Origin of the sequence: Streptacidiphilus anmyonensis (assembly GCF_000787855.1) — a bacterium.
GTDB classification, from domain to species: Bacteria; Actinomycetota; Actinomycetes; order Streptomycetales; family Streptomycetaceae; genus Streptacidiphilus; species Streptacidiphilus anmyonensis.
The window spans coordinates 15,244-72,756 of the sequence record NZ_BBPQ01000031.1 but is presented as its reverse complement, the minus strand read 5'-3'; the positions used below and the strand labels follow the sequence as shown (position 1 = coordinate 72,756).

General features: G+C 72.1%; 51 protein-coding genes (1 of these 51 only partly in view). 33 read left to right on the top strand and 18 right to left on the bottom strand.

Annotated elements, in window-relative coordinates; genetic code table 11:
• Both TR50_RS45780 and TR50_RS24340 read left to right on the top strand, forming a co-directional pair.
• Window positions 1–48 carry the end of a SapB/AmfS family lanthipeptide gene (locus TR50_RS45780; protein ID WP_152648598.1) on the top strand. It extends 93 nt beyond the left edge of the window, so the window shows 48 of its 141 coding nt (coding positions 94–141); the start codon falls outside the window, past its left edge; its stop codon occupies window positions 46–48.
• 401 nt (window positions 49–449) lie between these two features.
• On the top strand, window positions 450–2,231 hold the full coding sequence (locus tag TR50_RS24340; RefSeq protein ID WP_063775137.1) for an ABC transporter ATP-binding protein: 1,782 nt from the start codon (window positions 450–452) through the stop codon (window positions 2,229–2,231).
• Window positions 2,232–2,327: 96 nt separating this feature from the next.
• On the opposite strand, the gene TR50_RS24335 is transcribed toward TR50_RS24340, so the two are convergent.
• Window positions 2,328–2,804, bottom strand: coding sequence for a hypothetical protein (locus tag TR50_RS24335; RefSeq protein WP_042425844.1), 477 nt, complete (start codon window positions 2,802–2,804; stop codon window positions 2,328–2,330).
• Between the two features lie 63 nt (window positions 2,805–2,867).
• Between TR50_RS24335 and TR50_RS24330 the strand changes: the two genes are divergently transcribed.
• Entirely contained in the window at window positions 2,868–3,839 is a 972-nt protein-coding gene (locus TR50_RS24330) for a helix-turn-helix transcriptional regulator (RefSeq protein ID WP_042425745.1), read from the top strand.
• Window positions 3,840–3,867: 28 nt separating this feature from the next.
• Here TR50_RS24330 and gcvH read toward each other — a convergent pair whose 3' ends face one another.
• On the bottom strand, window positions 3,868–4,251 hold the full coding sequence (gene gcvH / locus TR50_RS24325) for a glycine cleavage system protein GcvH (RefSeq protein WP_042425741.1): 384 nt from the start codon (window positions 4,249–4,251) through the stop codon (window positions 3,868–3,870).
• 450 nt (window positions 4,252–4,701) lie between these two features.
• Here gcvH and TR50_RS24320 point away from each other — a divergent pair, with 450 nt between their 5' ends.
• A complete protein-coding gene (locus tag TR50_RS24320) occupies window positions 4,702–6,207 on the top strand; it encodes an LCP family protein (protein ID WP_042425738.1) in 1,506 nt (501 codons plus the stop codon).
• Window positions 6,208–6,372: 165 nt separating this feature from the next.
• On the opposite strand, the gene TR50_RS24315 is transcribed toward TR50_RS24320, so the two are convergent.
• Window positions 6,373–7,185: a hypothetical protein gene (locus tag TR50_RS24315; RefSeq protein ID WP_042425734.1), complete on the bottom strand. Its 813-nt coding sequence runs from the start codon at window positions 7,183–7,185 to the stop codon at window positions 6,373–6,375.
• Between the two features lie 161 nt (window positions 7,186–7,346).
• Window positions 7,347–7,901, bottom strand: a complete 555-nt coding sequence (locus TR50_RS46965) for a hypothetical protein (protein ID WP_042425731.1) — start codon at window positions 7,899–7,901, stop codon at window positions 7,347–7,349.
• A gap of 717 nt (window positions 7,902–8,618) precedes the next feature.
• On the opposite strand from TR50_RS46965, the gene TR50_RS24300 reads away from it, so the two are divergent.
• Window positions 8,619–9,008 carry a hypothetical protein gene (locus tag TR50_RS24300; protein WP_042425725.1) on the top strand — a complete coding sequence of 130 codons (390 nt, stop codon included), beginning with the start codon at window positions 8,619–8,621 and terminating at the stop codon, window positions 9,006–9,008.
• Window positions 9,009–9,057: 49 nt separating this feature from the next.
• Here TR50_RS24300 and TR50_RS24295 read toward each other — a convergent pair whose 3' ends face one another.
• Window positions 9,058–9,657 carry a ferredoxin gene (locus TR50_RS24295; protein WP_201776865.1) on the bottom strand — a complete coding sequence of 200 codons (600 nt, stop codon included), beginning with the start codon at window positions 9,655–9,657 and terminating at the stop codon, window positions 9,058–9,060.
• 29 nt (window positions 9,658–9,686) lie between these two features.
• A complete protein-coding gene (locus TR50_RS45775; protein WP_042425722.1) occupies window positions 9,687–11,264 on the bottom strand; it encodes a serine hydrolase domain-containing protein in 1,578 nt (525 codons plus the stop codon).
• Between the two features lie 451 nt (window positions 11,265–11,715).
• On the opposite strand from TR50_RS45775, the gene TR50_RS45770 reads away from it, so the two are divergent.
• The 4 genes from TR50_RS45770 to TR50_RS24270 all read left to right on the top strand — a co-directional run bounded on the left by TR50_RS45770 (window position 11,716) and on the right by TR50_RS24270 (window position 16,393).
• Entirely contained in the window at window positions 11,716–12,132 is a 417-nt protein-coding gene (locus tag TR50_RS45770) for a DUF1269 domain-containing protein (RefSeq protein WP_052441290.1), read from the top strand.
• A gap of 298 nt (window positions 12,133–12,430) precedes the next feature.
• The gene (locus TR50_RS24280) at window positions 12,431–13,597 is read left to right on the top strand and encodes a 4-hydroxybenzoate 3-monooxygenase (RefSeq protein WP_042425719.1); all 1,167 of its coding nucleotides are present in this window, start codon (window positions 12,431–12,433) and stop codon (window positions 13,595–13,597) included.
• 89 nt (window positions 13,598–13,686) lie between these two features.
• On the top strand, window positions 13,687–15,408 hold the full coding sequence (locus TR50_RS24275) for a methyltransferase (protein WP_042425716.1): 1,722 nt from the start codon (window positions 13,687–13,689) through the stop codon (window positions 15,406–15,408).
• 223 nt (window positions 15,409–15,631) lie between these two features.
• Window positions 15,632–16,393: an alpha/beta hydrolase gene (locus TR50_RS24270; protein ID WP_084700895.1), complete on the top strand. Its 762-nt coding sequence runs from the start codon at window positions 15,632–15,634 to the stop codon at window positions 16,391–16,393.
• A gap of 119 nt (window positions 16,394–16,512) precedes the next feature.
• Here the strand turns inward: TR50_RS24270 and TR50_RS24265 are convergent, their stop codons facing one another.
• Window positions 16,513–16,890 carry a VOC family protein gene (locus tag TR50_RS24265; RefSeq protein ID WP_042425833.1) on the bottom strand — a complete coding sequence of 126 codons (378 nt, stop codon included), beginning with the start codon at window positions 16,888–16,890 and terminating at the stop codon, window positions 16,513–16,515.
• Between the two features lie 103 nt (window positions 16,891–16,993).
• Here TR50_RS24265 and TR50_RS24260 point away from each other — a divergent pair, with 103 nt between their 5' ends.
• Window positions 16,994–17,740: an SOS response-associated peptidase gene (locus TR50_RS24260; RefSeq protein ID WP_042425709.1), complete on the top strand. Its 747-nt coding sequence runs from the start codon at window positions 16,994–16,996 to the stop codon at window positions 17,738–17,740.
• A 145-nt stretch (window positions 17,741–17,885) separates the two neighbouring features.
• On the top strand, window positions 17,886–19,859 hold the full coding sequence (locus tag TR50_RS24255) for a S9 family peptidase (protein WP_042425707.1): 1,974 nt from the start codon (window positions 17,886–17,888) through the stop codon (window positions 19,857–19,859).
• 95 nt (window positions 19,860–19,954) lie between these two features.
• On the opposite strand, the gene TR50_RS24250 is transcribed toward TR50_RS24255, so the two are convergent.
• Entirely contained in the window at window positions 19,955–21,622 is a 1,668-nt protein-coding gene (locus TR50_RS24250; protein WP_084700893.1) for an MFS transporter, read from the bottom strand.
• A 290-nt stretch (window positions 21,623–21,912) separates the two neighbouring features.
• On the opposite strand from TR50_RS24250, the gene TR50_RS24245 reads away from it, so the two are divergent.
• The 7 genes from TR50_RS24245 (at window position 21,913) to TR50_RS48070 (ending at window position 26,422) form a co-directional block, all read left to right on the top strand.
• On the top strand, window positions 21,913–22,158 hold the full coding sequence (locus tag TR50_RS24245; protein WP_236654571.1) for a hypothetical protein: 246 nt from the start codon (window positions 21,913–21,915) through the stop codon (window positions 22,156–22,158).
• A gap of 156 nt (window positions 22,159–22,314) precedes the next feature.
• The gene (locus TR50_RS24240; RefSeq protein WP_052441289.1) at window positions 22,315–22,854 is read left to right on the top strand and encodes a DUF4232 domain-containing protein; all 540 of its coding nucleotides are present in this window, start codon (window positions 22,315–22,317) and stop codon (window positions 22,852–22,854) included.
• A 132-nt stretch (window positions 22,855–22,986) separates the two neighbouring features.
• A complete protein-coding gene (locus TR50_RS24235) occupies window positions 22,987–23,892 on the top strand; it encodes a DUF2127 domain-containing protein (RefSeq protein WP_042425699.1) in 906 nt (301 codons plus the stop codon).
• Window positions 23,893–23,905: 13 nt separating this feature from the next.
• Window positions 23,906–24,817, top strand: a complete 912-nt coding sequence (bla, locus tag TR50_RS24230; protein WP_042425696.1) for a class A beta-lactamase — start codon at window positions 23,906–23,908, stop codon at window positions 24,815–24,817.
• Window positions 24,818–24,975: 158 nt separating this feature from the next.
• Window positions 24,976–25,353, top strand: coding sequence for a hypothetical protein (locus tag TR50_RS24225; RefSeq protein WP_042425693.1), 378 nt, complete (start codon window positions 24,976–24,978; stop codon window positions 25,351–25,353).
• 17 nt (window positions 25,354–25,370) lie between these two features.
• Window positions 25,371–25,895: a hypothetical protein gene (locus tag TR50_RS48075; protein ID WP_160311173.1), complete on the top strand. Its 525-nt coding sequence runs from the start codon at window positions 25,371–25,373 to the stop codon at window positions 25,893–25,895.
• A gap of 83 nt (window positions 25,896–25,978) precedes the next feature.
• Window positions 25,979–26,422, top strand: a complete 444-nt coding sequence (locus tag TR50_RS48070) for a nuclear transport factor 2 family protein (protein WP_042425687.1) — start codon at window positions 25,979–25,981, stop codon at window positions 26,420–26,422.
• A 110-nt stretch (window positions 26,423–26,532) separates the two neighbouring features.
• On the opposite strand, the gene TR50_RS24210 is transcribed toward TR50_RS48070, so the two are convergent.
• Window positions 26,533–27,699, bottom strand: a complete 1,167-nt coding sequence (locus tag TR50_RS24210) for a hypothetical protein (protein ID WP_042425683.1) — start codon at window positions 27,697–27,699, stop codon at window positions 26,533–26,535.
• Between the two features lie 255 nt (window positions 27,700–27,954).
• On the opposite strand from TR50_RS24210, the gene TR50_RS24205 reads away from it, so the two are divergent.
• Complete coding sequence (locus tag TR50_RS24205) at window positions 27,955–28,446, top strand: hypothetical protein (RefSeq protein WP_042425680.1); 492 nt, start codon at window positions 27,955–27,957, stop codon at window positions 28,444–28,446.
• Between the two features lie 87 nt (window positions 28,447–28,533).
• Here the strand turns inward: TR50_RS24205 and TR50_RS24200 are convergent, their stop codons facing one another.
• A complete protein-coding gene (locus TR50_RS24200; protein ID WP_042425677.1) occupies window positions 28,534–31,098 on the bottom strand; it encodes a collagenase in 2,565 nt (854 codons plus the stop codon).
• A 246-nt stretch (window positions 31,099–31,344) separates the two neighbouring features.
• On the bottom strand, window positions 31,345–32,307 hold the full coding sequence (locus tag TR50_RS24195; RefSeq protein WP_042425674.1) for a LysR family transcriptional regulator: 963 nt from the start codon (window positions 32,305–32,307) through the stop codon (window positions 31,345–31,347).
• A gap of 318 nt (window positions 32,308–32,625) precedes the next feature.
• On the opposite strand from TR50_RS24195, the gene TR50_RS24190 reads away from it, so the two are divergent.
• The 8 genes from TR50_RS24190 to TR50_RS24155 all read left to right on the top strand — a co-directional run bounded on the left by TR50_RS24190 (window position 32,626) and on the right by TR50_RS24155 (window position 42,130).
• A complete protein-coding gene (locus TR50_RS24190) occupies window positions 32,626–33,621 on the top strand; it encodes an ABC transporter permease (protein ID WP_042425669.1) in 996 nt (331 codons plus the stop codon).
• A 49-nt stretch (window positions 33,622–33,670) separates the two neighbouring features.
• Window positions 33,671–35,419, top strand: a complete 1,749-nt coding sequence (locus TR50_RS24185) for an ABC transporter substrate-binding protein (RefSeq protein ID WP_042425666.1) — start codon at window positions 33,671–33,673, stop codon at window positions 35,417–35,419.
• A 54-nt stretch (window positions 35,420–35,473) separates the two neighbouring features.
• Complete coding sequence (locus TR50_RS24180) at window positions 35,474–36,451, top strand: ABC transporter permease (protein ID WP_042425662.1); 978 nt, start codon at window positions 35,474–35,476, stop codon at window positions 36,449–36,451.
• The gene (locus tag TR50_RS24175; protein WP_042425658.1) at window positions 36,448–37,539 is read left to right on the top strand and encodes an ABC transporter ATP-binding protein; all 1,092 of its coding nucleotides are present in this window, start codon (window positions 36,448–36,450) and stop codon (window positions 37,537–37,539) included. Before TR50_RS24180 ends, TR50_RS24175 begins: the two co-directional genes overlap by 4 nt.
• Window positions 37,536–38,672 (top strand): ABC transporter ATP-binding protein, encoded by a 1,137-nt coding sequence (locus tag TR50_RS24170; RefSeq protein WP_084700889.1) that lies wholly within the window; start codon window positions 37,536–37,538, stop codon window positions 38,670–38,672. Before TR50_RS24175 ends, TR50_RS24170 begins: the two co-directional genes overlap by 4 nt.
• The gene (locus TR50_RS24165) at window positions 38,669–40,003 is read left to right on the top strand and encodes an aminotransferase class V-fold PLP-dependent enzyme (protein ID WP_052441288.1); all 1,335 of its coding nucleotides are present in this window, start codon (window positions 38,669–38,671) and stop codon (window positions 40,001–40,003) included. The genes TR50_RS24170 and TR50_RS24165 overlap by 4 nt, the downstream gene beginning before the upstream one ends.
• Window positions 40,004–40,027: 24 nt before the next feature.
• Window positions 40,028–41,482 (top strand): aminopeptidase P family protein, encoded by a 1,455-nt coding sequence (locus TR50_RS24160; RefSeq protein ID WP_042425652.1) that lies wholly within the window; start codon window positions 40,028–40,030, stop codon window positions 41,480–41,482.
• A gap of 99 nt (window positions 41,483–41,581) precedes the next feature.
• Window positions 41,582–42,130, top strand: coding sequence for a GNAT family N-acetyltransferase (locus TR50_RS24155; protein ID WP_042425649.1), 549 nt, complete (start codon window positions 41,582–41,584; stop codon window positions 42,128–42,130).
• Between the two features lie 62 nt (window positions 42,131–42,192).
• On the opposite strand, the gene TR50_RS24150 is transcribed toward TR50_RS24155, so the two are convergent.
• Together TR50_RS24150 and TR50_RS24145 are read right to left on the bottom strand one after the other, a co-directional pair.
• Window positions 42,193–43,101, bottom strand: a complete 909-nt coding sequence (locus tag TR50_RS24150) for a phosphotransferase family protein (RefSeq protein ID WP_174514853.1) — start codon at window positions 43,099–43,101, stop codon at window positions 42,193–42,195.
• A gap of 175 nt (window positions 43,102–43,276) precedes the next feature.
• On the bottom strand, window positions 43,277–45,385 hold the full coding sequence (locus TR50_RS24145; RefSeq protein ID WP_152648595.1) for an alpha-galactosidase: 2,109 nt from the start codon (window positions 45,383–45,385) through the stop codon (window positions 43,277–43,279).
• Between the two features lie 280 nt (window positions 45,386–45,665).
• Between TR50_RS24145 and TR50_RS44550 the strand changes: the two genes are divergently transcribed.
• Window positions 45,666–47,765, top strand: a complete 2,100-nt coding sequence (locus TR50_RS44550; RefSeq protein WP_084700883.1) for an NEW3 domain-containing protein — start codon at window positions 45,666–45,668, stop codon at window positions 47,763–47,765.
• 39 nt (window positions 47,766–47,804) lie between these two features.
• Here the strand turns inward: TR50_RS44550 and TR50_RS24135 are convergent, their stop codons facing one another.
• Entirely contained in the window at window positions 47,805–49,295 is a 1,491-nt protein-coding gene (locus TR50_RS24135) for an FAD-dependent monooxygenase (protein WP_236654570.1), read from the bottom strand.
• A 245-nt stretch (window positions 49,296–49,540) separates the two neighbouring features.
• Between TR50_RS24135 and TR50_RS24130 the strand changes: the two genes are divergently transcribed.
• On the top strand, window positions 49,541–50,053 hold the full coding sequence (locus TR50_RS24130) for a protein-tyrosine phosphatase family protein (protein ID WP_042425642.1): 513 nt from the start codon (window positions 49,541–49,543) through the stop codon (window positions 50,051–50,053).
• Between the two features lie 169 nt (window positions 50,054–50,222).
• Here TR50_RS24130 and TR50_RS46945 read toward each other — a convergent pair whose 3' ends face one another.
• Entirely contained in the window at window positions 50,223–50,633 is a 411-nt protein-coding gene (locus tag TR50_RS46945) for a hypothetical protein (RefSeq protein ID WP_042425639.1), read from the bottom strand.
• Between the two features lie 214 nt (window positions 50,634–50,847).
• On the opposite strand from TR50_RS46945, the gene TR50_RS24120 reads away from it, so the two are divergent.
• Window positions 50,848–51,588, top strand: a complete 741-nt coding sequence (locus TR50_RS24120) for a VOC family protein (protein ID WP_042425637.1) — start codon at window positions 50,848–50,850, stop codon at window positions 51,586–51,588.
• 298 nt (window positions 51,589–51,886) lie between these two features.
• A complete protein-coding gene (locus tag TR50_RS24115; RefSeq protein ID WP_052441287.1) occupies window positions 51,887–52,252 on the top strand; it encodes a hypothetical protein in 366 nt (121 codons plus the stop codon).
• Window positions 52,253–52,330: 78 nt separating this feature from the next.
• Here the strand turns inward: TR50_RS24115 and TR50_RS24110 are convergent, their stop codons facing one another.
• The 3 genes from TR50_RS24110 to TR50_RS24100 form a co-directional block, all read right to left on the bottom strand.
• Window positions 52,331–52,534 (bottom strand): cold-shock protein, encoded by a 204-nt coding sequence (locus TR50_RS24110; RefSeq protein WP_042425633.1) that lies wholly within the window; start codon window positions 52,532–52,534, stop codon window positions 52,331–52,333.
• Between the two features lie 236 nt (window positions 52,535–52,770).
• Window positions 52,771–53,946, bottom strand: a complete 1,176-nt coding sequence (locus TR50_RS24105) for a PP2C family protein-serine/threonine phosphatase (RefSeq protein ID WP_042425630.1) — start codon at window positions 53,944–53,946, stop codon at window positions 52,771–52,773.
• A 139-nt stretch (window positions 53,947–54,085) separates the two neighbouring features.
• Window positions 54,086–55,336, bottom strand: a complete 1,251-nt coding sequence (locus TR50_RS24100; RefSeq protein WP_042425626.1) for an arylsulfotransferase family protein — start codon at window positions 55,334–55,336, stop codon at window positions 54,086–54,088.
• A gap of 501 nt (window positions 55,337–55,837) precedes the next feature.
• Here TR50_RS24100 and TR50_RS24095 point away from each other — a divergent pair.
• Both TR50_RS24095 and TR50_RS24090 read left to right on the top strand, forming a co-directional pair.
• Window positions 55,838–56,557 (top strand): hypothetical protein, encoded by a 720-nt coding sequence (locus tag TR50_RS24095; RefSeq protein WP_042425622.1) that lies wholly within the window; start codon window positions 55,838–55,840, stop codon window positions 56,555–56,557.
• 76 nt (window positions 56,558–56,633) lie between these two features.
• Window positions 56,634–57,413, top strand: a complete 780-nt coding sequence (locus TR50_RS24090; RefSeq protein ID WP_042425620.1) for a VOC family protein — start codon at window positions 56,634–56,636, stop codon at window positions 57,411–57,413.
• The last annotated feature ends 100 nt before the right edge of the window (window positions 57,414–57,513 follow it).

Sequence of the window (57,513 nt, the reverse complement as noted above, 5' to 3'; positions counted from 1 at the left end):
GTGCTGAACTGCACCAACAGCACGGTCAGCACGATCGCCTGCCTGTGACCCGTCGTCACCCTGCCTGCCCGGCGGGGTGAACCCGGCGGCCGGATCCACCCTCACCGGGGCCGGCCGCCCCCGGTCCGGGACGGAGGAGCCCCTCCGTCCCGGACCTGCCCGCTCCGTCCCGACGCGCGGCTGCCGAGGGTTGCCCGACCGACAGGCACCCCGTTGGCTGCGACGGCCAGGCACCTCGTGCCCCGCGACCGAGGGGCCCCTCGTGCCCCGAACCGCCGAGGCACCACCCGTGCCTCCTCCCGTGGCCGCGAGCCGCTGACCGCGAGCCGCCCCTGCTCACGCCGCCGAGACGCTGCCCGACCGCCAAGACGATGCCCGACCGCCAAGACGCTGTTTGACCACCGAGGCGCCGCCCGCGAGCGTGAGGCGCCCGTCACCGTGAGGTGTCCGTGACCGACCAGCCCGCGCCCGCCGACGGACCCTCCCCGGAGCCGTTCCTGCTGCTGCGCGAACTCGTGCGACAGCCCGCCCGACTGAGCGCCGCCCTGCTGCTCGCCCTCGCCTCCACCGCGGCCTCACTCGCGCTCCCGCTGCTGGTCCGGCAGGTCATCACCGACTTCGCCGACCACCGCTCCCTCGTCACCGTCGTGTCGCTGCTCGCGCTCGCGGCCGTCGCCGGGGCCGTGACCCAGGCCCTGTCCGGGTCCCTGATGGCCCGGATCGGAGAGGACCTGGTCTATCGCCTGCGCACCCGGCTCATGGCCCACTGCCTGCGCCTGCCCCTGCCCACCGTGCGGGCGCACGGCGCAGGCGACATCACGTCGCGGATCACCTCCGACGCCGTGCTGCTGCGTCAGACCGTCGACACCGCCGGTCAACTCCCGCTCTCGGTCCTGACGGTGGCGGCGACCCTGGCTGTGATGGCCTGGATCGACTGGGTGCTGACGGCCGTCACGCTGTGCGCGCTCGGCGCCCTGACCGGCCTCGTGCTGCTGATCGTGCGGCGCATGCGGGCCGGGATGAACGGCCAGCAGAGCGCCATCGGGCGCGTCGCCCAGCGGTTCACCGCCGACCTCGCCGCGCTGTCCACCATCAAGGCGTACCAGGCCGAGGATCTCGCCGCGCGCGCCCTGGCGGAGGAGGCCGACGGTCTGCGACGGCTCTCCCTGCGCAACGGCACGCTCGGGGCGCTGCTGCCCGCCGCGCTCACCCTCGGCAACCAGCTCGCGATGATCGCGGTGATCCTCACCGGCGGCGCCCGGATGGCCGCCGGAGAGCTGCAGGCAGGCTCGTTCGCGGCATTCCTGCTCTACCTCCTGCAGGCCGTCCCGTCGGTCAACACCCTGGCCACCGCCTTCGGCAGGCTCCAGGCCGGTCTCGCGGCCCGGGACCGCTGCAACGACCTGCTGCGGCTCCCTCCCGAAGCCGACGCGGACCCGCGGCGCGCCGTCCCGACCCCGACGCCGGGCTCCGCCTCCGTCGTCTTCTCCGACGTCCGGTTCACCCACGCCGGAGCCGACCACCCGGCCCTGCGGGACCTCTCCTTCAGCGCCCCGCGCACCGGCCTCACCGCGGTCGTCGGCCCCTCCGGGGCCGGAAAGAGCACCACACTCTCGCTGATCGAGGCGTTCGTCCGGCCCCGCTCGGGCACCATCAGCCTGCTCGGGCACGACCTCCGCCACTGGCCGCTGCAGGCGCTCAGGTCCCGCATCGCGTACGTGGACCAGGAGTTCACGCTGCTCCAGGCCAGTGTCCGGGACAACCTCCAGCTCGGCCGCAGCAGCGCCGCGAGCGAGGCGCAGCTCATGGACGCCCTCGACGCCGTCGGCCTGTGCGCCGACATCGCCCGGCTGCCCGCCGGCCTCGACACCCTCCTCGGCCGGGGCACCGACCTGTCGGGAGGCCAGCGTCAGCGCATGGCGCTGGCTCGCGCACTGCTCTCCGACGCCGACGTCGTCCTGCTGGACGAGCCCACCAGCCAGCTGGACGCCCTCAACGAGCTGCGCTTCCGTACCGTGGTCGAGACCCTGGCCAGGAGCCGGGCGGTGATCGTGGTCGCCCACCGGCTCTCCACCGTCCGACACGCGGACCACGTCGTGCTCATGCACCAGGGCGAGGTGGTCGACGCCGCCGACCACCCGACCCTGCTGGCACGCTGCGGTCTCTACCGGGAGCTCGTCGCCGCGCAGACCACGGCGGAGACCGGGACGAACCCCGCCGCCACGCACTGAAACGGCGCACTGACAGCCGCGCCGGCGCTGACCCCCGTCCGGCGCCGGCCTGCGGTCTGCCTGTTTCCCGCCTGCTCTCCCGCGTGGCGGCTCGCGTCAGACGGTCCTGCGGGTCTTGTGCATGTGCCAGTTGGTGACCCAGCTCTCGCCCCCGTCGACCGAGAAGGCCTGCTCCCAGTGGGCGCCTGTCTCGGTGATCTGGGACCAGATGTAGCGCACCTTCACCTTGCGGCCCTCGTACTCGTCGTCTCCGTAGAAGACACCGGTGCCGTCCGGCTGGAAGGCACCGACCACAGGCGGAAAGAGCGTGCCGGTGCGCGAGCTCGCCCAGTACAGGGACCACGCGTCGGCGGCGGGGTCGTACAGCCGCAGGGTCAGGCCCTTGGAGCCCCTGGTCGGGAACTCGATCTCGTCGAAGCTGGCCCGCCCGTCGAAGTGCGCGGAGGCGTGGAGGACGCCGGGGAACTCCTGCCAGTGCTCCTCGCCCTCGGTCGGGTCCAGGAAGTCCTTGCGCTGGCGGTTGACGACGTCGTAGGTGCCGGTGAAGAAGGCGAAGCCGGTGCTGTTGTCCATGCCGAGCACGCTAGGACGGATCCACTGACATCAACTGTCAGTGGAGTCGGATAGGTTTTCGACATGCGCGCCGGCCGACTCGTCTCCCTCCTCCTGCTGCTCCAGAACCGCGGCCGGATGACCGCCGCGGAGCTCGCCACCGAGCTCGAGGTCTCCGTCCGCACGATCTACCGGGACGTGGAGTCGCTCGCCGCGTCGGGCGTCCCGGTGTACGGGGAGGCGGGTCACGACGGCGGGTACGCCCTCGTCGACGGCTACCGCACCCGCCTGACCGGGCTCACCGCCCACGAGGCGGAGGCGCTGTTCCTCGCGGGACTACCGGGCCCGGCGGCGGAGCTGGGGCTCGGCTCGGTCCTGACGGCGGCCGAGCTCAAGCTGGAGGCCGCCCTGCCGCACGAGCTGCGACGGCAGGCCCGGCGTGTCCGCGAGCGGTTCCACCTCGACGCGCCCGGCTGGTACCGGGAGGCCGACGACGTCCCGCACCTGACCGCTGTCGCGGCGGCGGTGTGGCAGCGGCGCGCCGTCCACGTGCGCTACCGCCGGTGGTACGCGCCGGAGGTCGTGGAACGGCGCCTCGAACCCCGCGGGATCGTGCTCAAGGGCGGCCGGTGGTACGCGGTGGCGCACGCCGGCGGCACCGAGCTCCGCGTCTACCGGATCAGCCAGATCCTGGAACTGCGTCCGCTCGACGAGGAGTTCACCGTCCCCGCCGACTTCGACCTGGCCGCCTTCTGGCAGGCCCACACCCGGCGGTTCCAGGACCGCCTCTGGCAGGGCCGTGCGGAGATCCGGATCTCCCCGGCCGGAGTCGAGCGCGTGCGCGAGACCTCGGCCCAGGCCGTCATCGACGCCGTCGACGCGGGGCAGGAGGAGCAGCCGGGCGGTTGGCGTCGCGCCCTGATACCGATCGAGAGCCTGACCCACGCCGAGGGCGAACTGCTGCGACTGGGCCCCCAGGTGGAGGTGCTGAGCCCGCCCGCGCTGCGGGAACGCCTGACGACGGCGGCTCGCGCGCTGGCGGAGCTCTACGGCTGAGGACGACGGGCAGGACGCCCCCTTCCTCTCACTCGTCCTTGCAGTAGGCGTCGTACTCCTCGGCGGTCATCAAGTCGTTGAGCTCCTTGGCATTGCTGACCTCGACCTTGACCAGCCAGCTCTCGTAGGGCTGGTCGTTGATGTCCTCGGGCATATCGGCGATGTCCGCGTTCACGGCCGTCACCTTGCCGCTGACCGGCGCGTACACCTCGGTCACGGCCTTCACCGATTCCATGGTCCCGAACGACTTGCCGCGATCGAGCTGCCGGCCGACCTCGGGCAGTTCCACGAAGACGATGTCGCCGAGCTGCTTCTGGGCGAAGTCGGTGATGCCGATGCGGGCGGTCTTGCCCTCCAGCAGCACCCACTCGTGCTCGCGTGTGTACTTGAGGTTCTTGGGGGTGGTCGTCATGGCCAGCAATCTCTCAGCCGCGCGGTCGAACCGCTCGGCACCGGGCGCGTGTTGGGCTCACAACCACCCGGAAGGCGGCCTGCCTGCGGCGGAAGGCCGGGGAGCTCGGCTCGGCGGGAGCCGTGGGGACGAAGGGGGCCGTGGGCGCGTTGGAGGGAGGCAAGGTTCTTGATGCCGGAGGGAATCGGAGGCGACCGGATGGCGTCGTTAGGGTGAGCAGACCGAAGGAACCGAAGCACCGCAGCAACCGCAGCAACCGCAGCCGTGTCCACCAGGCTTCCCCGCCCAAGGAGCACACCCTTCATGACAACCCCCGAGGACTTCGCACCGCCGGCCGTCGGACCGTCAGGCCCCGTCGGCCCCTCAGGTCACGTCGGACCGTCAGTCAGCGGTCCGGGCCCGAGCCGGAGGCGCAAACAGCAGCCACGGCGGCGGGGCAGGCGAATAGCCATGGGCGTCAGCGCGTTCGTGGTGCTCGTCGCGGCGGCCGGGTGCGCCTGGATCTACCAGCTCGACAGCAACATCAAACACAGCTCCCTGGACACCGGGTCCCAGCCGCAGAAGGGCGCGGTGATCCCCGGCGCGCTGAACGTCCTGGTGATCGGCTCCGACACCCGCGACAGCGCCCTGGACAGCAACCTGGGCGGCTCGGACCAGTCCCTGCCGCACGCCGACGTCGAGATGCTGGTGCACGTCTCCGCGGACCACCAGAACGCGACGGTGATGAGCATTCCGCGCGACACCGACCTCCAGATGCCGCCGTGCACGCAGGGCGGGAAGACCTACTCCTTCCACACGCACGATCAGATCACCAACAGCCTCAACTACGGTCCGGGCTGCACGGTGTCCGCGGTCAACGCCCTCACCGGCGTGCACATCGACCACTTCATGGTCGTGGACTTCTCCGGCGTGGTGAACATGTCCGACGCCGTCCAGGGCGTGCAGGTCTGCGTCAGCCACAACGTCTACGACCCCGGCTCGCACCTGAAGCTGACCGCCGGCACGCACACGCTCGTCGGCCAGGGCGCACTCGAGTTCCTCCGCAGCCGGCACGCCTTCGGCGGCGCCAGCGACGTCGACCGCACCGAGGCGCAGCACATCTACCTCAGTGCGCTGATCCACAAGATGAAGAGCGCGAGCACGCTGACCGACCCGACGAACGTCTTCAAGCTCGCGGAGGCCGCGTCCAAGGCCTTCGCCGTCGACGACGCCCTCGCCGGGGTGACCAGCCTGGTCAGCCTGGCCGACACGCTGGGGAGCATCCCGACCGACCACATCACCTTCGCCACCATGCCGTCCGCACAGGACCCGTACAACCCGAACGCCTGGCTGGTGCCGGGACCGGGCGCCCAGCAGCTCTTCAACGCGATCGCCAACGACCAGTCCCTGACGCCCGGCTCCTCCGCGCCCAAGCCGTCGGCGAGCGGCTCGGCCTCCGCCGCGCACGCGGTGGACCCGGCGACGATCGAGGTCCATCTGCTCAACGGGACGGGGGTCACCGGTCGGGCCGGGGCCGTGCAGTCGGAACTCGCCGCCCAGGGCTACTCGAACACCACGATCGGCACGGGATCCCTGGTGCGGGCCTCCGAGGTGGAGTACTCGACGAGCAACCCCCTCTACAAGACCGAGGCGCAGCAGGTGGCGAAGGCACTCGGCCTGCCCTCGTCGTCCCTCACGACGGCCGCCGGCCTGACCTCCGTCCATGTGCTGATCGGGCCCGACCTCAAGATCGCCAACGCCTCGGCGCCGGGAGCGAAGCCCTCGGTCGACATCGGCCAGGCGACCGCCCAGGCCCACACCGAGAACGCGGGCGCCGCCGTCCAGTGCGCCCAGGCCAGCCCCTTCCCCCTCGGCGGCCTCCCCGCCTCGGCCGCCGCCTTCAACGGCCTGACGGTCGAACAGGCCTACACCAAAGCCACCCAGGAGGGCATCCCGGACTCCGACAAGACCCGCTGACCCCGGTGGCGACGGGGCGAGGAGGCCGAGGGACGTGAAACTCCTCGGCCGTGCCCTCGCCACGGGCTTCGACCCGGACCGGCTCCGGCGAGCCGGGTAAGGGCCTACGGCAGCTCGCGGAGCCGCCTCAGCACACGAGGGCGCACGATCCGGGCTCCGCCCTGCTCAGCGGTGGGATTCGTATGCGGTGACGTTCTTGCCGATGGCTTCCTGCAGGGCGCTGACGCGGTCCTCGAGCGCCGGAAGACCGGTGGCGCGTCCGTCCGACCACTGGCCGAGCGCGGCGACCATCGCCCGTCCGTCGCCGATGAACGCCTGGACCATGGTGCTGTCCTGAGGCAGGGTGCGCAGTCCGGAGGCCGGTGGCGGAGCCTGCGCTCCCACCTCGAAGTCGTCGAACGCCATGGTGAGTTCGGTGACCAGACGGACCGTGTCCTGCGGGTCCTTCATGGTGAAGATCGCCAGATTGAACTGATCGTCCTGCTTGTCCTTGTACAGCGCGATCTGCTCGCCCACGCAACCCTTGCCCTCCTTGATCATGGCAATGAGCCGGGGGCCCACCGAGTCCGGCTGAGTGCAGGAGGCCATGGTGGCGGCCCCGACCTTCGTGTAGACCGCGCCTCCCGCGGTCACCTCCGCGGGGAATGCCTGGGCCAGCGGGATCTGGGGGCGGTCCGCGGCGGCCGCGACGGTCGGGGAAGCCGTCGCGGTGGAGGTGCCACCGGACCGGCTGCCTGTGTTGTCCGGCGCGGGCTGGACGACCTTGAACACGACGAAGGTCAGCGCGGCGGCGGCAAGGGCCAGCGCGAGGTTGCGGGGCCAGACCCGCTTGGGCTGGGCGTCACCGTCGGGGCCGGAGCCCCGCCAGGGGCCTTCGACGATGGTCGCAGCCTTCACGAATTCGTCGTCGAGCGTGACGTTCCAGTGCTGGTCGCCGTCTGGCTGGTTCTGGTCTGAGGTCGGGTCACCGTCGTGCATAGCGTCATACCGTAGTGATCACACGGACCGCGCCGGATCTCGGGCGGTCACAACTCGATCACCTTTCGGTACACGGACCTGCGAGTTCTTCCCGAACCGGCCGCCGCGGACAGTTCCCCGGAACGCTTCGCCGTGGCCCGCAGAGCCTTTGTGCCGCGGTCTCAGGCAGGCAGTGGCAGGCCCTCGTGTGGCGGCTCCACGGAACCGACCTGTTCCATGCGCCGGATCTCCCGCTCGGCCACGTCCCAGTGCCCGAGGTCGAGGGCCATCGCGGCACGTCCGGCGACGTAGAAGACGTCCTGGCGGGTCCGGCAGTCCAGCCCCGGTTGCCGGCACAAGGCCAGGAACCGCACCTCGAGGTGGAGTTCGACGCGGCCCATCTCGTCCCGGACGCCGACCGGGAGTGCCGCGTGCCGGAGGTCCTTGGCGTAGTCACGTGTCTGCCGGTCGGCCTCGTCAGGACGGGGTTCCACCGGACGGTAGGGGTGATCGGCCCACTCCGTGTCCGCCCACCAGACGAGTTCGTCCAGGTGCTGCGAGGCGACCTCCAGATCCGGCGGTGAGGCGGAGAGGGCCGCGTCCGCGCCGGCGACCAGTCGGGCGAGGCGGCGGCGTGCGTCGTCGTCACCCGCCACGCACATCGCCACGAACCCCGACAACACGTCGAGCCGGCGCGACACCTCCGCGCGCTGCCAGATCCCGTACAGTCCCGCCATCCACCGTTCCCTTTCGCCGCCGACCGCGTCTCCGCGCCCCGAACCCTACGGTGCGCTCCCGTCGGTGGGTCCAACGGATTTCGGGAGGTGGCAACCGGTGGGCATCCGGCAGAATGCCCACCGGCAGGTCCGGTCGGGAGGAAGGAGCAGGTGGATAGAACACCTGAGTGGATCAAGGACGGGGTGCGAGTCGGCAGCGGTACTGGACGTGCTGACCAGTGCCGGGTGGACGGCAGGCCGGCTGATCCCCACGGCAGCGTGGGAACGGCAGTTGAGAGCGGCTGGACTCACGCTCAACGACACCGCGATCGGGATCTGGGCCGAGTTCGGGGGGACTGACGATCGCGAGCCGCCCTGAACGCGTCCCTGCCTCCCGCCTGCATGTGGACCCGGTGGACGCCTGCATCGACAGCGCGGGGGAGGCATCGAGGCTGGCGCGCCGGTTCGGCGAGAACCACAGCCCTTTGGGCATGTGGTCGGTGCAGTTCAGGACCTATGTCGCGGAGAGCGGGCGCGTCCTTGCCGTGGGGCCGATGTCTGTCTGGGTACTGGGTTCAACCTTCGCTGAGGCGCTGGCCTACGTCGTCGTGGGCGACGGCGGCGGCAACCGCGCCGAGCAGGCCCCCTGGCTCCGGAACCGCCTGACCTAACGATCTTGGATACCCTCGTGCTCGTCTCCGCAGGGCACCCCTTGGACCGGACCACCAGGAGGAACCAGTGCCACACCCGCAACCGCTCACCCCCGAGGAGAAGCTCGCCGACGCGAAGAAGCTGATGAGCCTCCCACGTATCGTCGTGATCTGCGGCTCCACCCGCTTCATGACCGAGATGAACGAGGCCGATCTGCGGGAGACCACAGCCGGAAAGATCGTCGTCAAACCGGGCTGCGACGTGAAGTCGCCGCACGAACTCTGGTCCGATCCCGCCGAGGCCGAGGCGCTGAAGGTTCGACTCGACGATCTGCACCGGGCGAAGATCCGGCTCGCTGACGAGGTGCTCGTAGTCGGCGACTACGTCGGAGACAGCACCCGAGCCGAGATCGCCTACGCCCGGTCGCTGGGCAAGCCCCTCCGCTTCACGCACCCCGATGTCGACCCTGACGCCTGACCGCCCCCTGCCGCCTCGACAACCAGGGCCGGCCGGCAGCCCACCGCCTTCAGAGGCGGGGAAGGGCTTCGCCGTTGATCGGCTCACGTCGGTGATCGAGCCAGAAGAGGTAGCCACGCAGGTAGGCCTCCAGCCCGCCGTCGATGTAGGCGACGAAGTCGCGATGCCCTTGAGCCGCATCGTGATAGTGGCCGAGGTAGCGAGGGTCGGCATTGAAGCCCCACTGGGGGTGGGCGTCCGCGCCCCACTCGGCCCCTGTGGCGACAGCCCATTCCCGGACGCGGCCCCGGTCCCGCCACCAGTCGCGGACGGCTTCGACCGTCCAGTGGTCGTCACCGTCCCAGTTGTACCCTCGGTACAACTCCATCCGGCAACCGTGGATCACGGCCGTGGTCTCGTGCTCGTCGACCGGTTGGCGGTAGATGAACTCGGAGCCGAAACCGCCGCCCAGCTCGTCGTCGTAGGCGATGTGATCTGGAGCGTCCAGGCGCCCGGTGGCCATGCTGTCGGTGTCGCCGGCGTAGAAAGGGCCCGGAACGTTGCGCCAGTTCCGTTGCTCCCACGCACCCGTGAAGAGCTGCTCCGCATGCTCCCCGAGGTCCTCCACCACTCGCCGAGCCGTGGGCAGCGGGTTCCAGTAGCCGATCACGGGTCTACCCTGCCCGCCCCGGTCGGCGGCTACGACCGACCGACCGTGCGGCGGACCGTCTCGAACCCGACCACCTCGAGGCGCGGGGTGCCGTCGGAGTCCCGGGTCAGGCGGACCTTGTTCTCCACCATCAGCCCGCCGGTCACCGCGTAGGTGCCGTCCGGCAGGACGGCGAGGGGCATGGTCCGTGGGCCGAGGCGGAGGTCGAGGTGGTGGCCGTCCCGGGTGAGCCGGTAGCCGGCTTCGTAGAAGCCCAGGTACGGCGCGGTGGTCGCCGGGTCGGTGGGTCGGGTCCGGCGGCCCAGTGCGCGCAGGCCTTCCAGAGCGGCCAGGTACTGGGCGTGGATCCTGGCCGGGACGCCGTCGTTGAGCCCGAACCGCTCGCTCAGCAGCAGGTTGAGGACGTAGAGGTAGAACAGGGGGCCGGTCACGGTCGGGTTCATCGCGTTGAGCACGACCAGCCCGAGGTCGTGCTGCGGCAGGAAGCCGATGAACGAGGTGAAGCCGTCGATGCCGCCGTTGTGCCAGATCAGCGACGTCCCGTCGCGGTAGCGGTTGTGGATCCAGCCCATCGCGTATCCGGAGGACGTGGCGTCGGGGTCGAGATCTGGTGACACGGGGACGGGGATGTGCGGCTTCCAGCACTCGGCGAGGTTCCTCGTCGACACCACCCGGTGGCCGTTGACGGAGACGCCATGCCGCAGCTGCATGCGGACGTAGGCGGCCATGTCGTCGAGTGAGGCGAGGGTGCCGCCCGCCGGCGCGTAGCTGCCGACCGGTCCGTACGCGAGCGCCTTGTTGGCGCCGGTGAGGTCCGGTCCGTAGCCGCGCATGAAGTCGCCGACGAGCCCGCGCGGATCGTCGGCGATCCGGGCCCCGGTCATGCCGACCGGCCCGTAGACCCGGTCCCGCATCTCGTTGGCGAACCGGCCGGTCAGGCCGGTCAGGTCGTCGCCGGACAGCCCGGAGTGGAGCAGCGGCAGGTAGCCGCCCGCGGAATACACGGTGTTGTTGTAGAGGAAGGTGGTGTCGGGCGGTGCCTTCACCGGGAGATTGACGAGGGACTGGAGCAGTTGAGGGGCTGTCGGATCGCCTTCGTGCAGACCGGAGAGAGCCGGCGGTTCGTCGATTCCGGTGGCCATGCCGAGCAGGTCGCGGACTCTCAGGGTGTGCGTCAGCTCGTCGGTGGGCGCCCGGAAACCCGGCCAGGCGTCGACCACGCGCTGGTCCCACGCCAGCCGGTGCTGGTCGACGTAGGTGGCCACGAGCAGCGAGGTCATCGACTTGGTCGTCGAGGCGACCAGGAACCGCGTCGACGGCGAGACCGGCGCCCGGGTCCCCAGATCCCGCACACCGAGCGGCAGGGTGAGCAGGACCCGGTCGCTGCTGACCACGGCCACCGCCGCACCGACGAGGCCCATCGCCTTGAACTCGGCCCTCACCTGGTCCGCGAACGACGCCCATCCGCCGACCGGATCCGCCGCCCGGGCAGCAGTCGCCGGCCAGGCGCTCAGCCCGGCCGACAGTCCACCCGCCATCAGCGCCCGCAGTACCGTCCTGCGCGTCGCCGGGGTCGATGTGCGCACCTTGGCGGAGCTGAGATCCACCCGATCGCCCCTTCTCGCCGCCTCCGGGCCCTCCCCGGGAAGGCATCCTCGGGGCCGCTTCCGCAGCGTATGCGCCGCCCGCGCGGACATCCGCGAACACTCCACCCCGAACCGCGAAGCCTCACCCGATTGATCCACGGCCACCGATGGCGCGGCAGTGCCGACCGTGCCGGCAGGGTCGGGAGTGGGCCTGCGGTGGGCCGCCGAGCCGGGGCGCGCCGCAGGTGGGCGGGATCCCGGGGGCCGCCCCGGTCGCGCGGACGGTCTCGGGTGAATCCTCAGGTGGATCGGGTTAGCCTGGATGGGCGAGAACTGAGGAGCCCGCGGGATGGCCTGCGGCCGCCCCGCCCGGAGCGGACGCCGCCCGTCAGGCGGCTGCGGACACTCGCGACGGAGAGTGATCCGTGTGCCTCCAGCGGGTGCTGCCACACCTGTCGGAAGGAGTGCATCGATGTCAACGACGGCATGGCGGTTCCGTGGGACGGAAGAGGCCGATGACGCGGTCCTCAGACTCAAGCAGCTCGGCGGCCAGGAGGTCATCGACGTGCGCGATGTCGCGGTGCTGCGCTGGCCGATGTACGCGGCGGCACCCCAGGTGCAGGAGCATGTGACCGACGAGGGCAGCAAGGCTTCGTCGCTCGCGAAGAAGCTGAGCAAGGCCGGCATCGACGGCTCGATGCTGGAGTCGGTGAAGCGTGACATGACACCGGGGAGCTCGGCGCTGGTGCTCTTGAGCGCTGATGCCGAGATCGACGCGGTTGCGCAGGCGTTCGAAGGACACGCCATGGAGTTGATGCGCTCCGACCTGTCCGTCAAGGAGGAGGACCAGCTCAGGGCTGTCTTCGGCGAATCGTCCGGTGGGGGCTGAGGGCCGGTCTCCAGGCCGTCGCGGATCGGGTGGCGGGCTCCGCAGCGCGTGCGCGCGCTCTCGAGCGGGGCATCGCACCAGAGCTCGACGGCGACGGGAGTCCACGCGGTCGCGCTCGATCGCGCGGCGGGCTTCATCACGTCATGGGTGCATACGGGTGAATCTCGACAATTCTGCAAGATTGCGCCACTTATGATCCACTTTCATGTCAGAAAGTCAGAGATCGCAATTAGTCGCCCACGACCGTGACGCCGCTGCTACCGCTGCCGACGCCGCGACCGCCGACGGCACCGCGGACGTGGTGATCCTCGGCGCGGGGCCGGCCGGCCTGGTGCTGGGGAATCTGCTCCAGGCCGGTGGGATCGACTGCGTCGTCCTGGAACGGGCCGACCGCGCGCACGTGCAGAGCAGGGCGCGCGCCGGGTACCTCGCCGCGAACACCGTGCGGATCCTGGAGGAGAACGGCCTGGCCGCGGGGCTGCGCAGGAACGGCCAGCCGCATGCCGTCTGCGAGTTCCGGACCGAGGACGGCCGGTTCCGGCTGGACTACGGAAGCCTCGGCCCCTGCGGGCCCCACACGGTCTATCCGCAGCAGGAACTGGTGACCGACCTGCTGACGCACTATCTCGACGCGGGCGGCCGACTGAGTTTCGAGACCGAGGCCCTCGCGGTCCTCGACGCGGACGGTGCCCGGCCGTCCGTCGCCGTGCGCACGGCGGACGGGCGGCAGGGGCACTGGCAGGGCCGCTACGTCGCCGGGTGCGACGGGCGGCACGGGGCGGCGCGGCGTTCGCTGCCGGCCGGGGTGGTCCGCCACCGCCGCGACCACGGCGTCTCCTGGCTCGGGTTGCTCGCCGAGGCGCCGCCGAGCCTCGACGCCGTCGGATACGCCGTGCACCGCCGGGGCTTCGCCGGGCACATGGCGCGCACACCCGAGGTCACCCGCTACTACGTGCAGGTCGAACGCGGCGAACCGGCCGGTGCCTGGTCCGAGCAGCGCATCTGGGACGAGCTCGCGCTGCGGATGCACGCCGCGGACTACGGTCCGCTGCGCGGGGGCCGGATCGTCCAACAGAGCGTCGTCGACCTGGAGTCCGACGTGCTCGAACCGCTGCGCCACGGTTCGCTCTTCCTCGTCGGCGACGCCGCGAGCCTGATCAGCCCGTCGGCGGCCAAGGGCGCCAACCTCGCGGTGCTGGAGGCGGAGATCCTCGCGCGCGCCCTCGTCGACGACCTCGCGCACGGCGACCCCGCGGGGCTCGACCGGTACTCCGCGCGGTGCCTGGACCACATCTGGCGGGCCCAGGAGTTCTCGCACTGGATGATCCAACTCCTGCACAGCCCACCCGGACCGGTCGGCGGCGAAACGTTGTTCCACGACGCGCTGCGCCGCTCACGCCTCGAACTGCTGCGCACCTCGCGCACCCACCAGCAGTGGTTCGCCGAGGGCTACGTCGGCGTATGACGACCCTCCGCACCACCTCCCACGCCCACCCCCACACTCCTGCCCCCGCTCCCGCTCTCGAAGCCGACGAAGACGAGGCCGCCCCCGTGATGACCACGCCGATCCCGACCGACACGGCCCGCCTGCGCGCGGCGGTCGACTTCGTCAAGGAGCAGGACACCAGCGCCCTGCTGGCGCTGCTGCTGCCCGGCGTCGACGCCCTGGAGCAGCGGGCGCTCGCGGACCGCTGCCGCTTCTCGCACGCTGCGGTCCTCGTCTTCCCCGACTCGGCGGACGCGCTGCGCGAGCAACTGGCCCGCTGCGGACTGGACGCGGACACGGAGGCGCGCCCGAGCGTGGTCGTCCGCGAGCGGCTCGCCGCCCGGCACGGGCGCAGCCCCGCCGAGCTGGACGTCCGCATCCTCCACCCGGGCGTGCCGGGACCGCAGGGGGAGCGCCGGTCGGTGGAGGTGTTCGCGCTGACGGTGCCGGCCGGTTCCGTGCTCGCGTCGATCGCCGACCACGAGCGCGTGCGGCAGCACGAGGCGCACCTGGCCTTCGAGGTCGAGCGCCCCGACCCGCTGGTGCTGCACGGCATGCGAGCGATCCTCGCGCGGCACGGCGCGGCGGCCGACGGCGGCGGCTACAACCCCCACGAGGACGGCACCGTCTTCTACTTCACCGCGCCCGCCGACTCCAAGGCCGGATACGGACGCGTCGAGCTGTACGCCCCCGGCGACCACCGGGACGTCCTGGCGGCGCACCTGGACGAACACCGCATGCGGCAGCCCGCTGAAACGCTCCTGCGCCTGATGACCGGAGCCTGGACCACGCAGGCCCTGGCCGCCTTCGCCCAGCTGCGGGCGCCCGACGCCATGGACACCGGGACGGGCACCCCCGCGGACACGCTGGCTGCGGCGGTCGGCGCCCAACCGGAGCACCTGGCACGGCTCCTGCGCTATCTGGCGATGCTGGACGTGGTGACCGAGGGACGCGACGGCTTCCGGCTCACCACGCTCGGCGCGCTGCTGCGCGCCGACGCAGTGGGCTCCATGCGGCCGCTCGCCCTGCTCTACGGGGGGCCGTTCTACCGGTCCTTCGGGGCGTTGGAACACACCGTGCGCACCGGCGAGGTCGCCTTCGAGCACGTCTACGGCGAGAACCACTTCGACCACTTCGCCCGCGACCCGGAACTGGCGGAGCTGTTCGACCGGTCGATGGCCGCGAGCTCGCGCCTGTTCGAGCCGCTCGCCACGCACCCGGTCGTCACCGCCGCCGCAGGCACCGGCGGCGCGGGCACCGGCGGCGACGCCGCCGCAGGCACGGTCCGCACGGTCGTCGACGTCGCGGGCGGCAACGGCGAACTCCTGGCGCGGCTGCTGACCGCGCACCCGCGACTGCGCGGCGTCCTGCTGGAACGCCCGCACGCCGTCGAGGCCGCGCGCCGCGCGCTCGACGCGGCCGGCTGCGGCGCACGCTGCACCTACCGGGTCGGCGACTTCGCCGACGTGCCGTCAGGCGGGGACGTGTACGTCCTCTCCCGCATCCTGCACGACTGGGACGACGAGCGCTGCCGTGAGATCCTGCGCCACTGCGCCCGCGCCATGCACGAGGACGCCGACCTGCTCATCGTCGAGCGCGTCCTGCCCGCCGACGGCACGCCCTCGCTGGCCACGGCATGGGACCTCCACATGATGTGCAACGTCGGCGGGCGCGAGCGCCGCGCCGACCACTACGCACGCCTGCTCGCCGACGCCGGCCTCGCCCTCGTCGGCCACGCGCCGCTTCCCCTCGACGGCAGTGTGCTGCACTCCCGCAGGGCCACGGTCTGACGCTCAGTCCGACCCAGCCCCGCGATAACCCGGCCGGTCCACCGCCTTGTCGCGATGTCGCGATGTCCCCGTCTCGCCGTGGCGACAGGGCAGCAAGGCAAGACGCCGCCGTGCCGGTGCGGGGCTCCTGGTCGAGCGGCCCGGGTGAGCCGCCCCGGTCCTGCTTCCTGGCGGCCGTTGATAGCGTGCTGTGGTTCGAAACATGCGAGCGGGGGGTGTCGCGGTGGTCGCAGAGGCAGTCGTCAAGACGACGCACAGGTACGGGGCCGGTGGCCAGCTGATGGACGTCTACCGGCCCGCGGGCGCGTCGGAGATCGCGCCCGCGGTGCTGCTCTGGCACGGCCGGGGCCCCGACGAACGGGACGTCCTCGAGCCGGTCGCCCGCGCCGTCGCGGAGTCGGGCGTCGTCGTCCTGGTGCCGGACTGGCGGCCCGACGCTCCGGACGGAGGCCGGACGCACCTGAAGGAGTCGGCCCTCTTCGCCCGGGAGAACGTGACCGACCTCGGCGGGGACCCCGAGCGGATCGCGCTCGCCGGTTGGTCGCTCGGCGCCAAGGCCGCGGTGGCCGTGGCTGTGAACCCCGTCGCGTTCGGCGACTGGAGGCCGCAGGCCGTCGTGGGCATCGCCGGTGCGTACGCATCGGCGGCGCCGAGCACCGGCACCGTCCCGATCGACGACCTCCGCACGGGCGGCGGCCTGCTGGCGCCCGTGCCGGTGTGGCTGGTGCACGGCACCGCCGATCCCGTGGTGGACGTCGAACGCTCACGCGCGCTGCGCACGGCCCTGGAGGAGCACGGCTGGCCGGTGTCGCTCCACGAGGTCGCCACCGATCACGCGGGCGTGGTGATGACCGAGTTCGTCCCGGAGCGCGAGCGCTGCCTGCCGAGCACCGCCGACCACGCCGTCGAGGCGGGTTCGCTCACCGCCGGCCTGCTCGCGCGCGCCGCCGGAACCGCCGCCCGGGACTCCGACCGCCGATCCTGATCCCTCCGGTCGAGACCGGAGGCCGGTGGCCGGAGGTCGCACACCGCGGCACACCGCACACCGCAGCACACCGCAGACCGGAGGCCGGATGTCGGGGGCCGGTGCGGCGATGCCTGCGGTCAGTCCCGGACCAGGCAGAACGGGTGCCCTGCGGGGTCGGCGAAGATGCGCCAACTGCGCTTGCCGTCGCCGTCGTCGAGCAGGGTGGCGCCCCGCGCGAGGACGTCCTCCTGAGCCTGGTCCAGATCCTCGACCCCGAGGTCGAGGTGGAACTGCTGGGGGCGGTCGGGGCTCGGCCACTGAGGCGGCCGGTGGTCCTCCACGCGCTGGAACGCGAGCACGAACCCGTTGCCGCTGTGGAGGGTCGCCCAGTGCGCGCCGAGCGACCACCGTGGATCGGGCCGGTTCACCTCGCCACCGAGAAGCGACTGGTAGAACCGGGACAGCTGAGCGACATCGGCACAGTCCAGGACGACACACTGAAGCTTCGCGATCATGACGGGCAGCATCTCACGGGGCTCCGTCACGGTCCACGGCCGTTGCGCGGTCCGACGCGGGGCGTGCTGCCGGCCGGGGCGCGGGGCGTGGCAAGCTGGCGGTATGTGCGGTCGCTATGCATCGTCCCGAAAGCCCGAGGACCTGGTCGAGGCGTTCCAGGTCGACCGGTGGAACCCGACCGAGGCGCTGGCTCCGTCGTGGAACGTCGCGCCCACCGACGACGTCTGGGCGGTGCTGGAGCGGGCCGACCGGGAGACCGGTGAACTGGGGCGCGAGCTGCGGGCGCTGCGGTGGGGGCTGGTCCCGTCCTGGGCGAAGGACCTGACGGTCGGGTCCCGGATGATCAACGCGCGGCTGGAGACCGTCCACGAGAAGCCCGCCTACCGCCGGGCCTTCGCCAAGCGGCGCTGCCTGCTGCCCGCCGACGGCTACTACGAGTGGACCGCGGTGCCCGCGACCGCCGACCGCAAGACGTACAAGCAGCCGTGGTACGTCGCACCGGAGGACGGCGCGCCGATGGCGATGGCGGGCCTGTACGAGTGGTGGCGGGACAAGTCCCGGGACGATGACGACCCGCTGGCCTGGTGGGCGACCTGCACGATCATCACGACCGAGGCCACCGACGCCGCCGGCCGGGTGCACCCGCGCATGCCGCTCGCCATCGCCCCCGCCGACTTCGAGGCCTGGCTCGACCCCGCCCACCAGGACCCGGACGAACTGCGCGCCCTGCTCACCGAGCCCGCCGCCGGCCACCTCGGCGTCCGCCAGGTCTCCCTGGCCGTCAACAACGTCCGCAACAACGGCCCCCACCTCCTCGACCCGCCGGACCAGCCGGGGCCGACCGCGTAGGGCGTGCGTCCCGAGTCGTGATCGATGGACGCGGGGCGTCCGGGTCAGGTTCGCATGCGGCCTGTTTCCCGGAATCCGGCTGACGCCGACCTGATGGTGCGACAGGATGTCCGCTTGCCGTACTGACGAGCGAAAGGCAGCCCGCATGCCGCACCCCGGACCGCAGCCGACTCCCGAACCGACCGACGTCCCGCTCACCGCCGAACTGGTGGTGGACGTCGCCGTCGCCGCGGCGCCGGCCGTCTCGCCGGACGGCCGCCTGGTGGCCTACGGAGTGGTCGCGAACGGCGGAAAGGACGGGCGTCCGCACGGCTCCCTCTGGGTCGCCGCCGCCGACGGCAGCACCTCCCCGCGCAGGCTGACCGACGGCACGGCCCGCGACCTCGCCCCGAAGTGGGCGCCGGACTCGGCCTCCCTCTACTTCACCTCCGACCGAGAGGAGCCGGGCACCCCCCAACTCCAGCGGATCCGTCTCGACGGCAGCGAGGACATCGCCAAGGCCGAAGCCCTGACCAGGTGGCGCGTCGGCGTGTCCGACCACTGCCCGCTGTTCGACGGCCGCACCGTCGCCCTGCTCGCGGAGGACGAGCCCACCGCCGAGGACGAACGCCGGGAAGCCGAACGCGACGACGCCAAGGTCTGGGGCCGGCACCTCCCCGTCACCCGGCTGCGCCTGCTCGACGTGGAGACCGGCGCGCTGCGCACCGTGGACGGCCTCGGTGACCGGCACGTGGTCGACTTGGTCCCGCGTCCGGACGGCAGCCCGCTGGCGGTGCTCAGCTGGTCCACCCCTGAGCTCGACCCGGGCGTCCTGACGGCGGAGCTGCATCTGGTCGACCCGGGAACGGCGGCCGTCCAGGATCTGGGCCCGGTCGGAGCGGAGGCGCAGTCCCCCGTCTGGTGGCAGCACGACGGCGTCTGGCACCTGGCCCACCTGGCCGTGACCCCCGGGGACCTGATCGGCGAGCTCGCCGTGGTCGACACCGTCCCGCCGTCGGCCGGTCCGGCCGTCGAACACCGCAACCTCACCGCCGGCATGTCCGTCAGCCCGGCCGAGCTGGCGCAGGTCGCCGACGGGCCCCCGCTCGCGCTGTTCGCCGACGGACTGGACACCGCGCTGTACCGGCTCCACCCGGAGTCCCTGCGGTTCCAGCAGGTGTCCTGCGCCCCCGGCATGCTCGCCGGGCTCACCGCGAGCCGCGCCGGACAGACCGTCGCCCTGCTGGCGAGCACGGCGTACGAGCCGAGGAACGTCCACGCGGGACCCACCGGCGGGCCACTGGTCCGGCTCAGCGACACCAGGCCGGAACTGCGCGGGATCCGCTGGGGTGTCCAGGAGCGCCTCGGCTACCAGGCGTCCGACGGGCTCCAGTTGGACGGCCTGCTGATCCTGCCGGCCGGCCGGACCCGGGAGGAGGGTCCGTTCCCGCTGGTCACCCTGGTCCACGGCGGCCCCTACTTCCGCCACACCGACGAGTTCGCCCTCAACGCGGTCGACTGCGGCCAGTGGCTGGCGACCGCCGGGTACGCGGTCTTCCTGCCCAACCCCCGTGGCGGCTCGGGCCACGGCCACGCCTTCGCCGCCATGGCCGTGGGCGCGGTCGGCGGCGACGAGTGGACCGACATCCTCAGCGGCATCGACCTGCTGGTGGCCCAGGGTGTCGCCGACCCCGAGCGGCTGGGGATCTCCGGCTGGAGCCACGGGGGCTTCATGGCGGCCTGGGCGATCGGCCGCACGGACCGGTTCAAGGCCGCCATGATGGGCGCGGGCATCAGCGACTGGGGCATGCAGGCCGGGACCGGCGACTGGGGGATCCTCGACGCCGCGCTCGGCGGCAGCAGCGGCTGGGACGGCCCGGGACCACACGTCCACGACCGGCACAGCCCGATCTCCTACGCCTCCAGGATCCGCACCCCGGTGCTGATCCTGCACGGCGAGGAGGACACCAACGTCCCGCTCGGTCAGGCGATCCACTTCCATCGTGCCCTGCGCCACTTCGGGGTCGAGCACGAGTTCGTCGTCTACCCCCGTGAGGGCCACGGGCTCAACGAGCGCGCGCACCAACTCGACGCCCTGCGGCGCATCCGGGCCTGGTTCGACCGCTGGCTGCACGCCTGAGCCGGGGCGTGCACCGGGCGTGCACCGAGGCGTGACCGATCGGGGGACTCCTGCGAGCCCGGGTCCACCCGTCCACGGGCGTGCCCGGGAGCCGCTCAGCCTTGTGGAACCTCGTCGCCGGTGCCGGCGCTGCCGCCGGGCCCGGTGCCGTCGCCGGTGGGGCGGCTCGCCGTGGGGAGGAGGTGGCGGACCCGGGGCCGGCCCTGGGTGAGGGAGCGCGCGTCGTCGAGGAGCCGCTGGTCGAAGCCGGTGGTGCGGGCCGAGTGCTGGAGCAGGTGCTCGGACCAGGAGGCGACCTGGAAGACCTCGGTGAAGTGCTCGGGATCCGCGCTGTCGCGGTACAGCTCCCACCGCACCGCGCCGGTGCGCCTGCGGGACTGCTCGACCGGGCGCATCGCGGCGACGAAGGCGTCGACGTCGTCGGCGGCCACGGTGTAGTCCACCAGGACCAGCACCGGCATGTCGTCCGGCACCGAGTCCAGCATCAGCGCCGGCTCGGGCCAGGTGGACACGGTCGTGCGGTCGAGCGGCGTCGAGGTCCGGATGATCGGCCACCACAGCAGGGTGGCGGTGGTGGCCACCAGCAGCGCGGCGGCGGCGAGCAGGGCCTGGGTGAGTCCGGCGGCGCCGGCCACGGCGCCCCACAGCAGCGAGCCGATGCCCTGGCCGCCCATGAAGACGACGAGGTAGACGGCGAGCCCGCGGGCCCGCACCCATGCGGGCAGCCGCAGCTGCATCTCGGTGTTGAAGGTCGACAGGTTGACCAGCCAGGCCGCGCCGGTGGGCAGCAGGACGACCGTGAGCGCGGCGAGGCTGTGCAGGGTCGCGCTGGCGACGGTGCCGCCCGCGAACACGACGCCGCCCAGGGCGAGCAGGAGGTTCTCGGGCACGGCGGCCCGCAGTTGTTTGATCGTCAGGGCGCCCGCGATGGCGCCGAGGCCCAGGGCGCCCAGGAGCAGGCCGTAGCCACCCGAGCCGAGGTGCAGGTTGTGCCCGGCGGTCACCGGCAGCAGGGCCCACAGCGCGGAGGCGGGCAGCACGAACAGCGCGGACCGGACCAGGATCCGCCGCACGCCCGGGGCGTGGCGCACGTAGCGGACCCCGGCCTGGAGCGCGGGCACCGGCGCCTCGCCGCCGGCGCGGGCGGACTTCTGGACGGGCCGGTGCCAGGCGTAGACCGCCACGGCGACGACGACGAAGCTGACGGCGTTCACCGTGAACACCACGGCGGGTCCGGTGACCGCCACGAGGAGCCCGGCCAGGGCGGGGCCGACCGCGCGGGCGACGTTGACGTTGAGGCTGTTGAGGGCGGCGGCCTGGGGGAGCAGCTCGCGGGGGACCAGCTCCGGCTGGATCGCCTGCCAGGCGGGGTTCGTCAGGGCCTGACCGCATCCCATCAGGAAGGTGATGATCAGCAGGACCGTGGGTGTGGCCAGCCCCGCCCCCGTCAGACCCGCGAGCGCGCCCGCGAGCACGGCCATGACCGTCGACAGCGCCAGCAGGATGAGCCGGCGGTCCAGCAGGTCCGCGAGCACGCCGGCCGGCAGGGACACGAACAGCACCGGCAGCAGGCTGGCCGCCTGCACCGCGGACGTCAGGAGCGCCGCGTGGGGCTGGTGGACGAGCATCCACTGGGCGCCCACCGTCTGCATCCAGGTGCCGATGTTCGAGACCATCTGCGCCAGCCACAGCAGGCGGAAGGCCGGCAGCGCCATCGGCGCCCACGACGAAGGCCCCTGCTGCTGACTCGCCTGATTCCCCATCGGTTTCCCTTCGGCCAAGTCCCGTTCCGGTCGATTCTCCCGTCGAGGCTGGCCAGGCGTGCGCCGAACCTGCGGCGCGCCGCGGACACGACCCGGAACCCGTTTGTCCGAGTTTCCGGTTTAATGATCATTTCGGTGCGATCTAGGGTTTTTCCTGGTTCTGTCACGGTGTGGGGTGTTCCGGGATCAATGCGCAGTCGGCGGGGGAGTCTTGTCACTGCCCGGCCGAAGCACCAGGGAGCCGGGAGGAAAGCACAGTTGAGAGGGGCTCAGCCATGTTCGGTGGACGTGTGACGAAGGTTGTGGCGCTCGGGTCGGCGGCGCTTGCGCTGGCCGGGGGAGCGGTGCTCGCGGCGGTGGGCACCGCCTCCGCGGCGCCGCACCCGGGGCCGGGGGACCACCACCAGCGCTGCCACGAGGTGAGGGGGCAGTGGGAGCGCACCTGGCACCCGGCCTACCGTGACCGCCACGGCAGGGTGCACCCGGGCTACTGGGCCCGGACCTGGGTCCCCGCGCACGAGGTGTGCAACCGCTAGCCGAGAACCGCTCACCGGAACTGCGCGAACGGGCTCCCCGTCGGCCTCGGGCCGGCGGGGAGCCCGATTTTTCCATTCCTTTACAACCTGGCCGCCGACGGCGTCGTCTCTCCCGCCGATCCACGGTGATCGAATGTGATCCACAGAGAGGAACGCATGAAGATGCGGATGAAGAAGACGGCGGCCGCCGCGGCGGCGACGGCCTGCGCCGCGCTGCTGGTGGCCGCCGGTTCCGGCAGCGCCTTCGCGCAGGGCTCGCGCACCCCGGCCGGCTGCTCCACGGCCGCCCTCAAGGTCGCCCTGCACCCGGACGGCAACCAGGCGGGCGTGGGCAACTTCGGCGAGGACCTGGTCTTCACCAACACCTCGCACCAGACCTGCACCGTCTACGGCTACCCGGGCCTGGGGCTGCTCAACGCCAAGCACGGGACACTGCCGATCAAGGTCGTCTGGGGCTCGACCTACTTCGTCCACGACCCCGGCCGACACACCGTCACCCTGCGACCGGGCCAGTCCGCGTGGGCCGACCTCGCCTGGAACGCCCCGTACGGGGTCAAGTCGGTGAAGCCCTCCTACCTGGAGGTCACCCCGCCCAACCAGCGCACCCACGTGACGCTCCGCTTCGCGCCGGGCGCCATCGACGACTCCGCCCTGCACGTCACCGCCCTCACCGCCGGCCCGCTCCCGCGGGGGTGACGGTGGCCTGACCCCGGTCGCCGCCGTGCGAGAGCCGGTGGCGACCGGGGGATTTCCCCGGCGCCGAGGCGGGAGAGCAGGGCCGAGGGGGTAGAGGCCCTGAAGCCGGGACGCGGACGAAGGGCACAGACCATGGCGCGGAACCGCTTGAACCTCGAACTGCTCACGTGCGCGTCGAGCGGTCACGTCCTCGCAGCCCCGGCGGACGTCGACGAGCACGCCGGACCGCAGCTCGTCCGCCGGACGGAGGACGGCCTGTGCTGGCGGCGCTGCCTGCGCTGCGACGTGTGGATCCCGTCGAGGGCCCCGCAGGAGCGGGAGCGGCGACAGGCCGGGGAGCAGGGCCAGGCGCACGCGCAGGGACCGGGGCACGCGCAAGGGCAGGAGCAGGAGCAGGCGCAGGGACCCGGGCACGTGCAAGAACGTGGCGACGCGCCGGCCGGACGCGGACCCTCCCTCGTGATCCCGGAGCGCGGGCGCGCGCTGCGCGACCGGTACGTGCTGCGGTTGATCGCGCTGGACCGGCTGCTGCACTTCCTGCTGCTGGGTACGGCCGCGGCCGTGGTGTTCGCGTTCACCGCGGACCGGGCGCGCCTGTCCGGCCCGTTCTACCGTGTGGTGGACGCCCTGCAGAACGGCGTCGGCGGGGTGGGCGCGCGGCCCGGCACGGGCGTCGCCGGTGAACTGGAGAAGGCGTTCCAGGCGTCGTCCTCGAAGCTGTGGCTGCTGGGCGCCGCCCTGGCCGCCTACGCGCTGCTGGAGGGGGTCGAGGCCGTGGGCCTGTGGCGGGCCCGCCGCTGGGCCGAGTACCTGACGTTCGTCGCCACCACGATCCTGCTCGTCCCCGAGGTGTGGGAGCTGACCAGCCGCGTCACGGTGTTCAAGGTCGTCGCGCTGGTCGTCAACATCGCCGTCGTCGCCTACCTCCTGCACGCCAAGCGCCTGTTCGGCCTGCGCGGCGGGCCGCTCGCGGAACGACTCGAGCGGGAACGGGACATGAGCTGGGAGGCGCTGGAACGCGCCTTTCCTCACCCCTGAGAGAGGAAGATCCATGGCAGTGTTCCCGAGTCGGCGCGGCGTTCTGGCCGGGGCGGCCGTCGCCGCCCTCGGCGTCGCCCTTCCCCTGCAGGGAAGGGCGTTCGCCCAGCAGACAGGCGCCCCGTCGGGGCTCCACGGGCGGTTGCGGGCCCTGGAACAGGAGCACTCCGCGCGGCTGGGGGTCTTCGCGTACGAGCCGGGCACGGGCAGGGCGGTGCTGTACCGGGCGGACGAGCTGTTCGCGGTGTGCTCGACCTGGAAGACCATCGGCGTGGCCGCGGTGCTGCGCGACCTCGACCGCGACGGGGAGTTCCTCGCCCATGTGGTCCACTACACCCAGCAGGACGCCACGGCGTCGGGCTACGCGCCGATCACGGGCCTGCCGGACAACGTCGCCCACGGCATGACGGTCGCGGACCTGTGCGCGGCGGCCGTGGACTACAGCGACAACGGCGCCGCGAACCTGCTGCTGCGTCAGCTCGGCGGTCCGCAGGCGGTGACGCGCTTCTGCCGTTCGGTCGGGGACCGGGTCACCCGGCTGGACCGCTGGGAGCCCGCGCTCAACTCGGCGGAGCCGGGAAGGGTGACCGACACCTCGACCCCGCGCGCCCTGGGCCTGACCTACGCGCGTCTCGTCCTCGGCGACGCGCTCGACCCGGCCGACCGTGAGCGGCTGACCGGTTGGCTGCTGGCGAACACCACCAGCGGCCAACGCTTCCGGGCGGGACTGCCCAAGGACTGGACCGTCGCCGACAAGACCGGCACCGGTCAGTACGGCACCACCAACGACGTGGGCATCGCCTGGCCGCTCCGACGCGGGCCGGTCGTGATGTCGGTCCTGTCCACCAAGCGCGATGCCGCGGCTGCCGCGGACGAGCCGCTGATCGCCCAGGCCGCGCAGCTGTTGGCAACGGCGTTCGGGTGACGTTCCCTCATCTCGGTTGACTAGCATGGACGAAGGCGTCGGGGACGTCTTTCGACAACATTTACCTGGCATATGCCACAGCCGCGTACACTTCCGAACAGGTGATCACCTTGATGCACCGTCACTTGTCCATGATCTGACAGAAGTGGGTCGCAAGCATGGCAGTTAGCCTCGACATCGCCCTGAAGAACGCCATGGCCATCGAGGGCGCCATCGGCGTCGCACTCGTGGACTACAACAGCGGCATGGCCCTCGGCACGATGGGCAGCAGTCCCGAACTGGACCTGACCGTCGCGGCCGCGGGCAACACCGAGGTGGTCCGGGCCAAGCTGCGGACCATGGAGATGCTGAACCTGCATCACGAAGCCATCGAGGACATCCTGATCACCCTGTCCGGGCAGTACCACCTGATCCGCCCGCTCACGCAGAAGGGCAGCGAGGGGCACTTCCTCTACCTGGCCCTGGACCGCCGCCGTGCCAACCTGGCCTTGGCCCGGCTGCGGCTGCGCCAGATCGAGGACGAGCTCGCCCTCTGAGCGCCGGCCGCAGGCTCGTGGGAACCTCGGTAGTGCTGTGGCGGCCCGAAACGACGGCGGCCGCCATCCTCTCGATGGGCGACGCCCTGGAATGCGCCCTGCGCATCCCCGGCGCGGTGGGGGCCGTCCTCGGCGACCTGTCCGACCCGGAGCCGCTGTCCGGGCAGACCCCCGCCATGCCGGCGGGCTTCGCCCTCGCCTCGGCCCGCTCCCCGCTCGCCTACGCCAGGCGCGGCGCCGAGGAGGGAGGCGTACCCGAAGAGATCATGATCACGGGGGCGACCTTCTCCATCCTCCAGCAGACCGGGCAGCTGCCCGACGGACGCTACGCGTACGCGCAGGTCACCCTGGTGCGCGAGCACGCCAACCCGGCACTGGCCCAGATCGAGCTACGCCGCATCCTCCACCACCTGCCGGGCCTGCTCCCGCAGGGCCACCTCCCGCGCCGCGCCCGCCGAGAGCACGTCCACGCGTCGCATCCCTCCGAGAGCGTTCCCATCTCCCTCCTGGAACGGGTCCTCGAACGCCTGCGCGCGCTCTGATCCGGTGCGTCGGGCTCGGTCCGTATCGTCGAAGGAGCACTCGCCAGTCCGATGCTGGCGACGGATTCCGATGGGGGTCGATCATGTCCGAAACGCTGTCGCCTCGCGAGGTCTTCCAGCAGCTGCTGGAGGGCATCCGCGCGGGGCGGTTCGTGGAACTCGTCCGGCTGTACGCCGAGGACGCCGTGGTGGAGACCGTCTTCGAGCCGGTCGGGCCGCGCCGCATCGAGGGCCGGGCCGCCCTGGAGAAACGCTTCGCGGAGGTCGAGGCGCACACTCCCGTGGAGCTGACCCCGCTCAACGTGGTGATCCGCGAGACCGACGACCCGGAGGTGGTCGTCGCCGAATGGGACTACCAGGTGCACCACCAGGCGACGGGACGGACCTTCGAGTGCGCCAACATCCAGGTCATGCGCGTCCGTGACGGCCTGATCGTCCACAGCCGGGACTTCCACGACCACCTCGCCCTCATCGTCGCCTCCGGCGGCCTGCCGCAGCTGGTGGCCGCGCTGGACGGCGACCACTGAAGGCGACTCGTAGAGGCCGTTTGGCGCGTTAAGTCGTCCAAACACAGCCGGCCACGGTGCGTCTCCCGGGAGGGAGGACCGTGGCCGGCTGGGCCGGGCGGGCCGACGGGTCAGTCGGCGGCGTTCCAGGTGGGGCTTTCGGCGATGGCCGTCAGTTGGGCGACGGTGAGCACCGGGGTGGGGCGGGTGCGGACGCCGGAGGGGCCGACGCTGTTGAGGGCGACGACCGTGACGATGGTGTGGCCGCGCAGGACGGCCACCCAGTACTGCTCGGTGCCCTTGTCGTGGCCAGGCGCCTCCTTGACGCCGAGCCAGCCGCCGCCGGGCAGGGCCGTCGCGTGCGGGTACTGCTGGCGGAAGCGGCTCGCCAGCACGGTGGGGGAGTTCGAGCTCTCGACCGTGTTGTAGACACTGCCCCGCCCGTGGGCGTCGGCGAGCACCATCGTGTTGCCCGGAGCCGGGAACATGCTCCCCTTGGCCCCCGTGATGGTGAAGCCGGCCGGGATCAGCCGGTAGAAGATCGCGCCGATGCCGTCCGGGCCGAACGGGGTGTTGAGGTTGCTGGGCTGCGAGCCGGACGCCGGGATCGCGTCGATCACGTGGGCCCACACCGGGTTGGCGGCCGCGGCCCGGAGCTGCGCGAGCGTCAGCGGCGGGTTGACGCGGGTCGCCGGGGACTTGTCGTAGACGGAGTTGGACTCCTGCACCACCACACGGCCGCCGTCCGGGCGGGCGTAGGTGGCGTTCCAGATGCGCTCCGAGCCGCCCTGCGGGTTCGGGAAGTCCTGCTGGGTCAGATTGACCACGGCGCCGCCGGGCAGGTGTGCCACCGTGCAGTGCCGGTTGCTGCCTGTCGGCTCCGTCGTCTTGCAGGTGAACGGCGCCTGGTGCGGGTCGGGCCGCGTCCAGCGGGTGACGTCCACCCAGATGCCCGCGGGCCCGTGCCCGTCGTCGTAGGTGACCCGGGCGGTCGGTTCGAACAGACCGTCGCCGTAAGGGCTCGGCAGACCCTTGTCCAGCACGCCCCGGCCGGTCCCGTCGGTGCTCCTGCCCTCGGCGGGCAGCACCTGGGTGAGCAGGCCGATCATCTGCCGGGCGCTGACGGAGCCGCCCGAGGCCCCGGCGGCGGAGCGGGCCGTCGGCTGGGCGCTGGCCATGGCGCTCGGCAGCGCCGCGCCCGCGCCCGCGACGGCGATCGTGACCCCGGCGGCCACGGTCGCCCTGCGGCGCGCGGTCCGTCGGCGGGGCTGCCCGATGGCGAGTCGATCAGAGTTCACGCTGTCTTCCTTCGTGTTCGTCCGTCAGTCAGTGGCGACCCGGCGGATCGCGTGGCGATCACCGGGCCCCTCATCGACAGAACACGAACGGTCCGCGCGGAACGTTGGGGTCGTACCCGAAGAACTTTCGCTCCCGTGCAACCTGGGCCGCTCCGGCGGGGTGAGGAGGGTGAGGGCCGTCAGCGGTGCGGCTCCACGCCACCACCCAGCCTCTGACCCAGCCTCTGACAGCTCCGCCTGCCGAAAGGACCGACCATGGACGCCACCGCGCGCCGTGCCGCCTCGCTCACCCTTGCCGTCTGCGCCGCCCTGGCGCTGAGCGCCTGCCACTCCACCGCCTCCGGCGGCAGCGCCGCCCCGGCCCCCTCGCGCGGCAGCGCGGCCCCGGCCGCCGCCGGATCCGCGTGCCGGAACCTCGTCGTGACCGCCGCCGTCAGGGCCGAGGTGACCCGGGCCTACGCGGCCGAGAGCCGGCTGGTCCACATCGAGCCCGTCCCCGGCGGCTTCCTCTACGGCGCGTGCGGGGGCGTCACGTACGCGGCGAGCAGGTTCGAGCCGACCGGCGGCGCGACCGAGCAGGAGAAGGTGGCCTCCCAGGACGAGGGCAGCGTGCCCAAGTACTTCAGTCTCGGTCCCTCCGGGGCGTGGACGTACCTCGGCAGCGCGGGCTTCCCCGCGACGGGCGGCTGCATCGGCGGGATCCCGCAGGCGCTGGCCGCGGTCTGGGGCGGCTGTCGCACGCGTTGAGCGCGCCGAAGGCCCCCGGCGCGCCAGGGCGCGCGCCGGGGGCCGGTCTTGGGGCCTGCTTCGGGGCCGGTCTCGGGCGGGTCGGAATCAGAACTGGGTGCTGACGGTGACTCCGGAGAAGGCGGTCACGGCGTACAGGCTGACGTAGCGGTAGCCGGCCGTGGTGTTGGTGACGGTCAGGGTCTGCGCGGTGGTGCCGGCGCCGGTGGACGAGGCCGTGAAGGTGCTGGGCGAGGCCCAGGTGTCCGGGTCGTAGTAGAGCGCGGCGGTGCCGGTCCCGCCCGCGCTGGTGACGGTCAGGGTGGAGGTGCCGGCCGGCAGCCAGAGGTAGAAGTAGGCCGTGTTCCCGGCCGTCTCCGCCACGTTGGAGCGCGAGCAGTTCTGGCCCAGGGCGTCGGTGCGCGGGTCGGTGCAGGTCGGCAGGGTCACGGGTGCGGTCACGGTGACCGAGGCCGGGGTGCTGGCGGTCCGGCCGGTGTTGTCGGTCACGGTGAGGTCGACGGTGTAGGTGCCGGCCGCCGCGTAGGTGTGGGTCGGGTTCTGCTGGTCGGAGCTGCTGCCGTCGCCGAAGGTCCAGTGCCAGCCGGTGATGCTGCCGCCGCCCGTCTGCACGGAGGTGTCGTGGAGAGTGACGGTGGCGCCGCTGACGGACGAGTCGAACAGCGCCGTCGGGCCCTGGGCGTAGCAGGCGCCGGCCGCGCAGGCGGTGAGCCAGCTGTCGAAGTCGGCGTCGTAGCCGGTGCCGATGCTGTTGTAGACCTGGTAGGCGCCCTGGAAGTCACCGGTGCGGAAGTGCGAGAGCATCGCCTGGACCACGTCCGGGTGCTTCTCGAACATGTAGCGGACGGCGAGGTAGCCCCACGGGTAGGTGCGCACCGTGTCGGAGTTGTCGTAGGTGTTCTGGAAGATGGTGCTGAGCTTGTAGGTGTGGTTGGCGGCCTCGGCCATCGCCTGGGTGTCGGTGGTGCCGCGGTAGGTGTAGGACTCGTACTCCGCGACGCCCTCGATCCACCAGATGTCGGGCACGACCAGCTCGTCGGAGAAGGTGCCCTTCATGTCGTAGATGCCGTCGAGGTAGTGCGTGTACTCGTGGTTGAGGTTCCACACGTTGGCCGGGAAGCCGTCGTTCCAGGACTTCTGGTACATCACCGAGACCGGCTGGTTGTTCGGGTCGGTCGCGTCCATCAGGGTCTCGCCACCGTTGTCGGTGTCGTTGCCGAAGATGGCCCAGGAGTAGGTGACGTAGTCGGCCTGGTTGGCGAAGACGGCCAGGGTGATGGTCTTGCCGTACGGGTTGACCGGGCCGCTGTCCTTGACCAGGTTGTGGAAGAAGACGTCCTCGCCGCGCAGGCTGGTGCAGACCGTGCTCAGCTGGTCCGCGGTGAGCGCTTCGGTCTCGATGGTGCGGTTGTCGCAGACCAGTTGGTGCGTGAGCACCGTCGAGGTGAGCGTGGCCGCCAGGTTGCAGGTGCCGTAGACCGAGCAGTGCGCGGCGTCGTAGGTGTTGGCGTCGTACGCGGTGTGCACGTAGAGCGGGGCGGTCGCGCCGGTGATCGCCGACGCGTTGAGCACGGCCTGCACCTGCTGGCCGGCCGCCGTTCCGACGGAGCCGCCGTCACCGGCGGCGCGGCCCAGGTCGTTCCCGGCGTTGACCACCAGGAAGCCGTCCGCGCCGGAGGCGCCGGCCTTGTACTTCGTCGCGAAGGAGCCCATGGTGGCGAGGATGCTCGGATCGGCCGCGACCGCGCTGACGAAGGCCGGGTTCCAGTTGCCGCGCCACAGCGGCGCGAACAGCACGGCGTTGACGGCCGCGTCCATGCCGGTGACGGAGTCGTCGGCGCTGGTGTAGCCGTTCAGGACCTGCTTGTAGACGTTCAGGTAGCGTGCCTGGAGGTTAGCGCTGTCGGTCAGCACCAGCGCGTCGTAGAGCACCTGCGCGTTGGCCGCGGTCACGTCCTGCCAGTGCGCGCTGCCGAAGAAGGCGTCGAGGGCCGCCTGGTTGGCCGAGGTCAGGGCGGCGTCGTAACTTCCCACGTCGGCCGGGTCGTTGGACTGCACGTACCAGCCGGCCCGCAGGAAGAGCTCCAGCTGCCAGATGCCGGTCGAGTCGTCGCCGGTGTAGTGGGACGCCAGCGCCTGGTAGGCGTTCGCGACGGTGAGCATCTGCGATTCCTTCAGCGCCGCGCCCGCGTCGCTGCCGGTGAGGTTGAAGAGCGTGTTGACGCAGTCGGTGGTCGAGCCCTCGACGAAGGAGACCAGCGCGCTGCCGGTGCGGGTGGCGAAGTCCGCGGGGATGCAGCTCGCGGTGTCGGCGGCTGCCTTGCGGGAGGTCTTCGACGGCTGGTGGGAGGCGGCGGACGGCAGGGGGCGCTGTGCCTGGGCCAGCTGAGCCGGGGTCAGCGGAGCGGCGGTGGGGGCGGCGGTGTCAGAGGAGGAGGAGGAGGAGGTCGTGCCGGTGGGGGTGGCGCCGAGCGGCTTGGGGGCGGTCGGCGCGGCGTGCCCGTGTCCGGGGGCCTTGGCCGTCGTGGGCGCCTTGGCGGTCGTGGGGGCCGGGGAGGCGACGGCCGCCGAGGCCGGCAGGAGGAAGGTGGCGGTGACGCAGCTGGCGGCGACGCCGGCCGCGAGGGTGCGGAGGGGTATGCGCAGGCGCACTGCTGGCCCTTCTGAGTGGGGGTCACATCCGGTGGGGGAGTGGATCTGTGGAGCATTCGGTTCGACGTGCGGGGGAACGCGAGGTGAAGCGTGCCACCGGCCACGGGCCGATACAATGTGACAGGTCATATGAGCTCGTCGCCCGAGCCATAACACCGGGCCGGGCCGGGCACGGGTACGGGGCACGGGTACGGGGCACGGGTACGGCGCGGGTCCTGGCGCGCGTCCGCTTCGCGAACGGGCCGCCTACGGGCGGGCGCCCCAGTAGGTCCGGGCGGCCCAGGTCTCGAAGTGCGGCGAAGCCGCCGTCAGCTCCCGGTAGGCCGCGGTCGCCGCGCCGTGCAGCGTCTCGGCCAGCTCGCCGCCCACCTCCGCGGGCCGCCAGGCGAGCACGTACCTGGCCCGCAGCGGGGTGCCGGCCAGCGACTTGATCGCGACGGCGGGATGCGGCCGGGCGGTCGCCTGCACCGTGGAGACGCCCAGACCGGCCGCGATCATGTCCCGGAGCTCGGTGCGGTCGCCGAGGAACTCGTGCACCGCCGCCGGTGCGAAACCCGCCGCGGCACAGGCGTCGTAGAAGACCCCAGGCCAGCCGGCCCCGTCGTCGGGGGTGACGAACCAGGGCTCGTCGGCCAGTTCGGCGAGCGCCACCTCGGGGCGGTTGCGCAGCCGGTGCCCGGCGGACAGGGCGACGAAGGTCGGCTCGGTGACGATGCCGCGATGGCGGACGGCGTCCGAGTGCCGCAGCTCCAGGCCGGGGTAGTCCACGGCGATCGCCGCGTCCAGGCTGCCCCGCTCCAGCAGTTCGACGATGTCGGAGGAGCGGTAGACGCTGCTCACGGTGATGCGCAGCTCCGGCAGGCGGCTGCGCATCCGGGTCAGCAGGCCGGGCAGCATCGGCGAGTTGGTCGCGGCCAGCCGCAGCTCGCGGCGGCTGGCCGGGGAGGCGCCGGCGGCCGCCTGGCGGCCCAGGTCCTCGGCTCTGGCGAGCAGGTCACGCGCCGCGGCCAGCACCTCGATGCCGAATCCGGTGGGCTCCACCCCGGAGTTGGTGCGCTCGAACACCGGCGCGCCGAGGTGGGCCTCGATGCGGCGCAGTTGGGTGCTGGTCGCGGGCTGGGACGCGCCGAGCATCGCGGCGGCGCGGCCGACGCTGCCGGCGTCGGCGATCGTGCACAGCACCCTCAGGTGCCTGAGCTCCAGCTCCACGCGGTGCCCTCCTGTGCGCGGCCGACCGGTCGGGCTGCCCGAAAGAGCGCATGCCATGGCACACATAACATGTCAGGGGCTTGCCACATACGATCGCGCCCGACTGATGCAGCGTCAAGCCCCTGACCGGGCACGGGGCGCTGCGGGACGGCGACGACGGCCGGGCCGCTCCAAGATCAATCAGAGCCGGTCCCCGATCGCATCTTGACTGCCTCCCCCTGGTGGCGACACAGTCATGCGCAGGGCAGAGCAACGTGACATTGCACTGATACTTCTGCTGCCCTTTCGCCCCTCGTCTTCGCCCCCTGGGGACCCACCATGACCTCGCTCCTCGCGGACGCCCCCGTCCCGGAGGCCACCGAACCGACGGCGCTCCCGCAAGGGCGCTCTCCCGCCAAGCTCGCCTGGCGCCGGTTCCGCCGCGACCGCGTCGGCGTCGCCTCCGCCGCCGTGGTCGGCCTGTTCTTCCTGGTCGGCCTCGGCGCCCCCGTCATCTCCTGGCTCTACGGCAAGGACCCGTACACCACCTACGGCCAGAACCAGCCGGGGCTGCTCGACGACTTCGGCTATCCGACCGGCCCCATGGGCGGCATGAGCAGCCACTTCTGGCTCGGCGTCGAACCGGGCCTCGGACGCGACGTCTTCATGCAGCTGGTCTACGGGATCCGCACCTCGCTGCTGATCTCGCTGGCCGTCGTCGCCCTGGTGACCGTGATCGGCACCCTCGTCGGCATCGTCGCCGGCTACGCGGGCGGGGCCGTCGACTACGCGGTGGGACGCGTGATCGACGTGATCCTCTGCTTCCCCGCCACCCTCTTCTTCGTCGCCTTCATCCCCGTCGCCCAGGCGGCCTTCGTCAAACCCACCCAGGAGGTCCCCACCTGGCTGCGCGCCACGACCGTCGTCCTGGTGCTCACCGCCTTCGGCTGGGCGGCCACCGCCCGGCTGGTGCGCGGCCAGGTGCTCTCGCTGCGCGAGCGGGAGTTCGTCCAGTCCGCCCGCGTGATCGGCGTGTCGCCGACCCGGATCGTCTTCCGGGAACTGCTGCCGAACCTGTGGACGCCCATCCTCATCTCCGCCTCGCTCGCCGTGCCCGCCTACGTCACCACCGAAGCGGCCCTGTCCTTCCTGGGCGCGGGCATGGTCGAGCCCACGCCCGACTGGGGCCGCATGATCCAGCGAGGCGCCCAGGTCTACTCCGCCGACTTCAGCTACATGCTCTTCCCCGGCCTCGCGATGCTGATCTTCGTGCTGGCCTTCAACCTGCTCGGCGACTCCGTGCGCGACGCGCTGGACCCCAAGTCGAACCGCTGACCCCGCCCGGTCCCAGGCCCCCTCGAACCCCGAACCGCAAGGACACCCGATGAACAGACACGCCCTGCGCCTGCTCGCCACGGCCGTGGCCGCCGGAACGCTCGTCACCGCCACCGCCTGCTCCGGCAGCAAGGCCGCCGACGCGACCAAGCTCGCCTCGGCCCCGGTCGTCAAGCAGGCCGTCACCCTGGGCACCTCCGCCGACTCCACCGGCCCCGACCCCGCCGTCCCCGGCGCCAAGTCCGGCGGGACCGTCACCGTGCTGCAGACCACCGACTTCAGCCACATGGACCCGGCCCGCGTCTACTCCGCCCCGAACCAGACCGTGGACCTGCTGCTCACCCGCCAACTGACCAGCTACCAGTACGCGGGCGGCGTCACCAAGCTCGTCGGCGACCTCGCGACCGACACCGGCGTCAGCTCCGACGGCGGCCGCACCTGGACCTACACGCTCAAGCAGGGCCTGAAGTACCAGGACGGCTCGCCGATCACCGCCCAGGACGTCAAGTACGGCATCGAGCGCACCTTCGAGGCCACGCTCAGCGGCGGGCCGAACTACCTGCAGACCTGGCTCACCGGCCAGGCGAACTACTCCAGCGCCTACCCCGGCCCCTGGAACGGCCAGGACCTGCCCGCCATCGAAGTCCCCGACGCGCGGACCATCGTCTTCCACCTCAAGAGCGCGCACGCCGACTTCCCCTACGCCGTGGCCATGCAGGCGTACAGCCCCGTCCCCAAGGCGCACGACACCAAGCAGGCGTTCGACATGGACCCGTTCTCCTCCGGGCCCTACCGGATCGTCAGCCACGACGCCGACAAGTCCCTGGTGCTGGCCCGCAGCGCCGGCTGGAGCCAGGCCACCGACCCGGTCCGCCACGCCTACCCCGACCAGTGGAAGTTCGAGTTCGGCGGCCAGAGCCTCGACATCGACCAGCGCCTCATCGCCGCCAACGGCGCCGACAGCACCGCGATGACCTTCAACGCGCAGGTCACCGGCGACGTCGCCGAACAGGTCCTGGGCACCCCCTCCCTGCGGGCCCGCACCGTCGACCAGGTCTCGCCCTTCAGCACCTACTTCGACATCAACGACCGCCGCATCACCGACGTGAAGATCCGTCAGGCGCTGCTGATGGCCTTCCCCCGCCAGCAGGTCCGCCAGATCTTCGGCGGCCCGCTCTACGGGGACTACTCCAACACCATCCTCTCCCCGGTCACCAACGGCTTCCAGCCGTACGACCTCTACCACGCCCCCGTCACCGGGGACCCGGCCGCCGCGCGCAAACTGCTCGCGCAGAGCAGCAACCCGCACCCGACCATCGTCTTCGCCTTCGCGAACACCGGGCAGTGGCAGCAGGCCGCCGTCGCCGTGGCGAGCGCCCTGGGCCAGGCGGGCTTCCACGTGGTCACCCACGGCGTGGACGACAAGGACTACTACGACGAGATCGGCAACGTCGACAACACCTTCGACCTGTACGCCGCCGGCTGGGGGCCGGACTGGCCGAGCGCCGACACCGTCATCGCCCCGATCTTCGACGGCCGGCTGATCGCCCCCGACGGCGCCGACACCATGCTGTTCAACGACCCGGCGGTCAACGCCCAGATCGACAAGATCAACGCCGAGACCGACCTCGCCCAGCAGGACAAGGACTGGGCCGCGCTCGACAAGAAGATCATGGGCGAGGCGCCGATCATCCCCTGGGTCGACCTGCGCCAGGTCTCGCTCTACGGCCCCGGGCTCGGCGGCGTGCACCTCGGCTTCATCGGCACGGTCTACCCGCTCGACGTCTACGTCAAGTGACCGCCCGCCGACCGCGCCCTCCCGCCTGATCCCCATCCCTCCAACGGAGCACTCGTGCTGCGCTTCCTGATCCGCCGAACCGTGAGTGCGGCCCTGATCCTCCTGGTCGTCAGCGCCGTCACCTACCTGCTGTTCTTCGCCCTGCCGTCCGACCCCGCGGTGCTGGCCTGCGGCAAGCAGTGCACCCCGCAGCTGCTCGCCACGATCCGCCACAACATGGGCGTCGACGCCCCCGTCCCGGTGCAGTACTGGCGGTTCCTCGTCGGCATCTTCGCCGGCCGGACCTTCGGCACCGCGTCCTGCCCCGCGCCCTGCCTCGGCTACTCGTTCGTCAACGGGCAGCCCGTGCTGCAGACGCTGCTCAACCGCTTCCCGGCGACCGCCTCGGTGGCGCTGGGCGCGGCGGTCCTGGTGCTGGCCTTCGGAGTCGGAGCGGGGATGATCGCCGCGCTGCGGCGCGGCAAGGCGCCCGACAAGGTGGCCATGGGGTTCGCCCTGGTCGGAGCGTCGATGCAGATCTACTTCTTCGGCATCGTCGTGCGCTACATCCTCGTCGACCAGTTGGCCTGGCTGCCGCTGCCCGGCTACACCTCGCCCGGCGCCTCGCTCACCGGCTGGGCCGGCGGGATGCTGCTGCCCTGGATCACCCTGGCGGTCGTCAACGTCGCCACCTACGCGCGCTTCACCCGCTCCTCGATGCTGGAGAGCCTGGGCGAGGAGTACGTACGGGCCGTCCGGGCCAAGGGACTCGGCCCCTGGGGCGTCTACGTCAAACACGCCTGGCGGGGCGCGATGACCCCGGTGGTCACCATGTTCGGCATCGACCTCGGCCTCTTCCTCGGCGGCGCACTGATCACCGAGACGACCTTCAACATCCCCGGCATCGGCAAGCTGGCCGTGGACTCGGTCGCCGACTCCGACCTGCCGATGATGATGGGCACGGTCCTGGCCGCCTCCACGGCCATGGTGCTCGCCAACATCGCCGTGGACGCCTGCTACGCCGTCATCGACCCACGGGTGCGTGCGCTGTGAACCCTGCGACCGTCAACACCGGCCCCAGCACGGACGACCGCGCCGCCGGCGGCGGCGCGCCGTTCCTCGACGTCCGCGACCTCTCCGTGCGCTTCTCCACCGAGGACGGCCCGGTCCAGGCCGTCGACGGGCTGTCGTTCTCGCTGGAGCGGGGCCGCACCCTCGGCATCGTCGGCGAGTCCGGCTCGGGCAAGTCCGTGACCTCCCTGGCCGTGCTCGGCCTGCACGACCGCGCCCGCACCCGCGTCGGCGGCAGCATCCGCCTCGACGGCGTCGAACTGGTCGGCGCCGACGAGGCGCGGCTGCGCGGCCTGCGCGGCAGCCGCATGGCGATGGTCTTCCAGGACGCGCTGACCGCGCTGTCCCCCTACTACAGCGTCGGCGACCAGATCGCCGAGACCTACCGGCGGCACACCCGGTGCAGCCGCCGGGCGGCGGGGGAGCGGGCGGTGCAGATGCTCGCCCTCGTCGGGATCCCCTCCCCGCAGACGAGGGCCAAGGACTACCCGCACCAGTTCTCCGGCGGCATGCGCCAGCGGGTGATGATCGCCATGGCCCTGTGCTGCGACCCGGACCTGCTGATCGCGGACGAGCCCACGACCGCGCTGGACGTCACCGTCCAGGCGCAGATCCTGGAACTGCTCGCCGAGGTCCAGCAGCAGTTCCACACCTCGATCGTGCTGATCACCCACGACCTGGGCGTGATCGCGGGCATCGCCGACGACGTGCTGGTGATGTACGCGGGCCGCAGCGTGGAGCACGGTTCCGTCACCCAGGTGCTCGCCGAGCCCCGACACCCCTACACCAGGGGCCTGCTGGAGTCGGTGCCCCGGTTGGACAGCGCGGTGGACGTGCCGCTGAAGCCGGTTCCGGGCAGCCCGCCGAGCCTGCTGGCCGTGCCGGGCGGCTGCGCCTTCCACCCGCGCTGCCAGTCCCGGGCCCAGCTGCCGGACGACCTGTGCGGCCGCCTGCGCCCGGAGCTGGTCGCCGAGGGCGGCCACGCCGTCGCCTGCCACCTGAGCGCAGCGGACCCCCTCGCCACGCCGGAATCGAACGACACCCGCCGGAACCAAGGGACGACCCCATGACCCTGCCCTCCTCCGTGCCGAGCACGACATCCGGCGCCTCCGTCTCCGCCGGCGCCGCAGCCGAGCCCGCGCCGGGCGTGTCCGGCTCGGCCGTGCCCGCGTCGGCCGAGCCGCTGTTGCAGGCCGTGGGCCTCGCCAAGCACTTCCCGGTGCAGGGCGGCGGCCTGTGGCCGTCCCGCCGTGACACCCGTCCGGTGCTGCGCGCCGTGGACGGCATCGACCTGACCCTGCACGCGGGCGAGAGCCTGGGCGTGGTCGGCGAGTCCGGCTGCGGCAAATCCACCGCCGGGAGGCTGCTCACGCGCTTGCTGGAGCCCACCGCGGGCGTGCTGCGCTACCAGGGCGTCGACATCACCCACGCCTCACGCAAGCAGCTCGCGCCGGTCCGCTCGCAGATCCAGATGGTCTTCCAGGACCCGTACGCCTCGCTCAACCCCCGCCAGACCGTGGGCGAGATCGTCTCGACCCCGCTGGAGGTGCACCGGATCAACCCGCCCGGCGGTCGGCGGGCCCGGGTCCAGGAGCTGCTGGAGACGGTCGGCCTGAGCCCCGAGCACTACAACCGGTTCCCGCACGAGTTCTCCGGCGGACAGCGCCAACGCGTCGGCATCGCCCGCTCCCTGGCCCTGGAGCCGAAGGTGATCGTGGCCGACGAACCGGTCTCGGCCCTGGACGTGTCGATCCAGGCCCAGGTGGTGAACCTGCTGCAACGGCTGCGCCGGGACCTCGGCATCGCCTTCGTCTTCATCGCCCACGACCTCGCGGTGGTGCGGCACTTCTCGCAGCGGGTGGCGGTGATGTACCTCGGCAAGGTCGTCGAGACCGCGCCACGCGACGAGCTGTACCGCGCGCCCCAGCACCCCTACACCCAGGCGCTGCTGTCGGCGGTCCCCGAGCCGGACCCGCCGTCCGGCCCACGGCACGGCGCGGTCGGCGGCTCCGGGCGGATCCGGCTGACCGGGGACGTGCCCAGCCCGCTCGACCCCCCGTCCGGCTGCCGGTTCCGCACCCGCTGCCCGCGGGCCCAGGAGCTGTGCGCCCGGGAGGAACCGGCCCCGCGCACGCCGGACGGCGCCGGAGCCGGGGCCGGGCACCTGGTGGCCTGTCACTTCCCCGGGGTGGCCGCGTCATGACCGGGCCCCTGCCCGACCTCGCCGCACCGCCCTCGAATCCGAATCCGAATCCGGACCCGGGCGCGGACCAGGACCAGGACCAGGACTGGAACGGGGTTTGGGACTGGGACGGGAGCTGGGACCTGGACCTGGACCCGTCCGCCGTCCGTGCGCTGTGGCCGCTGGACGGCGGCGTCGCGCACCTCAACCACGGCTCCTACGGAGCCGTGCCGCGCCCGGTCCAGCAGGAGCAGGACCGCTGGCGGGCCCGGATGGACGCCAACCCCGTCCGCTTCTTCCGCCGGGAGTGGCAGCCCGCCGTCGAGGAGGCGCGCCGCGCCGCCGCGGCCTTCCTGGGCGCGGACCCAGACGGCCTCGCCCTGGTCGCCAACGCGACCGCCGGCGTGTGCGCGGTGCTCGGGTCTTTCGATCTGCGGCCCGGCGACGAGGTGGTGGTGACCGACCACGGCTACGGCGCGGTCACCGCGGCGGCGGCCCGCGCCTGCGCGCGGGCGGGCGCCCGGCTGGTCACCGTCAGGATCCCGCTGACCGCGACCGCCGAGCAGCTGGCCCAGGCCGTGCTCGACGCCGTCGGCCCGAGGACCCGGCTGGCCGTCCTGGACGAGGTCACCTCGCCCACCGCCCGGCTGGTCCCGGTGCGGCGCCTGGTGCCCGAACTGCGCACGCTGGGAGTGGCCGTGCTCGTCGACGGCGCCCACACGCCGGGGATGCTGCCGGTCGGCCTCGACGAGCTGCAACCGGACTTCTGGACCGGCAACTTCCACAAGTGGGTCTGCGCGCCGCGCGGCGCCGCCGCCCTGTGGGCCGCACCCGAGCACCGCCCCACGCTGCGCGCCCCCGTGCTGTCCTGGCGCGACGAGGAGGGGTTCCCGTACAGCTTCAGCATGCCGGGCACCGCCGACAGCAGCGCGATCCTCTCCCTGCCGGCCGCGCTGGCCCTCTTCGACGAGCTCGGCGGCTGGCCCAGGGCGCGGGCCCGCAACAACGCGCTGGCCGGCTACGGGCAGGCCGTGCTGGCCCGAGCGCTGGACCTGCGCCCAGGCCAGGGCCTGTCCGGCGATCCGGACGGCGGTCCGGACGGCGGGGAGTTCGCCCCCGAGCCGCTGCTGTCCATGGCAGCATTGCCGCTGCCGGAAGGACTGACCGGTCCTGACCGGGTCCAGCAGGCGATCGCCGATCGAGCGGGGGCGGAGACGGCGGTCAGCGACTGGAACGGCCGACTGGTGCTGCGCGTCAGCGCCCACGTCTACAACCACCCCGAGGAATACCGGCAGTTGGCGCGTGCCCTGCCCGCGCTGCTGCACGAGCTGCTCGCAGCAGAACAGAACTGACGGCGAACGAGTTGGAGGAGTTCCATGGACCGACGAGGCGACGAGCCGCGCGGCCTCAGCAGTCACGATCGTGCGGTGTCGGCCGCGTTGGCCGCGTCCTTCCAGGAGGGTTGGCAGGACACGGACCTGAAGGTGCCGCGGACGTCCGGCGCGGACTACGCGGCGAGGCGGCGGGCGGCGGTGTCCGACCGCTTCCCGGGCGAGCGGATCGTCATCCCGTCCGGCGGTTTCAAGATCCGCAGCAACGACTTCGACTACCCGTTCCGGCCCCACACCGCCTTCGTCCACCTCACCGCCGAGCAGGCGGCCGACGCGATCCCCGACAGCGTGCTCGTCTTCGAGCCCACCGGGCAGGGGCACACGGTGCTGCTGTTCACCCGCGGGCGCTCGCCGCGCGACGGCGGCCCGAACGGCGCGGAGTTCTACAGCGACCGCCGCCACGGCGAGTTCTGGATCGGCCGGCGCCGGACCCTCGCCGAGACCGCCGACGCGCTGGGCCTCGAGGTGGCCCCACGCGACACGCTGGAGCGGGCGCTCGCCGGGGACACCCCGACGCGCGTGCTGCGCGGCGAGGACGCGCTGGTCGACTCCCTCGTGCCGGAGAACACCCGCGATGAGACCGAACTGCGTACCTTCCTCTCGGAGTTGCGGCTCGTCAAGGACGAGTGGGAGATCGCGCAACTGCGCGCCGCCGTGGGGTTCACGGTCGCCGGCTTCCACGACGTCGCCCGCGAGCTGCCCCGCGCCACCGCCCTTGCCCGGGGCGAGCGCTGGATCGAGGGCACGTTCAACCGCGCGGCCCGGCTGGAGGGTTACGGGCTCGGCTTCGAGACCATCGCGGCAGCCGGGGCGCACGCCTGCGCCCTGCACTGGATGCGCAACGACGGACCCGTGCGGGAGGGTGACGCGCTGCTGCTGGACGCCGGCGTGGAGGCGGACTCCTTCTACACCGGCGACGTCAGCCGGACGATCCCGGTCAGCGGACGGTTCACCGACGTCCAACGCCGCGTCTACGACCTGGTCTTCGCCGCCCAGTCGGCGGGCATCGCGGCGGTGCGGCCGGGAGCGCGGTTCGGCGACTTCCACGAGGCCGCGATGCGGGTCATCGCCGAGGGCCTCGACTCCTGGGGCCTGCGCCCCAGCGCGGACAGCGCCACCACGCCCGCCGCGGACCGCTACCGCCGCTACACCCTGTGCGGCTCGGGCCACATGCTCGGTCTGGACTGCCACGACTGCGCCAGCGCCCGCACCGAGAACTACCTGGGCGGGGTGCTGGAGCCCGGCCACGTCCTCACCGTCGAACCGGGCCTGTACTTCCAGCCCGACGACCTGACCATCCCCGAGGAGCTGCGCGGCATCGGCATGCGCATCGAGGACGACTTCGTCGTCACGGCCGACGGCGTCGAGTGCCTCTCCTCCGGCCTGCCACGCCACCCGGACGAGGTCGAAGCCTGGACGACGGCCCTGCGGTCCGCCTGATCGACTGCCCCCGGAGCCTGCGGCTCCGGGGGCAGTCCGCTTCCTGACCTCGGCGCTTTCGGGCCTCCGGTCCGGCGGGCGCACGATAGTTTGGTCACCATGGATCTTGGAACCGTCGCCTGGCCGCCCGCCCCGATCACGACCGAACGGCTCGTCCTCCGTGAGTCCGAAGCCCGGGACCGTGCGGCGCTCATCGAGTTGTTCGCCTCGCCTGAGGTGGGCACCTACATCGGCGGCGCCCGACCGCGTGACGAGCTCGAACGCGCGGTGCCGGAGATACCGGGACGGCGACCCGGCTTCTTCGTGATCGAGCTCGACGCAGCGGTGATCGGCGTCGTCACGCTCGACCGCCGCGACCCCGAGCGTCTGGGCCGCGTCCTCCCGCAGGGAGGCGAGGCCGAGCTCGGCTACCTCCTGCTGCCGAGCGCCTGGGGCCACGGCTACGCCGCCGAGGCGGCCGCAGCGGCACTCGCCTGGTTCGCCCGCACCGTTCCCGGCGAGCCTGTCGTCCTCACCACCCAGACCGCCAACGGGAGCTCGATGCGCGTCGCGGCGAAGCTGGGGTTCACCGAGGTGTCGCGGTTCGAGCAGTACGGCGCCGAGCAGTGGTTCGGCGCGTGGTCCCCGCAGGCCCTCGCCGCGCGTTGACGGTCGCATCAGCGGAGCGACCGAACTGCGTGCCGTCGGCCCGAACGGCGGGCCGCGACGGTCTACGCGTAGCGGTCGAACAGGTCGTGCAGGTACTCCTCGAGCCTGCCGCCCAGGAGGGCGGGAGTCAGATCTGCGCGGCCGAGTTCGCGCCAGGGGACGGCGACCTTCTCCGCGTCCGGGGCGAAGGCCAGGGCGTCGATGAGCCGCCAGTACAGGTGCGCCGCGCGCTGCTCGGCGAGGCTGCCTCCGGCGGCGAGGTAACGGTCCGCGAAGGTCATCCCCAGGGGGACGCCGTGGAGCAGGGACAGGGCGGTCGAGCAGTGAGCGACGTCGAGGTCGGCGGGTCCCCACGAGGTCTCCACCCAGTCGACCACACCGCTGATCCGGACGTCGTCCCCCGCGCCCTCGAAGAGGACGTTGCCCGGATGGAAGTCCCGGTGCAGGAAACAAGGCCGCAGAGCGGGCGGATCCTGCCGGATGACCTCGACGGCCCGCTGCCAGAGGTCCGGCCGCGCCGTGTGCTGCGGGAGCGTCACCCGCTCCGGCGACGTCCAAGCCTGCCAGGCCCGCGGCCTCGTCTCGTCGGCGACCTCGACCCGGTGGATGCGCACCAACTGCTCGGCCATCAGATCGGCCCGGCGCTCGGCGTCCCGGTCGTCCAACCGGACGGACCCGGGCAACAGCGACATCAGCAGGGACGGGTGGTCGCAGTGCGTCGCGGTCGCGTCCACGTCCACGAGCGTCGCCGCGGGCACGTCCGTCGGACCGAGCAGCCGCAGGACCGCCGCTTCGCGGGTCAGCAGGCCCTCCGCGTGCCGGACGTAGAAGGGCTTCACGAAGGACCGCAGCACGAGGTCCCTCCGGCCGCCCGGCCCGTCGACGCGCAGCCTGCGCATCTCCGAGGTCCACCCACCGCGCAGATGCTCGGCGCCCGCTATCCGCTCCCCGTCAGCGAGGCGTTTCTCCACCCACGATCGCGTCGCACCCCAACACGGATGCCCGAGATCGCCGTCGAGTCGCTGCCCGCCCCCACCTTCGATCACGAACGAAGGCTAGCGCGCCGACGGAGCCCTTCGTGGCCCGTTGAACAGGTGGGGTTCCCCGGTCAACGGGCGACGAGAGGCCGTCCAGTGCCGGGCGGGGTCAGGAGACGAGGCTCCAGGACTGGCCGGGGGCGGACGGGTTGGGGGAGTTGGTGACGACGGTGCTGCCGGCGGCGGTGCCGGCGGTGTCGAGGGCGAGGCCGGTGGCGACGTTGGTGACGGTCAGTGCGCCGGTGGCGGTGTTCTGGACGACGCGCCACTCCTGCCAGGGGTTGCCCGCCGAGTAGTTGAGCAGGTAGGCGGAGTCGCCCGCGCTGGTGCCCGCCGCGAGGACGGTGTGGACCTGGGTGGAGGTGTCGCAGTCGTCGCTGATGCGGACGGTGCCGTCGGGGTTGCTGGTGAAGGTCCACTGCTCCGAGGTGTGGCTGGGCCACCAGGTGTTGAGGTCCGCCACGGAGGTCACCGGCGCGCTGCACGTCCCGGACGCCTCCAGGACCAGGCCGCCCGTGCCGGCGCCGGTGCTGAGGGAGTGGTACCTGCCGTCGTCGACGACCGTGGCCGGGACCGTCGTCGGCAGCGGCGACAGCCGGTAGAGCACCGCGCCGTGCGGGGGCACGGAGGCGCTGATCGTCCCGCCGCCCGATCCGCTTGCGGTGGTGAACTCGCCGGTGGCGCCGGTCCACAGGTTCTTGGCGGAGTAGCCGGGGCTGGGGAGGCCCAGCGCGGCGAGGCTGGTGGTGACGGTCTGGGTGTTGCTCGGGTCCTGGTTGACCAGCAGGACGGCGGTGTCGCCGCCTGCGAGTTGGCGCTGGAGGACGACGGGCGCGGTGCTGGAGTTCGGCGGGTCGCCCACCAGGGTGGCGGGCTTGGCGAGGCTGTCCTGGTCGACGGCGATGACGTCGCGGTTCTCGTAGAGCGCGAGCGCCGAGGAGGAGATGCCGGTGGACCAGGTGTAGCCGTCGTAGCTGTGCTGGGAGTCCGCGGCGGTGCGGAAGTCCGCGCCGGAGATCAGCGGCGCCGCCATCATGGACAGGATCGAGATCTCGGTCTGCGACTCGGTGTCGGTGAACGGCTTGTGGCAGGAGCAGGTGTCGGTGGTGCCCCACAGGCCGTACGGGTCCTGCCAGCCGGCGAACATCATGTCCATGTCGTTCCAGCTGCCGGGGCGGACGTTGCCGCGGTACTGCAGCGCGGTCTGCAACTGGCCCTGGTAGAGCACGCCGTCCAGTTCGCTGTCGCGGTCGCCGCCGATCCGGCAAAGGTTGGCGACCTGCCCGCACCACACGCCGGTCGGCGCGTAGCCGGGGGCCTGGTAGGGCTGTGTGCCGGCCGCGACGACGGGGTCGGTGCGCGCCGGGTCGTTCGGGTCCTGGAGGTAGGGGAGCCCGGTGTGGACGGGCTGCGCGGAGACGCTGAGGGCGACCTTCGGGCGGCCCTGCGCGGCGGAGGCGGCGTCGAGGGCCTTCTGGAAGGTCTGGACGCGGGCGTAGATGGACTGCGTCAGCTCCTTGCCCTCGCCCTGGGTGCCGTAGTCGTGCCCGTCGGGCCCCGTGATGGGCGGGCCGTACGGACAGTCGTCGTACTTGACGAAGTCGACGCCCCAGGAGACGAAGTCGCTCGCGTCGACGGCCTCGTGGCCGAGGCTGCCGGGGTGGCCCTGGCAGGTGGTGTAGGTGTCGGTGGCGTACAGGCCGAACTTCATGCCCTTGCTGTGCGCGTACCAGGCCAGGTACTGGATCCCGTTGACGGTCTGTCCGTCGACCGTCTGGGAGGGGAAGTTGTCCGGGTCCGGGATCAGGTGGCCTGAGGTGGGGTCGATGCCGGTGCCGTCGGTGCCGCTGACGGGGTTGCCGCCGGCGTCGTAGAGCTGGAGGGAGCCGTAGGCGTCCTTGACGATGTCCGTGGTCTGGCCGCTGCGGTGCAGCAGCGACCAGCCGTCGTCGATGGTGACGGTGTTGTACCCGGCGGTGGCGAGGCCGTTCGCGGACATGTAGTCGATGGTCTGCTTCACCTCCTGCTCGTTGATGGCCGGGCCGAAGGAGTTCCAGGAGTTCCAGCCCATGGGCGGGGTGAGGGCGGTGCCGTTGTCGAGGGCGACGGCCGGGACGGCGGTGGCCAGTCCGGTGGCGCCGAGGCTGAAGGCCAGGGCCGGTGCGGCCAGGGCCAGCGCCAGCACGGCTCGGGCGGTTCTTGGCAGGGGTGCTCGCATGGTTGCGGCTCCGGAGGGCGCGAGGACGGTCGGGTGGGTGGTGCGCCTTGCGGGTGGGAAAACAACACAATCGAACGTCATCTGACGGGGAATCATTGCCGGTGGGCAGTCACGTGCGCTGCTGAGGCCATCAGTTGACGGCGAGAGTGTAATGACACATGCCACACGACACCAGGGTTCGTGCAAGATTGTGTGAGTTATTGACGGATGCTGTTGGTTTTGCTTCTCTGGGCACGCCGTGAACCACCCCTGACGGACCGCTACGGATCCTGGAGTAGGCATGCGCAAGACATGGGCCGCACTGGTTGCGACCTCCCTCGCGGCGACCGCCCTCGCCGCGGTCCCGCTCACCGCCGCCCCGGCCGCCGCCCTCGCCAACGGCCTGGCCCTGACCCCGCCCATGGGCTGGAACGACTGGAACGCCTTCGGCTGCGACGTCAGCGAGAAGCTCGTCGAGCAGACCGCCGACAAGATCGTCGCATCCGGCCTCAAAGCCGCCGGATACCAGTACGTCAACATCGACGACTGCTGGATGACGCACGACCGCGACGCCGACGGCGACCTCGTCCCCGACCCCGCCAAGTTCCCCGACGGCATCAAGGGCGTCGCCGACTACGTCCACGCCAAGGGGCTCAAGCTCGGCATCTACGAGAGCGCCGGCACCCTCACCTGCGCCGGCTACCCCGGCAGCCTCGGCCACGAGAAGCAGGACGCCGCCACCTTCGCGTCCTGGGGCGTCGACTACCTGAAGTACGACAACTGCTACAACCAGGGCATCCCCTCGCTCCAGCGCTACACCGCCATGCGCGACGCCCTCGCCGCCACCGGCCGCCCGATCGTCTTCAGCCTCTGCAACTGGGGCAACGAGTCCGTCGCCTCCTGGGGCGCGGGCGTCGGCAACCTGTGGCGCACCACCGGCGACATCAACGCGTCCTTCGGCTCGATGCTGTCGAACTTCCACACCAACGTGCAGCTCGCCGCCGGAGCCGGGCCCGGCGCCTGGAACGACCCCGACATGCTGGAAGTCGGCAACGGCATGACCCCGACCGAGGACCGCAGCGAGTTCTCGCTGTGGGCGGAGATGGCCGCACCGCTGGTCTCCGGCACCGACCTGCGCACCGCGAGCGCCGCCACCCTCGCGATCTACGGCAACCGCGAGGTGATCGCCGTCGACCAGGACCGGCTCGGCCGCCAGGGCCGACCGGTCACCCTCGCCGACGGACTCGACGTGCTGGCCAAGCCCCTGGCCGACGGCAGCGTCGCGGTCACCCTGTTCAACGAGAACCCCGGCCGCGCCACCATCTCCACCACCGCCGCGGCCGTGGGCCTGCCCGCCGCCAAGGGCTACGTGCTGCGCGACCTGTGGGCGCACCGCAGCACCGCCGCCGGAGCCGCCGGCGTCATCGCCGCCTCCGTGCCCGGCCACGGCACCGTGATGTACCGCGTCACCCCGACCAGCCGGCCCGGCGCGCTCGCCCCCGCGCTCGTCCTGGACACCACCGCACCGCAGTTCACCGCCGGCGGCTCGGCCACCGTCGAGTCCACCTTCACCGACGACGGCGCGAAGGCCGTCACGGACGTCCGCCTCGGGCTGACCGCCCCCGGCGGATGGACCGTCAAGCCGCTGACCTCGACCCGGTTCGCCCGCGTCGGCCCCGGCAAGATGGCCATCGCCGCCTTCCGGGTCACCGCACCGGCCTCACCGACCGAGCCGATCGCCCACATCCAGCTGACCGGGACGGCCGCCGCGCACTGGTCCGGCGGCACGGCGCGGGTGGACGCCGCGAACCCGGCGGAGGTGCCCTCGCCGGTCCAGGCGCCCTTCCGCACCTACACCGACAACACCGCCGTCTTCGGCCAGGCGGGCGACCGCCTCGCCATCGACGGCGCCGGGGCGGACCTGTGGGGCAGCACCGACCAGTACGGCGCCGTCTACCAGCAGGGCGCCGAGCACGACGGCTCCACCACCGTCGTCGAACTCACCGCCCAGGCGGCGACCAGCGACTGGGCCAAGGCCGGCCTCATGGTCCGCAACGACATCACCGGCTCGGCCGCCTCACCCGGATACGTGATCCTGGCCGAGGCCCCGGGCAAGGGCTACGTCCTGCAGTGGGACAGCGACGGCGACGGACAGCTGGACTCCAACAGCGCCCCCTCCAACCAGGGCAGCGGAACCGCGGTCTACCCGTCCTGGCTGAAGCTGGTCCGCAACGGATCCGTCTTCACCGGCTACTGGTCCACCGACGGCACGAGTTGGACGCAGGTCGGCCAGGCCACCGTGCCGGGCGTCGCCACGACCCAGGACGTCGGCGTGTTCACCAGCTCCCACAGCGACGGCACCAGCGGCGAGGCCGACTTCACCGGCTTCACCCAGAGCTGAGGATCCCCTGGAGTGGGGCGGCCGCCACCTGCGGCCGCCTCACATGGCCTCGGCCGACGGTCCGAACCAGCGCGTCAGCGCCTCCCGGAGCCCCGCGTCCGACCCGTCGCCCACCCACGCCACATGCCCGTCCGGCCGGATCAGCACCGCCGCGGGAGGGTCGACGGCGCCGACCACCGGCAGCTCCCACGTGCTGCCCTCGTACCGGGCCTGGACCGACCGCACGCGATCACCCCACGGCCCCGACGCGGACGCGAGGCTGTCGGCCTCGCCCAGGTCGAGCAGCACGGGCCGGGCGTCGTGCAGGAGCGTGAACACCCGCAGCGGGCCGTCCGCGCCCGTCAGGTCGAGATCGGGCATCCGGCGTCCCAGGAGGGGGTGGCCGACGCCCTCGGCCCCGTACCGGACGTCGAGGCCGAGGTGCAGGCCCGCCAGCCTGGTCCGGGCGGCGTCGACCGACATCAGGTCGGCCACCAAGTCGGCCAGCGCGCTGACGCGGCTGTCCGCCCGCTGCGTCGCCGACATCGCCATCGTGTACTTCAGCACGCGGGCCGTGGCCGGATGGCGTTCCGCCTGGTAGGTGTCCAGGAGGCCGTCGGGTGAGACGCCCCTGACCACCTGCGCGAGCTTCCACCCCAGGTTCACCGCGTCCTCGACCCCGAGGCCGATGCCCTGCCCGCCCGTGGGACCGTGCACGTGGGCGGCGTCGCCCGCCAGCAGCACCCGCCCTTCGCGGTAGGAGGCCGCCTGCCGGGTCGCGTCGGTGAACCGGGAGATGGTCCTCGGACTGCGCACCCCGAAGTCGGAGCCGTAGACGTCGACCAGAGCCCTGCTCAGGTCCGCCAGCGTGGGCTCGGCCGCCGACCCCAGCTGCTGCTCCGTCACCAGCACCTGGGTCATCCTGCCGTCGTCGCCCAGAGGGGTCAGTCCGTGGATCCCGGTCTCGTCGACGCGCATGCCCTTCGGCGTCTCCTCGGTCACCTCCACCTCGGCGATCAGGGTGCTCCTGGTCGCCTCCCACCCGGGGAAGCCGATGCCGGCCGCCTTCCGGATGACGCTGCGTCCGCCGTCCGCCGCCACCAGGTACCGCGCCCGCATCGGGGCCCCGTCGGCCACCAGCAGGTCGACCCCGTCGCCGTCCTGCGCGAACCCGACCACCTCACGCCCCCGTTGGACCGGCACACCCAGCTCCCCGATCCACTCGGCCAGAATCCCCTCGATCCTGCTCTGCACCAGGCCCAGCGTGTACGGATGCCGCGTCGGGAAGTCGCCGACGTCCACCCGCGCCCCCGCGAAGGACGCAGCGGAGACGGTCTGCCCCGCGGCGAGGAAGCGCTCGGCGATGCCCCGCTGGTCGAGGATCTCGATCGTGCGCGCGTGAAACCCCCGGGCACGCATACCCACCAGCTCGGCAGTGGGCCGCCGCTCCACGACCTGCACGTCGACCCCGGCCAGCGCCAACTCACCCGCCAGCATCATCCCGGTGGGACCCGCCCCGGCCACGATCACATCGACCATCTGCTCAACCACTTCCACTCCGGCCCTTCGTCGGCGTCGGGCACGACCGCAGGAGTCTGCGCCACCAGGGGGGCCTTGCCGCAAGGGCCCCCACGAGCTGTACGTTTGAAGTGGCAGGGAGGACGTCCCCGCTCCCACCGCTGTCACACCCCACCGAAGATCCCGCCGATCGCCGCCCGCGTCACGCAGCCGCGGCCGTGTCGCGCGGGAACCGGGCTTCCCGACGCGTCGTTGCCTGGCTGGGGAGAGGAGCGAAGGTGAAGACGCGTCAGAAGCACCCCGGTGTGCCCGAGCCCCAGTCGCCATGGAACGAGATCAGGCCCCGGCTCTGGATGGGCGGGCACTTCTGGGCCGACGCCGAGGGCGGGCTGCGGCCCGCCGTGGTCGACGCCCAGTTCGACCTGGTCGTCAGCCTGTTCACCCGGGACGGCCACGGACCCCACCCGCGTGTCGACCATCTGGTCCACGAGATCCCGGACGGTCCACTCACCTCGACGCAGATCCGCTCGGTCCAGCAGGCCGCGACGACCGTCGCGGCAGCGGTCCGGAGCGAGCGCACCGTCCTCGTCCGCTGCCGGTCCGGCTACAACCGTTCGGGCCTGGTCGTCGGTCAGGCCCTGGTCGAGCTCGGGCACGATGCCGCCGGGGCCGTCGACCTCATCCGGCAGAACCGCTCACCCTGGGCGCTCCACAACCGCACCTTCGAGCAGTACCTCACCACGGGACTCGAGGTCGCCTGTCTCCTGGTGGGGCTCGACGCCGGTTCGTGACGGTGCCTCTTGGCCCACGGCAGTCGGTCCGCCGTGCTGGTCGGAGCGCCGGTAGACCGTCTGCCAGCATGGCCCGGACACTGGCGGGAGTCGCCGCCAGGTGCAACCCGATGCGGCCACGGACACGACCGCGGCCCACGCCTTTCTGGGGGCGCCGACCGGGCGCCCGTCAGGGCAACGGCGACAGGGCGAGGCCGTAGATCCGGGACGCTCCGGAGTCGCTGCCGCAGGCGGGGCACCCGCTGACGATCCGATGTTGAGCAAGATTGCCCCCCAGGACGGGGATCGCCACCTCAGCGCGGATCACCTCGAACCAGGCGTTGCAGACAAAGCACGTGTGCCGCATGACCTCGGCGAGCACCACGCCCGCCAGATCGTCCGCCGGTTCCGTCACCCCCTCGGTCAGATCAGGAAGGACCACCCCTTCGGGCCACACCGCCAGGTAGGGGGCGGCCGGCCGCCCCTGCCGCCGCAGGAACAGGAAGTGGCGCAGAAGCGCTGGCCTGAACCTGGCACCGAACCGCGCGGGAACCTCGGCCATGCCCATCGCCGAGTGCGGGAGAGGCTCGTCCGTGAACACACGAAGCTCGCCCCAGGGTCCCGAAAACAATCGCATCCCGCACATCCCCCACTGCACTCTTCCAACGTCGCCCCAGATGTTCGCATGTTCGACTCACCGTCATCCGACGGCGACCTCGGGACCTGACCAGCGAATCGACTCTGCGCGCGGCGGGTGGTTCCGCCGGTAGGAGTCTGGGTCGTCGTAGGGCGTGCGGGTGCATAGGATCGCGGGCATGGCGCTGCGACCCGTGCACGTGATCATCAAGGCTGTCGACCCCTCGGCGGTCGGCCGGTTCTGGGCGGAGGCGCTCGGCTGGCATGCGTACAGCCCCGGCGTGACCACCTACGTCGGACCCGCCGGCGGGCTCGTCTGGCCGGATCCGGTGGGCCTCGGCATCGATCTCGTGCCCGTGCCGGAGGCCAAGACGGCGACGAAGAACCGGACGCACCTCGACCTCGCCACGACCTCCGAGGCGCATCAGGCGGAGTTGGTCGCGCGGCTGCTGACGCTCGGCGCCACGCCCGTCGACGTGGGCCAGGGCGACGTGCCGTGGACGGTGCTCGCCGATCCCGAGGGCAACGAGTTCTGTGTGCTGGAGCCCCGTGAGGTCTACCGGGACACCGGGCCGATCGCCGCCGTGCTGGTGGACTGCGCCGATCCACGCGCCATGGCCCGGTTCTGGAGCGAGGCGACGGACTGGACCGTGCACGAGGTGGACGACGACTTCGCCTCGCTGCGCTCCGCGCACGGTGGCGGTCCGTACCTGGAGTTCCTCCGCACGCCCGACGTGAAGACCGTGCCGGACCGCGTCCATCTCGACCTGCTGCCCTACCCCGGTGACGACACGGCAGCAGAGGTCGCGCGCCTGCGGGCGCTCGGGGCAGCCGATCTCGACGTCGGACAGGGCGACGCCTCGTGGACCTGTCTGGTCGACCCGGAAGGACACGAGTTCTGCGTGCTCGCCCCGTCCTGACGGAGCGGTGGTCCCCAGGTCGGCGGGGCCGCGTCATCGGCCGATCGTGCTTTTGTCATATGGCATGGACATGTGCGCCTGGGATACGGTGGTCACGCCCCCGAACGGCGGGGGTATGCACGGCTACGAGCACTTCCTGACCGTTGATTCATCGACTCGGAAGGTTCAGCCCATGTGATCCCGTCTGGCAGCCGCACGGCTCGCCGCAACCGTCCTTGCCGCCGCGGCGGCCTTCGGCCCCACCTCCGCCTCAGCCTCCGCGGCCGTCGCCCCGCACGACGCCTGGGTCCCCTGCCAGGTGGGCCTGACCGCCGACAAGGCGTGGGCCCCCGGCAGCACCTTCGGCGGCGGCGTGCGCTGGTGCGTGGGGGAGTACCAGCTCACCATGCAGACCGACGGCAACCTGGTGATCTACGACGTCAACGGCAACCCGTTGTGGAACACCCAGACCGAAGGCCACCCGGGCGCCTTCGCGATCATGCAGACCGACGGGAACCTCGTCGTCTACCAGGGCTCCACGCCGCTGTGGAACTCCGGCACCGGGGGCAATCCGGGCGCCACCTACTACCTCTGCTTCCAGACCGACGGGAACCTGGTCATCTACGCCCCGGTCCCGCACACGACCGCCTGCAACGGCGCGCCGAGGTGGGACAGCAACACCTGACACGAGGTCACCCGGGTGCACATGCGTCGGCCCCGCCGCCCACAGGACGTGGGCGGCGGGGCCTTTGGCACTGCCAGGTCAGCCGCGGACGATGTTCGCGGCCTGCGGGCCCTTCTGGCCCTGCTCGACGTCGAACGTCACGGTCTCACCCTCGACGAGCTCACGGTAGCCGTTGCCCTGGATCGCGGAGTAGTGGGCGAAGACGTCCGGGCCGCCGCCGGCCTGCTCGATGAAGCCGAAGCCCTTCTCGGAGTTGAACCACTTCACGGTGCCCTGAGCCATACTGATCTCCCATTCGGGACGGGCGGCACCCGGATGGTGGATGCCGCTTTGGTGGTCGCGTCCTCGAACAGCGGGTGAAGCGGTACGGCGGACGACGAATTCAAGTGATCACGTTACGCTGTGCCACCTGCCGGTGTCTCTGGGGGGCGGGTCACATCTTCGCAGCGCCCTGCGTCCATGCGAACGAATCGGAACGAATCGGGCTCTCGCGGGCCGGACCGGCTCCGAGCCCCGTCTCATGCCTCGGCGCCGTCCCCGACGGAGGACGCCGGTGGCTCGTCCGCCGCAGGCGTCGACGCGCGTCTGACGGCGAGCAACGCGGCGTCGTCCCCCAACCGGCCTCCGCAGTAGGCGAGGAGGTCCCGGCGCAGGTGTTCGACGAGAGCCTCCGGGGTGGCGGCCGTCCAGCGGGCGGCGCGCTCGGGGAGCGGATAGAAGGTGCCGTCGCCGTTCCGCGCCTCGGTTACGCCGTCCGTGTAGAGCAGCAGGGTGTCGTCGCCGAGGAAGGGGAAGGCCCAGTCGGTGTGCGCACCGCCGACCCTCGACTGGACGCCGAGCGGCGGCGCCGGCTCGGCGCCGTCCAGCGGCGTGACGCCGTCCGCCCGCAGCACGAGCGGCGGCGGGTGCCCACAGTTCGTCAGCCGTGCCACCGGCCCGTCGTCCGGGATCTCCAGCAGCAGCGCGGTGACGAAGTGCTCGCCCGTCTCGTCGCCGCTGTCCGCGAAGTCGACCAGGTACCGGTCCACGTGACGGTCGAGGATTCCGGCGAGGTCGGCCAGGTCGCGACAGCTCGCGGCGACCAGCCGGAACGCTCTCAGCAGCAGGGCGGCCTCGCCGACAGCGGCCAGGCCCTTGCCGCGCACGTCGCCGATCATGATCCGGGTCCCTGCGTCGGCACCGGTGGCGTCCGTGCGGGTCGCGGTGAACAGGTCGCCACCGATGTGGGTCTCGTCCTCGGCGGCGAGGTACACGGTGGCGATCTGAAGCGGCCCGATCCGCTCGGGCAGCGGTCGCAGCAGGGCCTGCTGGGCGGCCTCGGCGACCGACTGCGCTCTCGCCAGCTGCCGACTGTGGCGGTCGCGCACCACCGCGAAGAGCACGATGAGCGCCGAGAGCACCGCGAGTCCGCCGATCTGCGCCACGTGGTTGCTGGTGGTGAGCCCGCCGTGGAAGACCGCGATGATCACGTGCGCCGCCACCGCCAGGGCGCCGATCGCGGCCGTGGTCTTCGGGCCGGCGAAGGAGAGGGTCACCGCCGGGGCGATCACCAGCAGCGGACCGAGATGGACGTCCGCGGGGGAGCGGATGCCGACCACGGTGATCAGCACGATCAGCGCCAGCGGGATGAGCAGCAGCGGCCAGTTCCTCCGCCCGAGCCCCCGGTCCCTCGGCCACCGATCCCGCACATCCATGCCCCCCACTCTGCGCCGTCCCGGACCGGGACGCACCCCCGCTCACCTGCACGGGAGCGCTGCCCCGTGCGGGTGAACGAGTGGATCCGGAGCCCTCCCGGTCGGGTGCCCGCCGGCGCTGCCGCGGCAGCGCCCTGCGTCACTTCCAGGCGAAGCGGTATGCGCGGTAGGTGTTCACCCCGGCCGGGAACTCGGCGTTGAACAGCAGCGAGCCGGACGGTCCGAACTCCGAGACGTACGGCAGCGAACCCCAGCCGACGACCAGCCCGCCGTCGCGCAACGTCTGGGCGTTGCCCTGGGACGAGGCGCTGAGCCCGGACGGTTGCGCGACGGAGCGGACCAGGGTCGCGGTGTGCGTGCGCGGGTCCAGGCGGACGGTGTCCACCCGGCTGTAGGGGAGCTCGGAGAGCGTGCCCGTGCCGGTGTTGGCGATGCCCGCCGACTCGTTGTCGAAGACGCTGTACAGGCCGTGGCCGAGCGGCTCGGGGTCGTGCTGCCAGGCGAAGAGGGTGTGGGCCGTGTTGAGGTGCTGACCCGGGGCGGCGGTCAGCTTGAACGAGCTCGCCTTGCCGCCCAGCTGCCAGCGGATCACGCCGGTGCGACGGGAGACGTCGTAGGTGGTCCAGGTGTTGCGCGCGTCGACGAGCAGGCTGCCGTCGGTGTCCTGCTTGACCGCGTTGACGTGGAACCAGTCCCACGGCGTGGCCGCGGAGGCAGGCAGCGGCTGCTCGCTCTGGGCGTAGGGGACGTGGTCGGCGGCGCTCCACTGGAAGAGGACCTTGCCGGTGCGGATGTCTATCTCCTGGACCACGCCGTCGATGACCTTCTGGTCCGCCGGGCCGCCGAGGGAGCGGAGGTCGGCGGTCGTCTCCTTGTAGGCGAGGATCAGCGCGGTGTCGTCCGCGGTGATGAGGAACTCGTGTCCGTCGGCGGAGTAGCCGTTCCCGGCCCGGACCTCGGCGACCTTCCGGTAGTGGTCGTCGTAGACGTAGTCGACGCCCTGGCTCAGGCCGCCGAGGCCGGTGCCCTGCCACCAGGTGAGGACAGGGCGTCCGCGGTAGGTCTGCTTGCGGAAGTCCGCCGCCTCCTGGCCCGCGGGAACGGCGTGCGACCACACGACCTTGCGGGCGTCCGGGCTGAGGATCTCCACCCCGCTGGCGTAGGCCGGATCGGCGGAGGAGGGCGCGACGAACAGGTCGCCGCCCAGGGCCGCGCCGGCGCCGGGCTTGTCGGTCAGGACGGTCAGGGACGGGAGCACGGGCGTCGTGGACGCCGCCGCCCGCGCGGCGGCGGGCACCGACGCGGAGGCGGACGCGGGCAGGACGCCCGCGAGGGCGGCGGTCGCGGCGGCGGCCGTCAGGGCGCGTACGGTCCAGCGGTTCTGGGGCATGGGAGAAGTCCTCATCGGATGCGTGGCGGGCAGGCAGGAGCGATCACCGCTGCGAGGCGGGCGCGCGCAGGCGCGGCGGGGCCTCAACAAGCGGCGGTTGGTGGAACGTCAGGCAAAGGCCATAGCGAGGGCGATGGCGAAGGCCAAGGCGAAGACGCGGGCCAGGGTGAAGGCGATGTCGCGGGTGCTCAGCAGGCGCGACAGGCAGCGGAACAGACCCGCAGGAGGTCGATGTGACCCCGCGTGGTCAAGGCGATTCGGCGCTGCTGCATGGCCGGGAGGCTAGCAGGCACGGAAGGCGGCCGGTCAACGTCCGTCCGGATCTTGAGAGCAGTGTTGCGGCGGCGTGTCGTCCGCGTTCGCGGGGCGCCGCCCGCAGGCCGCCCGCCGTACGGGGGAAAGGGGCTGCCGGAATTCGGTTCCCGGCTCGCCTGAAGGCTTTCTCGTCCGTCATCTGATAGAGATGGCTGGCATTCTGACGGCATATCCGTGAGGGAGACCATGCGCTGGAAACTCACGCGGCGGGCGACGGCGACGGCGCTCGCCGGAGCGATGGCCGCCGTCTCGACGCTGCTCCCGTCGGCCCAGGCCGCGACCCGGACCGGCACCGCCCAGCGGACCGCCGCCCTGACGGCGGATCGGCCCGACCCACGCACGCCTCCGCCGCCGCGCCTGCCGCGGGACTTCCGAGGCAAGGGCGTGTGGATCGTCCGGGACCTCGGCGTCACGGTGCCGTTCACCTGGGAGGGGAGGGACGGCGACAGCCAGATGGTCGCGGGCGGACCGCAGTATCCCATCTGGTTCACCAACCTGATCTTCCACGGCCGGCTCTACACGCTCACCTACAAGTGGCCCGGCCTGACCGAGCATCCGTGCTCGCAGATTCCCGGCTTCGACCTCGACACGTTGAACCAGGCGCTCAGCGGCGCGCGGTTCGTCGGACGGGAGGTCCTCCAGGGAAGCCCGAACCGGTATGTGAACCACTGGCGGGTCGGAGTGGTCGTACCGAAACTACCTCCGGGCAAATTCCTGAGGCTCCCGCTCGCGCTCGGCGACGTCTACGTCGACCAGGGCAATCGCGGCACCTTCTGGCAGGTGCTCCAGTTCGGCGTGCAGAACCTCTACGACCCCGAGCTGGACGAGTGGCTCGTGATGCACACCTTCGAGCACAGACCCGGGACGGTCACGCTACCCCGCCGGTGTGCGATTCCTGCTCCGTGAGGGCGTGTCGGTTGGCCGACTCCGCTCCGCCGGGCCAGGGTTGCGGTGCGGGAGATCCCTGTCCGAAGGAGCGAGAATGCCCGAAGTCACCTCTCCGTACATGACCGGCACGCCGTGCTGGGTCGACCTCATGGCCAAGGACCAGCAGGCCGCGCTGGACTTCTACCGCGACCTGTTCGGCTGGCAGGGCCAGCCGGGACCGGCCGAGTTCGGCGGCTACGCGGTCTGCGAGCTCAACGGCAAGGCCGCGGCCGGCATCGGCCCGGCGATGGCGCCCGAGGGCATGCCGGAGCCGCCGACCGTGTGGACCAGCTACCTGGCCAGCACCGACGCGCAGGCCACCCAGGAGGCGATCGTCTCGGCGGGCGGCACGCTGCTCGTCCCGGTGGTGGACGTCGGCAACCTGGGCCGGATGCTGATCGCCGCCGACCCGCAGGGCGCCGTCTTCGGCGTCTGGCAGCCCGGCGAGTTCTTCGGCGCCCAGGTGGTCAACGAGGCCGGCGCGCTCACCTGGAACGAGTTGCACACCAGCGACGTCCCCGCCGCCACCGCGTTCTACGGCGAGGCGTTCGGCATCGAGATCGAGCCGCTGGAGGGCGCCGACGCGTACTGGGAGCTGCGCGTCGGCGGCCGCGCGGTCGGCGGTGTCAGCCTGCTCGCGAACGACCCGCCCGGCACCCCCGCCCACTGGCTGACCTACTTCGCCGTCGACGACGTGGACTCCACCGTGGACGCGCTGGTCAAGCGCAACGGCACGGTGCTGGCCCCGCCGTTCGACATGATGGCCGGCCGCATGACGGTGGTCGCCGACCCGCAGGGCGCGCCGTTCGCCATGATCAAGCCCACCCCCATGTAGGGATCCCCGGGCACGCGTACCGCGCCGACCCGCCTCGCCGGCCTTGCCCGTTTTGCCTGCCCACCGTCGGCGGGCGAGGCGGGGCAGGGCGGGGGGGGGG

Bases quoted from the DNA above. Each gene is read 5' to 3' on its own strand.
- bla (WP_042425696.1), top strand. From the start codon at position 23,906: ATGGCAGTGTTCCCGAGTCGGCGCGGCGTTCTGGCCGGGGCGGCCGTC.
- TR50_RS24315 (WP_042425734.1), bottom strand. From the start codon at position 7,185: ATGCACGACGGTGACCCGACCTCAGACCAGAACCAGCCAGACGGCGAC.
- TR50_RS44550 (WP_084700883.1), top strand. From the start codon at position 45,666: ATGCGCAAGACATGGGCCGCACTGGTTGCGACCTCCCTCGCGGCGACC.
- TR50_RS24260 (WP_042425709.1), top strand. From the start codon at position 16,994: ATGTGCGGTCGCTATGCATCGTCCCGAAAGCCCGAGGACCTGGTCGAG.
- TR50_RS24185 (WP_042425666.1), top strand. From the start codon at position 33,671: ATGAACAGACACGCCCTGCGCCTGCTCGCCACGGCCGTGGCCGCCGGA.
- TR50_RS24110 (WP_042425633.1), bottom strand. From the start codon at position 52,534: ATGGCTCAGGGCACCGTGAAGTGGTTCAACTCCGAGAAGGGCTTCGGC.
- TR50_RS24095 (WP_042425622.1), top strand. From the start codon at position 55,838: ATGCGCTGGAAACTCACGCGGCGGGCGACGGCGACGGCGCTCGCCGGA.
- TR50_RS45770 (WP_052441290.1), top strand. From the start codon at position 11,716: ATGTCAACGACGGCATGGCGGTTCCGTGGGACGGAAGAGGCCGATGAC.
- TR50_RS24330 (WP_042425745.1), top strand. From the start codon at position 2,868: ATGCGCGCCGGCCGACTCGTCTCCCTCCTCCTGCTGCTCCAGAACCGC.
- TR50_RS24100 (WP_042425626.1), bottom strand. From the start codon at position 55,336: ATGCCCCAGAACCGCTGGACCGTACGCGCCCTGACGGCCGCCGCCGCG.
- TR50_RS24145 (WP_152648595.1), bottom strand. From the start codon at position 45,385: ATGCGAGCACCCCTGCCAAGAACCGCCCGAGCCGTGCTGGCGCTGGCC.
- TR50_RS24190 (WP_042425669.1), top strand. From the start codon at position 32,626: ATGACCTCGCTCCTCGCGGACGCCCCCGTCCCGGAGGCCACCGAACCG.
- TR50_RS24170 (WP_084700889.1), top strand. From the start codon at position 37,536: ATGACCCTGCCCTCCTCCGTGCCGAGCACGACATCCGGCGCCTCCGTC.
- TR50_RS46965 (WP_042425731.1), bottom strand. From the start codon at position 7,901: ATGGCGGGACTGTACGGGATCTGGCAGCGCGCGGAGGTGTCGCGCCGG.
- TR50_RS24165 (WP_052441288.1), top strand. From the start codon at position 38,669: ATGACCGGGCCCCTGCCCGACCTCGCCGCACCGCCCTCGAATCCGAAT.
- TR50_RS24155 (WP_042425649.1), top strand. From the start codon at position 41,582: ATGGATCTTGGAACCGTCGCCTGGCCGCCCGCCCCGATCACGACCGAA.
- TR50_RS24235 (WP_042425699.1), top strand. From the start codon at position 22,987: ATGGCGCGGAACCGCTTGAACCTCGAACTGCTCACGTGCGCGTCGAGC.
- TR50_RS24205 (WP_042425680.1), top strand. From the start codon at position 27,955: ATGGACGCCACCGCGCGCCGTGCCGCCTCGCTCACCCTTGCCGTCTGC.
- TR50_RS24255 (WP_042425707.1), top strand. From the start codon at position 17,886: ATGCCGCACCCCGGACCGCAGCCGACTCCCGAACCGACCGACGTCCCG.
- TR50_RS24240 (WP_052441289.1), top strand. From the start codon at position 22,315: ATGAAGATGCGGATGAAGAAGACGGCGGCCGCCGCGGCGGCGACGGCC.
- TR50_RS24275 (WP_042425716.1), top strand. From the start codon at position 13,687: ATGACCACGCCGATCCCGACCGACACGGCCCGCCTGCGCGCGGCGGTC.
- TR50_RS24120 (WP_042425637.1), top strand. From the start codon at position 50,848: ATGGCGCTGCGACCCGTGCACGTGATCATCAAGGCTGTCGACCCCTCG.
- TR50_RS24320 (WP_042425738.1), top strand. From the start codon at position 4,702: ATGGGCGTCAGCGCGTTCGTGGTGCTCGTCGCGGCGGCCGGGTGCGCC.
- TR50_RS24105 (WP_042425630.1), bottom strand. From the start codon at position 53,946: ATGGATGTGCGGGATCGGTGGCCGAGGGACCGGGGGCTCGGGCGGAGG.
- gcvH (WP_042425741.1), bottom strand. From the start codon at position 4,251: ATGACGACCACCCCCAAGAACCTCAAGTACACACGCGAGCACGAGTGG.
- TR50_RS48070 (WP_042425687.1), top strand. From the start codon at position 25,979: ATGTCCGAAACGCTGTCGCCTCGCGAGGTCTTCCAGCAGCTGCTGGAG.
- TR50_RS24335 (WP_042425844.1), bottom strand. From the start codon at position 2,804: ATGGACAACAGCACCGGCTTCGCCTTCTTCACCGGCACCTACGACGTC.
- TR50_RS24090 (WP_042425620.1), top strand. From the start codon at position 56,634: ATGCCCGAAGTCACCTCTCCGTACATGACCGGCACGCCGTGCTGGGTC.
- TR50_RS24225 (WP_042425693.1), top strand. From the start codon at position 24,976: ATGGCAGTTAGCCTCGACATCGCCCTGAAGAACGCCATGGCCATCGAG.
- TR50_RS24250 (WP_084700893.1), bottom strand. From the start codon at position 21,622: ATGGGGAATCAGGCGAGTCAGCAGCAGGGGCCTTCGTCGTGGGCGCCG.
- TR50_RS24265 (WP_042425833.1), bottom strand. From the start codon at position 16,890: ATGATCGCGAAGCTTCAGTGTGTCGTCCTGGACTGTGCCGATGTCGCT.
- TR50_RS24160 (WP_042425652.1), top strand. From the start codon at position 40,028: ATGGACCGACGAGGCGACGAGCCGCGCGGCCTCAGCAGTCACGATCGT.